General features: G+C 63.5%; 58 protein-coding genes (1 of these 58 only partly in view). 25 read left to right on the forward strand and 33 right to left on the reverse strand.

Annotated elements, in window-relative coordinates; genetic code table 11:
• From AC1D05_RS22810 to AC1D05_RS22825, 4 genes are all read right to left on the reverse strand, one after another.
• Positions 1-194 (reverse strand): transposase (locus AC1D05_RS22810; RefSeq protein ID WP_477438159.1); only part of this gene is annotated, 194 nt, incomplete at its 3' end.
• 277 nt (positions 195-471) lie between these two features.
• Complete coding sequence (locus tag AC1D05_RS22815; protein WP_477444023.1) at positions 472-1,080, reverse strand: glutathione S-transferase family protein; 609 nt, start codon at positions 1,078-1,080, stop codon at positions 472-474.
• Between the two features lie 83 nt (positions 1,081-1,163).
• Positions 1,164-2,033: an EAL domain-containing protein gene (locus tag AC1D05_RS22820; protein ID WP_477444024.1), complete on the reverse strand. Its 870-nt coding sequence runs from the start codon at positions 2,031-2,033 to the stop codon at positions 1,164-1,166.
• Entirely contained in the window at positions 2,030-2,920 is an 891-nt protein-coding gene (locus AC1D05_RS22825) for an EAL domain-containing protein (protein ID WP_477444025.1), read from the reverse strand. Before AC1D05_RS22825 ends, AC1D05_RS22820 begins: the two co-directional genes overlap by 4 nt.
• Positions 2,921-3,128: 208 nt before the next feature.
• Here AC1D05_RS22825 and AC1D05_RS22830 point away from each other — a divergent pair, with 208 nt between their 5' ends.
• Positions 3,129-4,331: a pyridoxal phosphate-dependent aminotransferase gene (locus AC1D05_RS22830; RefSeq protein ID WP_477444026.1), complete on the forward strand. Its 1,203-nt coding sequence runs from the start codon at positions 3,129-3,131 to the stop codon at positions 4,329-4,331.
• 69 nt (positions 4,332-4,400) lie between these two features.
• Here the strand turns inward: AC1D05_RS22830 and AC1D05_RS22835 are convergent, their stop codons facing one another.
• A complete protein-coding gene (locus AC1D05_RS22835) occupies positions 4,401-5,918 on the reverse strand; it encodes an MFS transporter (RefSeq protein WP_477444027.1) in 1,518 nt (505 codons plus the stop codon).
• A gap of 108 nt (positions 5,919-6,026) precedes the next feature.
• The gene (locus AC1D05_RS22840) at positions 6,027-6,422 is read right to left on the reverse strand and encodes a (R)-mandelonitrile lyase (RefSeq protein ID WP_477444028.1); all 396 of its coding nucleotides are present in this window, start codon (positions 6,420-6,422) and stop codon (positions 6,027-6,029) included.
• A 340-nt stretch (positions 6,423-6,762) separates the two neighbouring features.
• Here AC1D05_RS22840 and AC1D05_RS22845 point away from each other — a divergent pair, with 340 nt between their 5' ends.
• Together AC1D05_RS22845 and AC1D05_RS22850 are read left to right on the forward strand one after the other, a co-directional pair.
• The gene (locus AC1D05_RS22845; protein WP_477444029.1) at positions 6,763-8,814 is read left to right on the forward strand and encodes an elongation factor G; all 2,052 of its coding nucleotides are present in this window, start codon (positions 6,763-6,765) and stop codon (positions 8,812-8,814) included.
• Positions 8,815-9,538: 724 nt separating this feature from the next.
• Positions 9,539-10,039, forward strand: a complete 501-nt coding sequence (locus AC1D05_RS22850; protein WP_477444030.1) for a methyltransferase family protein — start codon at positions 9,539-9,541, stop codon at positions 10,037-10,039.
• A 35-nt stretch (positions 10,040-10,074) separates the two neighbouring features.
• Here AC1D05_RS22850 and AC1D05_RS22855 read toward each other — a convergent pair whose 3' ends face one another.
• Together AC1D05_RS22855 and trxB are read right to left on the reverse strand one after the other, a co-directional pair.
• Entirely contained in the window at positions 10,075-10,971 is an 897-nt protein-coding gene (locus AC1D05_RS22855; RefSeq protein ID WP_115142254.1) for a LysR family transcriptional regulator, read from the reverse strand.
• A gap of 91 nt (positions 10,972-11,062) precedes the next feature.
• On the reverse strand, positions 11,063-12,037 hold the full coding sequence (gene trxB, locus AC1D05_RS22860) for a thioredoxin-disulfide reductase (protein ID WP_477444031.1): 975 nt from the start codon (positions 12,035-12,037) through the stop codon (positions 11,063-11,065).
• Between the two features lie 252 nt (positions 12,038-12,289).
• On the opposite strand from trxB, the gene AC1D05_RS22865 reads away from it, so the two are divergent.
• Together AC1D05_RS22865 and AC1D05_RS22870 are read left to right on the forward strand one after the other, a co-directional pair.
• A complete protein-coding gene (locus AC1D05_RS22865; protein WP_019860544.1) occupies positions 12,290-12,769 on the forward strand; it encodes an Lrp/AsnC family transcriptional regulator in 480 nt (159 codons plus the stop codon).
• A gap of 215 nt (positions 12,770-12,984) precedes the next feature.
• Complete coding sequence (locus AC1D05_RS22870) at positions 12,985-13,779, forward strand: glycosyltransferase family 2 protein (RefSeq protein WP_477444032.1); 795 nt, start codon at positions 12,985-12,987, stop codon at positions 13,777-13,779.
• A 15-nt stretch (positions 13,780-13,794) separates the two neighbouring features.
• On the opposite strand, the gene gmhB is transcribed toward AC1D05_RS22870, so the two are convergent.
• The 6 genes from gmhB to AC1D05_RS22900 all read right to left on the reverse strand — a co-directional run bounded on the left by gmhB (position 13,795) and on the right by AC1D05_RS22900 (position 17,955).
• Positions 13,795-14,442 carry a D-glycero-beta-D-manno-heptose 1,7-bisphosphate 7-phosphatase gene (gene gmhB / locus AC1D05_RS22875; RefSeq protein WP_477444033.1) on the reverse strand — a complete coding sequence of 216 codons (648 nt, stop codon included), beginning with the start codon at positions 14,440-14,442 and terminating at the stop codon, positions 13,795-13,797.
• The gene (locus tag AC1D05_RS22880) at positions 14,435-15,007 is read right to left on the reverse strand and encodes a D-sedoheptulose-7-phosphate isomerase (RefSeq protein ID WP_477444034.1); all 573 of its coding nucleotides are present in this window, start codon (positions 15,005-15,007) and stop codon (positions 14,435-14,437) included. Before AC1D05_RS22880 ends, gmhB begins: the two co-directional genes overlap by 8 nt.
• A 7-nt stretch (positions 15,008-15,014) precedes the next feature.
• Positions 15,015-16,505: a D-glycero-beta-D-manno-heptose-7-phosphate kinase gene (gene rfaE1, locus AC1D05_RS22885; RefSeq protein ID WP_477444035.1), complete on the reverse strand. Its 1,491-nt coding sequence runs from the start codon at positions 16,503-16,505 to the stop codon at positions 15,015-15,017.
• A 140-nt stretch (positions 16,506-16,645) separates the two neighbouring features.
• On the reverse strand, positions 16,646-17,278 hold the full coding sequence (locus tag AC1D05_RS22890; protein WP_477444036.1) for a LysE family translocator: 633 nt from the start codon (positions 17,276-17,278) through the stop codon (positions 16,646-16,648).
• Positions 17,279-17,312: 34 nt separating this feature from the next.
• Positions 17,313-17,726 carry a hypothetical protein gene (locus AC1D05_RS22895; protein WP_477444037.1) on the reverse strand — a complete coding sequence of 138 codons (414 nt, stop codon included), beginning with the start codon at positions 17,724-17,726 and terminating at the stop codon, positions 17,313-17,315.
• Complete coding sequence (locus AC1D05_RS22900; protein ID WP_477444038.1) at positions 17,719-17,955, reverse strand: type II toxin-antitoxin system Phd/YefM family antitoxin; 237 nt, start codon at positions 17,953-17,955, stop codon at positions 17,719-17,721. Before AC1D05_RS22900 ends, AC1D05_RS22895 begins: the two co-directional genes overlap by 8 nt.
• A gap of 144 nt (positions 17,956-18,099) precedes the next feature.
• On the opposite strand from AC1D05_RS22900, the gene rfaD reads away from it, so the two are divergent.
• Genes rfaD through waaC form a run of 3 tightly spaced genes read left to right on the forward strand, consistent with a single transcriptional unit; the run spans position 18,100 to position 21,016 of the window.
• Positions 18,100-19,050 (forward strand): ADP-glyceromanno-heptose 6-epimerase, encoded by a 951-nt coding sequence (gene rfaD, locus AC1D05_RS22905; protein ID WP_477444039.1) that lies wholly within the window; start codon positions 18,100-18,102, stop codon positions 19,048-19,050.
• Positions 19,023-20,030, forward strand: a complete 1,008-nt coding sequence (gene waaF / locus AC1D05_RS22910; RefSeq protein WP_477444040.1) for a lipopolysaccharide heptosyltransferase II — start codon at positions 19,023-19,025, stop codon at positions 20,028-20,030. The genes rfaD and waaF overlap by 28 nt, the downstream gene beginning before the upstream one ends.
• Positions 20,027-21,016 carry a lipopolysaccharide heptosyltransferase I gene (gene waaC, locus AC1D05_RS22915; RefSeq protein WP_477444041.1) on the forward strand — a complete coding sequence of 330 codons (990 nt, stop codon included), beginning with the start codon at positions 20,027-20,029 and terminating at the stop codon, positions 21,014-21,016. Before waaF ends, waaC begins: the two co-directional genes overlap by 4 nt.
• A gap of 255 nt (positions 21,017-21,271) precedes the next feature.
• Here waaC and greA read toward each other — a convergent pair whose 3' ends face one another.
• Both greA and AC1D05_RS22925 read right to left on the reverse strand, forming a co-directional pair.
• A complete protein-coding gene (gene greA / locus AC1D05_RS22920; protein WP_023767588.1) occupies positions 21,272-21,745 on the reverse strand; it encodes a transcription elongation factor GreA in 474 nt (157 codons plus the stop codon).
• 253 nt (positions 21,746-21,998) lie between these two features.
• Positions 21,999-22,535, reverse strand: a complete 537-nt coding sequence (locus AC1D05_RS22925) for a tetratricopeptide repeat protein (protein ID WP_095201798.1) — start codon at positions 22,533-22,535, stop codon at positions 21,999-22,001.
• Between the two features lie 173 nt (positions 22,536-22,708).
• Between AC1D05_RS22925 and AC1D05_RS22930 the strand changes: the two genes are divergently transcribed.
• From AC1D05_RS22930 to AC1D05_RS22940, 3 genes are all read left to right on the forward strand, one after another.
• Entirely contained in the window at positions 22,709-23,134 is a 426-nt protein-coding gene (locus AC1D05_RS22930; protein WP_477444042.1) for a DUF3775 domain-containing protein, read from the forward strand.
• A 378-nt stretch (positions 23,135-23,512) separates the two neighbouring features.
• Entirely contained in the window at positions 23,513-24,421 is a 909-nt protein-coding gene (locus AC1D05_RS22935) for an extensin-like domain-containing protein (RefSeq protein ID WP_477444043.1), read from the forward strand.
• Between the two features lie 197 nt (positions 24,422-24,618).
• Positions 24,619-25,425, forward strand: a complete 807-nt coding sequence (locus AC1D05_RS22940) for an extensin-like domain-containing protein (protein ID WP_477444044.1) — start codon at positions 24,619-24,621, stop codon at positions 25,423-25,425.
• 7 nt (positions 25,426-25,432) lie between these two features.
• On the opposite strand, the gene AC1D05_RS22945 is transcribed toward AC1D05_RS22940, so the two are convergent.
• Positions 25,433-26,152, reverse strand: a complete 720-nt coding sequence (locus AC1D05_RS22945) for a gamma-glutamylcyclotransferase (protein ID WP_477444045.1) — start codon at positions 26,150-26,152, stop codon at positions 25,433-25,435.
• Between the two features lie 110 nt (positions 26,153-26,262).
• On the opposite strand from AC1D05_RS22945, the gene AC1D05_RS22950 reads away from it, so the two are divergent.
• Positions 26,263-26,970: an LssY C-terminal domain-containing protein gene (locus tag AC1D05_RS22950; RefSeq protein WP_477444046.1), complete on the forward strand. Its 708-nt coding sequence runs from the start codon at positions 26,263-26,265 to the stop codon at positions 26,968-26,970.
• Between the two features lie 12 nt (positions 26,971-26,982).
• Here the strand turns inward: AC1D05_RS22950 and AC1D05_RS22955 are convergent, their stop codons facing one another.
• Positions 26,983-27,114, reverse strand: a complete 132-nt coding sequence (locus AC1D05_RS22955; RefSeq protein WP_477444047.1) for a zinc-binding dehydrogenase — start codon at positions 27,112-27,114, stop codon at positions 26,983-26,985.
• 44 nt (positions 27,115-27,158) lie between these two features.
• On the opposite strand from AC1D05_RS22955, the gene AC1D05_RS22960 reads away from it, so the two are divergent.
• Entirely contained in the window at positions 27,159-27,299 is a 141-nt protein-coding gene (locus AC1D05_RS22960; RefSeq protein ID WP_477444048.1) for a hypothetical protein, read from the forward strand.
• 175 nt (positions 27,300-27,474) lie between these two features.
• Positions 27,475-28,785 carry a hemolysin family protein gene (locus tag AC1D05_RS22965; protein WP_477444049.1) on the forward strand — a complete coding sequence of 437 codons (1,311 nt, stop codon included), beginning with the start codon at positions 27,475-27,477 and terminating at the stop codon, positions 28,783-28,785.
• A gap of 18 nt (positions 28,786-28,803) precedes the next feature.
• Here the strand turns inward: AC1D05_RS22965 and AC1D05_RS22970 are convergent, their stop codons facing one another.
• From AC1D05_RS22970 to AC1D05_RS22985, 4 genes are all read right to left on the reverse strand, one after another.
• Entirely contained in the window at positions 28,804-30,123 is a 1,320-nt protein-coding gene (locus tag AC1D05_RS22970) for an HlyD family type I secretion periplasmic adaptor subunit (protein WP_477444050.1), read from the reverse strand.
• A gap of 3 nt (positions 30,124-30,126) precedes the next feature.
• Entirely contained in the window at positions 30,127-31,881 is a 1,755-nt protein-coding gene (locus AC1D05_RS22975) for a type I secretion system permease/ATPase (RefSeq protein ID WP_477444051.1), read from the reverse strand.
• 35 nt (positions 31,882-31,916) lie between these two features.
• A complete protein-coding gene (gene eglC / locus AC1D05_RS22980) occupies positions 31,917-33,398 on the reverse strand; it encodes an endo-1,3-1,4-beta-glycanase EglC (RefSeq protein ID WP_477444052.1) in 1,482 nt (493 codons plus the stop codon).
• Between the two features lie 365 nt (positions 33,399-33,763).
• Entirely contained in the window at positions 33,764-34,678 is a 915-nt protein-coding gene (locus tag AC1D05_RS22985; RefSeq protein WP_477444053.1) for a DMT family transporter, read from the reverse strand.
• A gap of 198 nt (positions 34,679-34,876) precedes the next feature.
• Between AC1D05_RS22985 and AC1D05_RS22990 the strand changes: the two genes are divergently transcribed.
• The 3 genes from AC1D05_RS22990 (at position 34,877) to AC1D05_RS23000 (ending at position 37,375) form a co-directional block, all read left to right on the forward strand.
• The gene (locus AC1D05_RS22990) at positions 34,877-35,281 is read left to right on the forward strand and encodes a YciI family protein (protein ID WP_477444054.1); all 405 of its coding nucleotides are present in this window, start codon (positions 34,877-34,879) and stop codon (positions 35,279-35,281) included.
• Positions 35,278-36,636 (forward strand): RNA polymerase sigma factor, encoded by a 1,359-nt coding sequence (locus AC1D05_RS22995; RefSeq protein ID WP_477444055.1) that lies wholly within the window; start codon positions 35,278-35,280, stop codon positions 36,634-36,636. Before AC1D05_RS22990 ends, AC1D05_RS22995 begins: the two co-directional genes overlap by 4 nt.
• A 214-nt stretch (positions 36,637-36,850) precedes the next feature.
• The gene (locus tag AC1D05_RS23000) at positions 36,851-37,375 is read left to right on the forward strand and encodes a hypothetical protein (RefSeq protein WP_477444056.1); all 525 of its coding nucleotides are present in this window, start codon (positions 36,851-36,853) and stop codon (positions 37,373-37,375) included.
• A gap of 33 nt (positions 37,376-37,408) precedes the next feature.
• Here AC1D05_RS23000 and AC1D05_RS23005 read toward each other — a convergent pair whose 3' ends face one another.
• From AC1D05_RS23005 to AC1D05_RS23015, 3 genes are read right to left on the reverse strand one after another with little or no spacing between them, the layout of a single operon-like run.
• Positions 37,409-38,971 (reverse strand): DHA2 family efflux MFS transporter permease subunit, encoded by a 1,563-nt coding sequence (locus AC1D05_RS23005; protein WP_477444057.1) that lies wholly within the window; start codon positions 38,969-38,971, stop codon positions 37,409-37,411.
• A 7-nt stretch (positions 38,972-38,978) separates the two neighbouring features.
• Positions 38,979-40,082 (reverse strand): HlyD family secretion protein, encoded by a 1,104-nt coding sequence (locus AC1D05_RS23010; protein ID WP_477444058.1) that lies wholly within the window; start codon positions 40,080-40,082, stop codon positions 38,979-38,981.
• The gene (locus tag AC1D05_RS23015) at positions 40,079-40,633 is read right to left on the reverse strand and encodes a winged helix-turn-helix transcriptional regulator (protein WP_477444059.1); all 555 of its coding nucleotides are present in this window, start codon (positions 40,631-40,633) and stop codon (positions 40,079-40,081) included. Before AC1D05_RS23015 ends, AC1D05_RS23010 begins: the two co-directional genes overlap by 4 nt.
• Before the next feature lie 407 nt (positions 40,634-41,040).
• Here AC1D05_RS23015 and AC1D05_RS23020 point away from each other — a divergent pair, with 407 nt between their 5' ends.
• On the forward strand, positions 41,041-41,763 hold the full coding sequence (locus AC1D05_RS23020) for an MBL fold metallo-hydrolase (protein WP_477444213.1): 723 nt from the start codon (positions 41,041-41,043) through the stop codon (positions 41,761-41,763).
• A gap of 62 nt (positions 41,764-41,825) precedes the next feature.
• On the opposite strand, the gene AC1D05_RS23025 is transcribed toward AC1D05_RS23020, so the two are convergent.
• Positions 41,826-42,431, reverse strand: a complete 606-nt coding sequence (locus AC1D05_RS23025) for an NADPH-dependent FMN reductase (protein ID WP_475458949.1) — start codon at positions 42,429-42,431, stop codon at positions 41,826-41,828.
• Between the two features lie 92 nt (positions 42,432-42,523).
• Here AC1D05_RS23025 and AC1D05_RS23030 point away from each other — a divergent pair, with 92 nt between their 5' ends.
• Positions 42,524-42,892 carry a winged helix-turn-helix transcriptional regulator gene (locus AC1D05_RS23030; RefSeq protein WP_477444060.1) on the forward strand — a complete coding sequence of 123 codons (369 nt, stop codon included), beginning with the start codon at positions 42,524-42,526 and terminating at the stop codon, positions 42,890-42,892.
• 165 nt (positions 42,893-43,057) lie between these two features.
• Here the strand turns inward: AC1D05_RS23030 and AC1D05_RS23035 are convergent, their stop codons facing one another.
• From AC1D05_RS23035 to AC1D05_RS23045, 3 genes are all read right to left on the reverse strand, one after another.
• Complete coding sequence (locus tag AC1D05_RS23035) at positions 43,058-43,261, reverse strand: hypothetical protein (protein WP_477444061.1); 204 nt, start codon at positions 43,259-43,261, stop codon at positions 43,058-43,060.
• 124 nt (positions 43,262-43,385) lie between these two features.
• On the reverse strand, positions 43,386-43,781 hold the full coding sequence (locus tag AC1D05_RS23040; RefSeq protein WP_027044112.1) for an acyl-CoA thioesterase: 396 nt from the start codon (positions 43,779-43,781) through the stop codon (positions 43,386-43,388).
• Between the two features lie 99 nt (positions 43,782-43,880).
• The gene (locus tag AC1D05_RS23045; protein ID WP_477444062.1) at positions 43,881-44,822 is read right to left on the reverse strand and encodes a phosphoribosylaminoimidazolesuccinocarboxamide synthase; all 942 of its coding nucleotides are present in this window, start codon (positions 44,820-44,822) and stop codon (positions 43,881-43,883) included.
• Positions 44,823-45,026: 204 nt separating this feature from the next.
• Here AC1D05_RS23045 and AC1D05_RS23050 point away from each other — a divergent pair, with 204 nt between their 5' ends.
• From AC1D05_RS23050 to AC1D05_RS23060, 3 genes are read left to right on the forward strand one after another with little or no spacing between them, the layout of a single operon-like run.
• The gene (locus tag AC1D05_RS23050; protein WP_477444063.1) at positions 45,027-46,643 is read left to right on the forward strand and encodes a GMC family oxidoreductase; all 1,617 of its coding nucleotides are present in this window, start codon (positions 45,027-45,029) and stop codon (positions 46,641-46,643) included.
• Positions 46,640-47,854, forward strand: coding sequence for a mandelate racemase/muconate lactonizing enzyme family protein (locus AC1D05_RS23055; RefSeq protein ID WP_477444064.1), 1,215 nt, complete (start codon positions 46,640-46,642; stop codon positions 47,852-47,854). Before AC1D05_RS23050 ends, AC1D05_RS23055 begins: the two co-directional genes overlap by 4 nt.
• Positions 47,851-48,768 (forward strand): NAD(P)-dependent oxidoreductase, encoded by a 918-nt coding sequence (locus AC1D05_RS23060; RefSeq protein WP_477444065.1) that lies wholly within the window; start codon positions 47,851-47,853, stop codon positions 48,766-48,768. The genes AC1D05_RS23055 and AC1D05_RS23060 overlap by 4 nt, the downstream gene beginning before the upstream one ends.
• 93 nt (positions 48,769-48,861) lie before the next feature.
• Here the strand turns inward: AC1D05_RS23060 and AC1D05_RS23065 are convergent, their stop codons facing one another.
• Positions 48,862-49,800: a diacylglycerol/lipid kinase family protein gene (locus AC1D05_RS23065; protein WP_477444214.1), complete on the reverse strand. Its 939-nt coding sequence runs from the start codon at positions 49,798-49,800 to the stop codon at positions 48,862-48,864.
• Between the two features lie 858 nt (positions 49,801-50,658).
• On the opposite strand from AC1D05_RS23065, the gene AC1D05_RS23070 reads away from it, so the two are divergent.
• The 3 genes from AC1D05_RS23070 to AC1D05_RS23080 all read left to right on the forward strand — a co-directional run bounded on the left by AC1D05_RS23070 (position 50,659) and on the right by AC1D05_RS23080 (position 52,893).
• Positions 50,659-51,093 carry a hypothetical protein gene (locus AC1D05_RS23070; protein ID WP_477444066.1) on the forward strand — a complete coding sequence of 145 codons (435 nt, stop codon included), beginning with the start codon at positions 50,659-50,661 and terminating at the stop codon, positions 51,091-51,093.
• A 6-nt stretch (positions 51,094-51,099) separates the two neighbouring features.
• Positions 51,100-52,230, forward strand: coding sequence for a hypothetical protein (locus tag AC1D05_RS23075; protein WP_477444067.1), 1,131 nt, complete (start codon positions 51,100-51,102; stop codon positions 52,228-52,230).
• A gap of 141 nt (positions 52,231-52,371) precedes the next feature.
• Complete coding sequence (locus AC1D05_RS23080; protein WP_477444068.1) at positions 52,372-52,893, forward strand: hypothetical protein; 522 nt, start codon at positions 52,372-52,374, stop codon at positions 52,891-52,893.
• Positions 52,894-52,896: 3 nt separating this feature from the next.
• Here AC1D05_RS23080 and AC1D05_RS23085 read toward each other — a convergent pair whose 3' ends face one another.
• From AC1D05_RS23085 to AC1D05_RS23095, 3 genes are all read right to left on the reverse strand, one after another.
• Complete coding sequence (locus tag AC1D05_RS23085; RefSeq protein ID WP_477444069.1) at positions 52,897-53,520, reverse strand: hypothetical protein; 624 nt, start codon at positions 53,518-53,520, stop codon at positions 52,897-52,899.
• Between the two features lie 20 nt (positions 53,521-53,540).
• On the reverse strand, positions 53,541-55,163 hold the full coding sequence (locus AC1D05_RS23090; protein WP_477444070.1) for an FAD-binding oxidoreductase: 1,623 nt from the start codon (positions 55,161-55,163) through the stop codon (positions 53,541-53,543).
• Between the two features lie 203 nt (positions 55,164-55,366).
• A protein-coding gene (locus tag AC1D05_RS23095; RefSeq protein ID WP_172348989.1) for a DUF1344 domain-containing protein crosses the window boundary here: on the reverse strand, positions 55,367-55,446 show its final stretch. Its footprint extends 163 nt past the window's final position; only the last 80 of its 243 coding nucleotides appear in the window; the start codon falls outside the window, past its right edge — the gene reads right to left on this strand; the stop codon is at positions 55,367-55,369.

Here is a 55,446-nt window from a genome sequence, read left to right on the forward strand (position 1 = left end):
AGAGCCTTGAACATCAAGGTCGGGTCGAGCGGCGGGCGGCCATTGTCGGGGCAATACAGCGGCGCGGTCAGATCGTGGATGAAGGAGAAATCGATCAAACGGTCGATCTTGCGCAACAGGTGATCAGCCGGAACCAACTGATCCAGCGTTACCATCTCGAGCGCGGTCTGTTCAGGGGCGGGTCGCTTCAACATGGCCCAGTGAATCAAAAACCCCCGGCAAATGCCAGGGGTTTGTCAGCAGTCTGAGGCGGGATTTATCCCGCCTTTTTGTTGTCTGGACCACAGCGTCCTTCTCCCCGTTTACGGGGAGAAGTGCCCGGCAGGGCGATGAGGGGCAGCGCTGACGGTTGAAGAAGCGCAGAGTCAATCGCGACGAAGGCTGGTGCCGCCCCTCATCTGGCTGCCATCTTCTCCCCGTAAACGGGGCGAAGGATGCTTTGGCGCCGCTTTCGCCAATCGCCGAAGTTACTTATCCCACCCACTCGATCGGCACATGCCCCGGATCCGCCTCCACGCGGCCGAGCCAGGCCGCGACGGCCGGATAGGCGTCGAGCTGGAAGCCGCCCTGCTCTGCCGTGTGCGTGTAGGCATAGAGCGCGATGTCGGCGACGCTGAACACATCGCCGGCGAAGAAGGCATTGTTCTCCAGATATGCGTTCATCACCCCGAGCGCCTTGTTGCCGCGCTCCAGCGTCACCGCCAGCCGCTCCGGCGTTGCATCCCCAGCGCGTTCGGGAAACGTCAGCAGCGCCTTGCGTACGGCAATGTAGGGTTCGTGGCTGTATTGCTCGAAGAACAGCCATTGATAGGCGAGCCCGCGCTCATATCTGTCGGCCGGCAGGAAGCGCGTGCCTTCGGCGAGATAGAGCAGGATGGCGTTGGATTCGGCCAGCCGGCGGCCGTCGTCGAGCTCGAGCAGCGGCACCATGGCGTTCGGGTTCTTGGCGACGAAATCGGCCTTTCGCGTGTCGCCGGTATGCGAACTCACCTCGATCGTGGTGAAGGAGAGGCCAAGCTTGGCCATCAGCAGGCGCGGCTTGTAGCAATTGCCGCTATCGATCATGCTGTAGAGTATCATGGACGGTCCCCGGAGCGCTGCCTTCTGCAGGCGATTATCGCAGCGGCGGCGTCCTCAACCAATGATTTGTTTTGGCGCGACCATCAGCGCCGCTGATGCAAAGTCCTGGCAAAAAGAGGCACGACGTTGTTGTCGAAGCCCAGCAGCGCGTCGATCACCAGCGGCTCCTCGTTGAAGATGGTGCCGGCCAGCGCCGGCCGCGCCAGAAGAAAGCCCTGCAGCAGGTCGACGCCGGCTTCGAGCGCGACGCGCAGATGCACGGGTTGCTCGATGCCTTCGACCAGCACCCTGGCGCCGCGGTCGTGCAGGCTGGACACCAGCGGGCGGAAGAACCGTTCGGCGGCGGCGTGGCGGCAGAACTCCGCGAACCAGCCGCCATCGATCTTGACGATATCAGGCTTGAGCAGGCTCACCCGCTCCTCGGTCGAATGGCCGGTGCCGAAATCGTCGATGGCGATGCGGATGCCGTCGCGCCGCATTTCGCGCACCAGCCGGGCGAGAAGCGCGTCGTCCGCCGCCTGTTCGGTGATCTCGCAGACCAGCATGCCGGGGGCGAGGCCGAGCTCGCTGAGATGCCGGCTCATCAGCCGGATCTCGGCCAGCGCCCGCCCGGAATGGTCGTTGATCATCGGATTGTAGTTGAAGAACAGGTCAAGCCCGTCGACGCCGATGTTGTGGAAATTCCTGAGATGCAGCACCCGGCACATGGTCTCGACAAACAGCCGGTCCGCCGTGGCGACGCTTTCAAAGAACGCCCGCGGCGAGCCTGCGCGGCCGGCACGGTGCGGCTCGATCAGGCCCTCGACCGCCACCGCGTGCAGCGAACGCCCAAGCGGCGCGAAGATCGGCTGGTAGGCGCTGCGCAAGCGGTATTCGCCATGGACGCCATATTCGATGCCAATCTCGTCGGCGAAGATCGCATCGCCGACATTGCGCCGCCGCTCGAGCCTCATGGCGCGACCCGGCGCCCGAAGGCTTTTGCCGGCCGCCCCGCATGTGGTGAGGCCGGAGCCGCCGGTGCGCCAGTCACGGGGCCGGCTTCCGGCGCGGTTTTGCCGAAAACGCGAAAGCTGGTCGGCGCCAGTTCCGGCCGCGCCAGCACGAAGCCCTGGATCATTGAAGCGCCGGACTTCTCGGCGAGCTCCAATTGCCATCCCTCCTCGATGCCCTCGAACACCGTGCGGATGCCTTGGTCCTCGAAGCTTTTGACCATGGTGGTCAACAGCGCGAAGCCGGCGCCGGATTCCATCAGCTGCGTGATCCAGGTGGCGTCGAACTTGACGATGTCGGGCTTCAGCTCCTTGATGCGGTTGATGTCGGAATCGTCCGAGCCATAATCATCGACCGCGATGCGGAAGCCGTTGCCTCTGAGCGCGGCGACAAAGCCATGCAGGGCCTCCTGCGATGCCGACTTCTGCTCGGTGACCTCGCACACGACGCGGCCGGGATCGATGCCGGCCTCGTGCAGCACCAGCCGCATTTCGCGCAAGGCATTGTCGGCGACCGACCGTTCGGTGAACACCGACGGGTCGAAATTGACGAAGATCGACGCCTCCTGCGGCAGGCAGGCGCCGGCATTGAGCAGATGCAGCGTCCTGGTCAGCGCCTCGACATGCAGGCGGTCGGCGGCCGGACAGGTCGAGAAGAAGGCCATCGGCGATTGCGGCTCGCCGTCGCGGAACGGCCGGATCAGCCCTTCGAAGGCGGCAACCGACAGCTTGCCCTCCTTGAAGGCGAAGATCGGCTGGAAGGCACTTTGCAGCGTGTAGATACCCCAGACACCGGTAGAGGTGCCGTCATCATGACGGATGATATGGGCAAGCCCGATGCTGCGCGACACGGTTCCTCGCTCCGCAATTGGATTGCGATCCTGTCATGCAAGCCTCTACCGCCCGTTAATGAATTTAGTGTTGCCGACACAGGTCCCAATCACAGCCACTTGACGGCTGGATCAGCCGACAATGCTTGCACTGAGCGAAATCATGCGACATGAGAAGCGCCGCGGCCGCTCCTGGCCGCGCCGATCTTCTCAAGGAGAGACAGAGGTCATGGCCTTTCTTGCCGACACCCTTTCCCGCGTAAAGCCTTCCGCCACCATCGCGGTGACGCAGAAAGCCCGCGAGCTGAAAAATGCCGGCCGTGACATTATCGGCCTCGGCGCCGGCGAGCCGGATTTCGACACGCCCGACAACATCAAGAATGCGGCGATCGAAGCGATTCGCCGTGGCGAGACCAAGTACCCGCCGGTCTCGGGCATCGTGCCGCTGCGCGAGGCGATCGCCAAGAAATTCAAGCGCGAGAACAACCTCGACTACAAGCCCGAGCAGACCATTGTCGGCACCGGCGGCAAGCAGATCCTGTTCAACGCCTTCATGGCGACGCTGAACCCCGGCGACGAGGTCATCATCCCGCGCCCCTACTGGGTCAGCTACCCCGAAATGGTGGCGATCTGCGACGGCACGTCGGTGTTTGCCGACACCTCGATCGAGAACGGTTTCAAGCTCACGGCCGCAGTGCTGGAAAAGGCGATCACGCCGGAGACCAAATGGCTGCTGATGAACTCGCCGTCGAACCCATCGGGCGCCGCCTACACGGAAGCGGAGCTGCGCGCGCTGGCTGATGTGTTGCTCAAGCATCCGCATGTCTGGACGCTGACCGACGACATGTACGAGCACCTGACCTATGGCGACTTCGTCTTCAAGACCATCGCCGAGGTCGAGCCGAAGCTCTACGAGCGCACGCTGACCATGAACGGCGTCTCGAAAGCCTATGCCATGACCGGCTGGCGCATCGGCTATGCCGCCGGTCCCGTCCAGCTGATCAAGGCGATGGACATGATCCAGGGTCAGCAGACCTCGGGCGCCTGCACCATCGCGCAATGGGCTTCCGTCGAGGCGCTCAACGGCCCGCAGGACTTCATCGCCAAGAACAAGGCGATCTTCCAAGGCCGGCGTGATCTGGTCGTCTCGATGCTCAACCAGGCGCGCGGCATCTCTTGCCCGTCGCCGGAAGGCGCCTTTTATGTCTATCCGTCCTGCGCCCAGTTGATCGGCAAGAAGACCAAGGCCGGCAAGGTGATCGACACCGACGAGGCCTTCTGCTCGGAACTGCTCGAGGCCGAAGGCGTGGCGGTGGTGTTCGGCTCGGCCTTCGGCCTCGGCCCCAACTTCCGCATCTCCTACGCGACCTCGGAGACGTTGCTGGAAGAGGCCTGCACGCGCATCCAGCGTTTTACAGCATCGCTGACCTGATCGGATCGATCTGAAGCGAGAAGAAACCCGGCGCCATCATCGCCGGGTTTTTGTTTGAGGCGATGCACCTCACGCCTGCTGTTTTGCTTCCCTGGCCGAACGTGCCTCGGCCGGCGCGAGCACAGCGATCAACAGGGCAGCGGTAAGGAACGCGCCGATCGCGGCCGTCAGCATCGCCGCGTGGAAGCCACCGGCATAGGCGACGGCGAACAGTTGATGCACACCACCCTCGCCCATGGCGGCATCGGTTGAGAAATCGTGCCGGGATATGGCGGCTCGGGCCACCGCTTGGGCATTGGCAACGCCGGCATCGCTGAGATATCCGGTCAGCAGGCTGGTCGCGCGCATGCTCATCAAGGCGCCAAGCAGCGCGATGCCGATGGCAAGCCCGCTCTGGCGGGTGGCATTGATGACCGCCGACACCATGCCTGAACGCTCACGTGGCGCATAGGACATGGCGGCGGCACTTCCGGTCGGGATCGCCAGCGCATTGCCGAGGCCGCCAATCGCGAACAGAACGCACAGCACCCAATAGGGTGTCGACGGTCCGGCCCAGCACATGCCGAGCATCGAAAGGCCGATCAGGACATAGCCCGCTGTCATCAGCGCCGAATGGCCGTACCGAGCACTGAGCCTGCCAACAAAAGGCGACACCACCATCTGAACGATGAAGGCCGGCGCCATGCGCAAGCCGGTCTGCGTCGGCGACCAGCCTTGCACCTGCTGCAGGAACATCGAGAAGAAAAAGACGCTGGTGTAGGAGGTGAAGCCGAGCGCGAACGAGGCGACGTTGGCAACGGCAAAGCGCACGTCGCGGAACAGGGAGAGCGGCAGCATGGGCCGTGGCGTGCGCGACTCGAAGCCCAGGAACACCGCCAGGCCAACGACGCCGGCGATGATGGCCGTAATGGTCGTGGGATCACTCCAGCCGGTCTCGCCGGCCGAGATCAGGCCGAAGGTCAGCGCACCGAGCCACAGGATCGAAAGCGCCAGGCCGATAAGGTCGAGATGGGCATGTTCGGGATGCGCCGTCTCATCGATCGAAACAGCGCCGAGCACGATCGTAACCAGGCCGAGCGGCAGGTTGATCAGGAAGATGCTCTGCCAGCCGACCGTCTGCACCAATATGCCGCCCAGCACGGGACCGACCAGCAGCGAAATGGCCGCGAACGAGGCCCAGCCGCCGATGACGCCGGCGCGTTCGCGCGGATCCGGGAAGGCCTGCGTCAGGATAGATAGCGCTCCGGGAATGAGCAGCGAGCCGGCAATGCCTTGCACCACCCGACCGGCCAGCAGCGCCGGCAGATTGGGCGCCGTGGCGCAGATCAGCGAACCGGCGACGAAGATGCCGACGCCGGCGAGCCACGAGCGCTTGCGGCCATAGCGGTCGCCGATCAGCCCCGACGACAGCATGAAGGCCGACAGGCACAGCGTGTAGGCATCGACCACCCATTGCAGGCCGCCGAAATCGGTGTGCAGCGCCTGCTGGATGGTCGGCAGCGCGACATTGACGATGCTGACGTCGAGCAAGGCGACGAACGAGCCGAGATAGACAGCGGCAACGAGCGGCAGGCGGTTCTTCGGCATGGTCTGTCCAGACATGAAACTTGCAGCCATCTACGACGGCAGCGAACTCGCCGAAAACCTCTCGGCGCTGTTCCTCAGGTTGTTGCGGCCCGAATAAGCCCGCAGCACTCAGCCGCCATATTGCTCAGCGGTCACGGCTTCCAGCCAGTCGGCATGGACGCCGTCGAGCGCTTCCTGCATGGCGATATGCGTCATCGCCGTCTTCGGTCCGGCACCATGCCAGTGCTTCTCGCCGGGCGCGAACCAGATGACGTCGCCTGCCCTGATCTGCTGGACCGGGCCACCCAATGTCTGGGCAAGCCCGGCGCCGGAGGTGACATAGAGCGTTTGGCCGAACGGATGCGTGTGCCAGTGGGTGCGCGCCCCGGGCTCGAAACTGACCAGCGTCGCTCTCAGCCGCGCCGGCGCCTCCGCCTCTATGATCGGCGTCTGCAGAACCCGGCCGGTGAAGTATTTTTCCGGTGCTATGATGGTCGGCACGCTGCCGCAAGCAATGATCTTCATCGTCTGATCCTCGATTGTGTGGAAGTCGGTGCCAGGGGCCGTTGCGCTCCTGTTCCTTGACTGTGAGCATCACCTTCCTCCGATATCGGGAACCGCGCAACCGCGCATCGGCCATGGTTCGCCTCGGCCAGCTGGCGCTGAGCGCCTGAGGACGCCGCAAGGGACCGGATTTCTATTTCCCTTGCCCTGCCGGCAAACAAGTGGGACGATGCTTTTGGGCAGGTGGCGACGTGAAAAGAACCCCGCCCGCGACGGTCGAACAGGCCGGCCGCCGCTCAGGACCGATTGACCACGCCTGAACCAGTCGGTCCCTAGGGAAACGCCTGAGTGGAGGTCAGCCATGGGTACTCGCGCCGGAGGACGACGCACGGGACCGAAATGCATTGCCATAGTCGGTCCCTTTGCAAGCGGTAAGACGACACTTCTCGAAGCCATATTGGCCCGTACGGGCGCCATTCCCCGACAAAATCCCGTTTCATCGGGCAGCACTGTCTCAGACTATTCGCCGGAGGCGCGCGCCCACGCCATGAGCGTCGAGGCGACCATCGCCACCACCGAATTCATGGGCGAGCAGATCACCTTTGTCGATTGTCCCGGCTCGATCGAATTCTCCTTCGAGGCCGAGCCGGTGCTGGCCGCCTGCGACCTCGCGGTGGTCGTGGCCGAGGCCGACGAAAAGAAGATCCCTGCTTTGCAGCTCATCATGCGCAAGCTCGACGATCTCGGCGTGCCGCGCATCCTGTTCCTCAACAAGGTCGACAAGGCGATCGCCGGCGTGCGCGACACGCTGAAGATGCTGCAGCCGGCAAGCTCCGTGCCGCTCCTGCTGCGCCAGATCCCACTGCGGAAGGATGGCGTCGTCATCGGCTCGATCGATCTGGCGCTGGAGCGCGCCTACATCTACCGCGAATATGCCGAAAGCGAGGTGGCTCAGATACCGGGTGACGACAAGGCGCGCGAACTGGAAGCACGCTTCTCCATGCTGGAGACCCTGGCCGACCATGACGACCAGTTGATGGAACAGCTGCTCGATGAGATCGAGCCGCCGAAGGATGCGATCTTCGACGACCTCGCCGCCGATCTGCGCGACGGCGCGGTGACGCCGGTGCTGATCGGCACCGCCGAGAAGGGCAATGGCGTGCTGCGCCTCCTGAAGGCGATCCGCCATGACGCGCCTGACATCGAGGCGACCCGGAAACGGCTCGGCGCAGCCGACGGCGCGGCTACCGTGGTCCAGGTGATGAAGACCATCCACACACCGCATGGCGGCAAGCTGTCGGTGTCGCGCATCCTGTCCGGCCAGGTCGCCGACGGCTCGGAACTATGGCTGCCTGGCGGCGACACGGCGAAGGTTTCCGGCATCTACAAGATGCTCGGCAAGGACCAGTTCAAGCTCGCCATCGCCAAGGCCGGTGACACCGTGGCGCTGGGCAAGCTGGACGAGGTCAAGACCGGCCAGACGCTGACCTCGGCCAAGAGCGGCATCAAACAGCTGTTCGCCTTCGAGCCGCCGCAGCCGGTCTTCGCCTTCGCGCTCAGGCCAAAGGAGCGCAAGGACGAGGTCAAGATGTCGGCCGCCATCCAACGGCTGGCCGAGGAGGATCCCTCGCTCAGCTTGCGCCACAATCAGGACTCTGCCGAGACGGTGCTGTCAGGCCATGGTGAGATGCATCTGCGCGTCGTGCGCGAGCGGCTGGAGGGCAAGAACCAGATTCCGGTCGAAGGCCACGCTCCGGCCGTGCCCTACCGCGAGACGATCCGCAAACCGGTGCAGCAGCGCGGCCGCCACAAGAAACAGTCGGGCGGCCATGGCCAGTTCGGCGATGTGGTGATCGAGATCAAGCCGCTGCCGCGCGGCTCCGGCTTCCAGTTCACCGACACCATCACCGGCGGTGTCGTGCCGAAGACCTACATCCAGTCGGTCGAGACCGGCGTGCGCGATTACCTGAAGACGGGCCCGCTCGGCTTCCCGGTCGTCGACGTCGCCGTCAACCTGTCGGATGGCTCCTACCATGCGGTCGATTCCTCCGACATGGCCTTCCAGATGGCGGCGAAGCTGGCGATGAAGGAAGGCATGGCCGCCTGCTCGCCGGTGCTGCTGGAGCCGGTGATGAAGGTCGAGATCGTCACGCCATCCGACGCGACCTCGAAGATCATCGCGCTGATCCCGCAACGGCGCGGCCAGATCCTCGGCTATGATGCGCGGCCCGACTGGCCGGGCTGGGATGTCGTCGAGGCGACCATGCCACAGGCCGAGATCGGCGACCTCATCATCGAACTGCGCTCGGCGACCGCGGGTGTCGCCAGCTATCGCGCCGCTTTCGACCATATGGCCGAACTTACCGGCCGTCTCGCCGACGAAGCCATGAACGCCAACGGCAAGGCCGCGTAATCTTGATCCCGATATAACGCCCCCTCGAAGTTCGAGGGGGCAAAACGAAAAACGACGCCCGGGGAGCCGGACGTCGTTTTGTTTGCGGACCGTTTTCTTGGGAGGGGAAACGGCAGGTCCGCCGCATATGCAGAAGCCGCGCTTCGGTGGAAAAAAGGTTCGGACGCGGTAGCCGCCTGAGCCCGGGCCGTACGAGTGATGCCCCCATCTCCCGTCCGCACCACACCGCGTCCTATGCTCTACATAGCAGCGGAAGGCATCGTTGTCATGTTACCAGAGGTTACATGACACTGTTACGCGGCAATTCTGGTGAAATTCTCAGCCGCCCAGGCAGGGTCCGGGCAACAAAAAAGCCGGATCAACGAAGATCCGGCTGAGTTTGATTGGAAGTGCCTGTTAAGGCTAACCTCCAGAGGGGAACACTCGAGGGCGCTAATGGGAGGAGAACGCGCCCAGGAGATGATCTATATATCTGCTCTTCATGCCCAAGAAACAAGCATCTATTTTGCAACACACGCATGCAAAAAGATGCAGGCTGTGGTCTAACCCATTCCGGAAGCCAATAGGACCAGCAAAAATCGCCGAAATCGGGCACGCGGCTGGGTTATTGTCACTACAGAATCGCGATTTCGATCGGTTTTTCGCTTCGAAATGCCAAACCGGGCAATGATGCGGAAGCAGGCAGCAGGCGTTCATTTCTGAGGCAATGAAGGGGAAGCAGCCAATGCGGACGTTTTCGGCGATTGCCGGCAGCGCTATTTTCCTGATTGCAGCACCGGGCGTGGTTGCCGGGATGATCCCCTGGCTGCTCAGCGATCACTGGGGCTTGCCGTGGTCCACCGTGCCGGGCTTCGTCCTTGCCGGCGGCGCCCTCATCGTCGCTGCGGCCGCCGTGCTGCTGCATGCTTTCGCCCGCTTCGCGCTCGAGGGGTTGGGCACGCCGGCCCCCGTCGCGCCGACCGAGAAGCTGGTGATCGGCGGCATCTACCGCCACGTCCGCAATCCCATGTATGTCGCCGTGCTGTCGATCATCATCGGCCAGGCGCTGCTGTTCTCGAGCTGGACGCTTGTCGCCTATGCCGTTATCGGCGCTGTTGTCATGGGCTCTTTCGTCAGGCTCTACGAAGAGCCGACGCTCGCCCGCCGCTACGGCGCCGACTATGAAACCTATCGCCGCAACGTCCCCGGCTGGCTGCCGCGCCTGTCGCCTTGGCGGGGCGAATAGATCCCCTACCAGCGCTGCCGATCATTCGCTTGGGCTTAAAATGACCAGCTTCTGGCCTTGGCGATGATGAAGTCGCGGAACACGTGCAGCTTGGCCTGGTTCTTCATCGCGTCGGGATAGGCGAAATAGGTATCGAAGGACGGCACCTCGGTTTCCGGCAAAAGCTGCACCAGGCCAGAATCCTTCGAGATCACATAGTCGGGCAGCATGGCGATGCCGGCGCCGCCCTGCACGGCGCGCTTGATCGACAATATGTCGTTGATCTGCAGCGACGGCACGCGCTGGCCGCCTTCGAAATCGCCGACCGTCTCCAGCCAGTTCAACTCCGACAGATGCGACGGCACCGGCAGGCCGAAGGTGACGATGCGATGGTTCCTCAGCTCCGAGACTGAGGCCGGCTTGCCGTGCTTGGCGACATAGGCGGGTGCCGCGTAGAGGTGGAAATGCACGGTGAACAGGCGGCGCTGGATCAGGTCCGGCTGCTGCGGCTGGCGCAGCCGAATAGCGCAATCAGCCTGGCGCATGGTGAGGTCGAGTTCCTCATTGGCGAGGATCAGTTGCAGGCTGATTTCGGGATAGAGCTCGATGAACTCCTGCACCCGCTCGGTCAGCCAGCCGGCGCCGAGGCCGACGGTCGTCGTCACGCGAAGCACGCCGGAAGGCCGGTCCTTGGTCTCGGTCAGGCGCGACTTGATGGTCTCGAGCTTCATCAGCACGTCATGCGCCGTGCGGAACAGCATCTCGCCCTGTTCGGTCAGCACCAGGCCGCGCGCATGGCGGTTGAACAGCGGCACGCCGACATCGTGCTCGAGCGCGCTGACCTGCCGCGATATCGCCGATTGCGACAGATGCAATGTCTCGGCCGCATGCGTAAACGATCCCGCTTCCGCCGCAGCGTGAAACACGCGTAGCTTGTCCCAGTCCAACGCCATGGTTCCCCTCGTTCTGTTTGGCGTCTGAATGAAAAATCAGGCTTTTACACGGCGTTTCTAAGCCGTTTTTTTAACAGTTTTACAGCGACCCCTATTCCGCTGCTTCGCGATGCACTTCGATGCCGGCCAGATACTTTTCCGCTTCCAGGGCGGCCATGCAGCCGAGCCCCGCCGCCGTCACCGCCTGGCGATAGATATCGTCGGTCACGTCGCCGGCCGCGAACACGCCGGGCACGTCGGTGCGGGTCGAATCCGGCGCCGTCCAGAGGTAGCCATTCGGCTTCTGCTTCAGCTTGCCGGCGAATAGCTCGACCGCCGGCGCGTGGCCGATCGCCACGAACACGCCGTCGACCTTGAGGTGCGTTTCGGCGCCGGTCACCGCGTGCCTGAGCTTCAGCCCTTCGACCGACGGCGGCAGCGGCGCCTTGCCGGGGCGGCCGGTGATCTCGTCGACGATCGTGTCCCAGATGACGCGCACATTGTCCTTCTTCAAGAGCCGCTCGCGCAGGATGCGCTCGGCGCGGAAATCGCTGCGCCGGTGGATGACCGTCACGCTCTTGGCAAGGTTCGAAAGGTAGAGCGCTTCCTCCACCGCCGAATTGCCGCCGCCAACCACGGCGACATCCTTGCCACGATAGAAGAAACCGTCGCAGGTGGCGCAGGCAGAGACACCGAAGCCCATGAAATCCTGCTCGGTCGGAATGCCCAGCCACTTGGCCTGCGCGCCGGTGGCGATGATCAGCGCGTCGGCGGTGTAGGTGGTGCCGGAATCGCCCTTGGCGCGGAACGGCCGCACGTTGAGGTCGACCTCGGTGATGATGTCGTTGATGATGTCGGTGCCGACATGCTCGGCCTGCTTGAGCATCTGCTCCATCAGCCACGGTCCCTGGATCGGGTCGGCGAAGCCGGGATAGTTTTCGACATCGGTGGTGATCATCAGCTGGCCGCCCTGCTGCAGGCCGGCAACCAGCATCGGCTTCAGCATGGCGCGTGCGGCATAGACCGCCGCCGTATAGCCGGCCGGGCCGGAACCGATGATAAGAACAGGCGCGTGCTTGGTGATCATTTAGAGCCTCTGCGGGGCAGACAACGGGGTGCCTTGGAGAAAGACGTGGAATTCGCGCTTAATGTAAGGGTTGGCAACCACGCCAGCAAGACGAACGGGCCGTCGTCCCCGGAAAGCTTCGGCCCAAGCGGTTATTCGCACGATCGCCGCTTTCGTTACCGTTCAAAAATCGCGTTGAAGAGGGCTGGCGCCAACACAAAAGTCGTTTAATTACAAAATCGCGAAAGATTCTTGCGCCGAGCTGAGACCGCCATGCCCCTGAAAGCCGACCTCGACGCCATCGACTGGAAGATCCTGCGCGAGTTGCAGGCGGACGGGCGCATGACCAATGTCGAGCTGTCGAACCGCGTCGGCATTTCGGCGCCGCCCTGCCTGCGCCGGGTCAAGCGGCTGGAGGAAGCCGGCATCATCCGCGGCTACCGCGCCCTGCTCAACGCGCCGGCGCTCGGCCTCGACGTCGTCGCCTTCTGCCTGGTCGGGCTGCATCATCAGGCCGATGCCGAGCTGCGCACCTTCGCCGAGCGCACGCGCGGCTGGCCGATCGTGCGCGATGCCTGGATGGTTTCGGGCGAATCCGATTTCCTGCTGCACTGCGTGGCAAGCGACCTCGGCGCCTTCCAGACCTTCGTCATCGAGGAACTGACCTCGACGCCGAATGTCGACACGGTGCGCACCGCGCTCACCATCCGCCGGGTCAAGGATGAGGGCCTGGTTTCCTTCGAGCGACCCTGAAGGCCGACGAATTCCTGACCTTCGCCACACCGGCGCCGCGTTGGTATTCGACAGACGCTGATGTACAAGGCTGGACGGCTCTGCCGGACTTCGTCGCCTGCTTGGTTTCTTAAGCAATTCCTGAAAAAGTGTGTAACGGTTTTCCATCGGGAATTGCTTGAAAACTGGCGCAAGCAGCGTTTGTTCCGGGGGCGGCCCGCCATGGGAAGGGGACCATGACTCGATTTGCAAGCCCGGTCTCGGCGCTTATCATCTGCGTGAACGAGACCGATATGATCGGCCCGTGCCTGGAAAGCATCGACTTTTGCGCCGAGATCATCGTCGTCGATTCCGGCTCGACGGACGGCACCATCGAATGCGTGCAAGCCTATATCGCCAAGGGCTACCCGATAACCCTCATGCACAATGACTGGCAGGGGTTTCCGCGTCAGCGGCAATTCTCGCTCGACCATGCCACCCAGCCCTGGTGCCTTTCGATCGACCCGGACGAGCGCGTCGACGACCAGCTGCGCCAGTCGATCATCGCCATCACACAGGCCGCCGACGACAAGATCAGCGGATGGTACATCCGCCGCCGTGATTGGCTGAAGGGCTATGGCTATGCGCACCGCTGGGTGCTGCACAACAGGCTGATGCGGCTTTTCCGCAGGCAGGGCGCCACCATGGATCTCACCGCGCGGGTGCACGAAGCCTTCCACGTGCCGGGCGAGACCGGCACGATCGAAAAGGGTGTCCTGCTGCATCGCCGTGAAATATCGGTCGAGGAGGATCTTGCCCGCGCCAACGCCTATTCCGGCCTCAAGGCCGTCACGCTGGTCGAGAAGGGCAAGAAACCGGGCCTGGTGCGGCTGGTGCTGTCGCCATTCGGCAACTTCCTGAAATTCTACCTGGCCAAGCGCTACTTCCTGTGCGGCCGGCATGGCTTCGTCTACTCGATGTCGGTGATGATCTATTCCTTCGCCACCGAGGCCAAGCTCTACGAAGCCTCGGAACGCAACGATCCCATGTGAGCCGTCAGGCCTGGATCAGGACCTGTTGTCCCGGCCGAGCGTTTCAACGGCTGCAAGCAGATAACCGAGGTCGCTGCTGTCCCGAAGGGATCTGATGGCGAAGCCGGGTTGAATCGCCGCCTCGCCGTCGACCAGCCAGCCCTCTGCCAGGCCGGCGCGCCGTCCCGCCTGCATGTCGGCCAGCTTGTCGCCGACGATCAGGGAGTGCTGGAGATCGAGAGCGAGGCGTTTGCCCGCCTCTACCAGCATGCCTGGATTGGGCTTGCGCATCGGATGGTCCGCTATGGCGAGCGGCCCGACACCCGCTTCGTGGTAGGCGCAGGCAAGCACCATGTCGACGAACACGCCCTGATCGTCCAACAGCTCCAACACGCGGCCATTCACCGCCGCAAACACGCTCCAGTCGAAATAGCCGCGCGCGATGCCGGACTGGTTGGTGACCACGACGACCGGAATCCCAGCCCTGTTTGCCGCCGCGATCGCCGGTACGATATTGTCGCGCAGCACGATCTCGGCCGGGTCGCTGGGATAGTCGGTATCGACGTTGATGGTGCCGTCGCGGTCGAGGAAAAGCGCCGCCAGGTGCTGCGGGAAAACCCGGTCGCCGATCCGCTCGATCCACACACCTGGCTCGGTCAGCGGCGTCACCACCTTGTCAGCCATTGCTGAGGCGCGCTTCGACCACTTCGCAGAGATGATGATAGAGGCAAAGATGCCCCTGCTGGATGATCGGCGTCGAGGTCGAGGGCACGTTGAGCAGGATATCGCACAGCGGCTTCAGCTTGCCGCCGGTGTCGCCGGTCAGCCCGATCACCGTCATGTCCATCATCCGCGCCTGTTCGGCGGCGGCGAGAATGCTCGGCGAATTGCCGCTGGTCGAGATCGCCAGCAGCACGCCGCCGGCCGATCCATGCGCCTCGACCTGGCGCGAGAACACCGTGTCGAAGCCGTAATCATTGCCCCAGGCGGTCAGCACAGCGGCATTGGCCGGCAGCGCGATGACATTGTAGGCCTTGCGCTCCTTGAGGAAGCGGCCGACCAGTTCGCCGGCGATGTGGATGGCATCGCTGGCCGAGCCGCCATTGCCGGCGATCAGGAAGGCTTTCCCGGATGAAAGCGCCGTCACCACGGCGCTCGTCGCCCGCTCCATCTCGCCGGTCAGGTCACGCTCGACCATCGCCGTGATCGCGGCCGCCGAGCGGACCAGATAGTCGTTCAGTTCAGACATCAAACCCTCAGTTTGTGGAGCCGGCGCGCAATTTGCCGATGGTGCCGGTGGTGCTCTTGCCGGCAACGAGATCGACCAGCACGACGCGCCCGCCGGCCTTCTGCACGACATCGGCGCCGACCACCGTGTCGATCGTATAATCGGCGCCCTTGACCAGGATGTCAGGCAGAAGCGCCTCTATCAGCGCCAGCGGCGTATCTTCCTCGAAGACAACGACGGCATCGACCGAAGCCAGGGCCGCGAGCACGCAGGCGCGGTCATGCTGGTCATTGACCGGGCGGCCCGGCCCTTTCAGCCGCCGCACCGAGGCATCGCTGTTGAGGCCGAGCACCAGCCGGTCGCACTGGCTGCGCGCCGCGTGCAACAGGCTGACATGGCCGGCATGCAATATGTCGAAACAGCCATTGGTGAAGCCGACGCTGAGGCCCTCGTCCTTCCAGGCCGCCACCATGCGCGCGGCCGATGCGGCATCGAGGATGGCGTCCTTGTGGGCGGTCGGTCCGTGCGAGCGGAACAACGCGCCGGTAAGCTCTTCCACAGTCAGCCGCGCTGTGCCACGCTTGCCGACCACGACGCCGCCGGCGGCATTGGCGATCGAGGCCGCAGCGACCGGATCAGCACCTGACGCCAGCGACAGCGCAAACGTCGCGATCACCGTGTCGCCTGCGCCCGAGACATCGAACACTTCGCGCGCCTGGGTGGCGATGTGGCGCGCTTCATCTGGGCCGACGACGCTCATGCCCTTTTCGCTGCGGGTGGCGACGACGAAATCGAAGCCATGCGCCGCAATCAGTTCGCGTGCGGCCGCGACGATCTCGTCATCGGCGAACACCGCATGGCCGACGGCCTCGCCGAGTTCCTTGCGGTTGGGGGTGATCGCGGTCGCGCCGGCATAGCGCGCATAGTCGCGGCCCTTGGGATCGACCAGCACCGGCTTTCCCGCCTCGCGGCAGATGGCGATCAGTTCGGCCGCGACGCCGTCGAGCAGGATGCCCTTGCCGTAGTCGGACAGGATGACGATGTCGGCTCCGGCGAGTGCCGCGCGGAAATGGCGGATCAAACCCGCCCGCTCCGCCTCGTCGAGCGGCTTGATCTCTTCCTCGTCGAAACGCAGCACCTGCTGGTTGAGCGCGCTGAAGCGGCTCTTCGACGAGGTCATGCGGCCACGCTGCTGCGCAAGCCCTGCCGTATCAGCGCCAAGCTCGCCGAGCATCCGCACCAGGCTGTCGCCGGCCGTGTCGGTGCCGATCACCGACACCGGAATGGCACGCGCGCCAAGCGAGACGATGTTGGCCACGACATTGCCGGCGCCGCCCATCGCCGAGCTTTCGCCGCGCCCATGCAGCACCGGGATCGGCGCCTCCGGCGAAATCCGCTCGATGACACCATTGACGAAGCGGTCGAGGATGAGGTCGCCGACCACCAGCACGGCGACGCCGCCAAAGCGCGCAATGGCACGGTGCAGGGGTTCGGGAGAAGGCGGATTGTGCTTGATCATGTCACTGGCAACGCGAGGGTAAGGCAAATCTCAATCGTGCTGAAAATTGTCAATTTACGGGCCGGATCGCTCATGCCTGCCGATATACCGCAAATCCACGCAGCGCAACGTCAGGACATGACCCGCGACTGTCCGAAGCGTCAGCTCTTCTGCAGGGCAACGTGGACCCCAAGCCCGACCAGCACCGCACCGCCGGCCCGTTGCATCAGCCGCTGTGCCCGGCTCGAACGCCGCAGCCGGCCGATCACCAGACCGGCGAGGAAGACGCAGACGATGTCGGCCGAGGAGAACATCAAATTGACGATGGTTCCCAGCACCACGAATTGCAGCCAGACCGGAAGCGCCGCCGAAGCGTCGATGAACTGCGGCAGGAACGCCATGAAGAAGATCGCCGTCTTCGGATTGAGCACCTCGACGGTGATGCTCTCGAAAAACGCACGACGCGCCGATTTCCGCTCGATCGCGGGCAGTGCCACGTCGCCCTCCCCGCGCTTGCGGAACAGCGCGACGCCGAGCCAGATCAGATAGAGCGCGCCGACCAGCTTGACCGCCATGTAGAGCGGCGGCACGGCATGGAACAGCACCGACAGGCCGGCGGCGGCGGCAAAGACATGCACATAACCGCCGAGATGGATACCAAGTGCCGCCGTCAGCCCCGACCAGCGCCCACGCGCCATCGTCTGCGCCGCGGCATAGAGCATGGCCGGACCGGGGATATAGGCAAAGATCGCCGTGGTGGCGAAAAACGCGATGAGCAGTTCGGTCGACGGCATTTTTTGTCCCTTGTGATCCTGCCCTGCAGGCCGTTCAGTCAGCCCGTGGGATAGCTTTAGATTGGGCTGCGCGGACAACCGCGATGAAGGCGGATATGACTTTTTTTGTGGAATGACGGACTGAATGCGCCGATGCGCGCACCGGTTCGAAGTAGGCTGAAGATTCCAGGATATCGTGGTTGTATTCGTCGACTATGACCCAAAGGGGGATAGGGTCAAGGCCGGCACGGCGGCGTTCAATTTCCGGAACGCTAATAGCGATGCGATCGCGGCCGGGCTGCGTTGAAGTGATTGCAAGGATAAGGAGATTAGTGCCGCCGGCTTTCCCGGGAAGGACAGCCACGAAGGCGACAGGTCGTGTCTTGCGACCTTCGGTCTCGCCGTCTCCATGTTGGCGGTGCCACAGATATGGATATCGCCAGACGTCCGCGGCGACCGGTTTAATCACGGTCCAATTCCGCTGAGTATTCCTCGAGCATCTCGACATGTTCGGACGGGGCGTCCTTGGCCGCGTAGGCGCGGCGACTGTCGTTGGCAAATCGAGCCTCGTAAGCCTCGATGCTCATCAGGACGTATCTCGGCTTGTTGTGACGGGTGATGGAGACTGGCTGCTGGCTGGCGGCCGCAAGGACGTCTCCGAGATTCTGTTTCAGATCGGTCGATGGATAATGTTTCATGGGACACTCTGTTTTGTCCATAATAGACAAAATGGACAAAACAGACAAGCAGGAACATAGCGAGATAGCGGGACCACCTGCTTTGTCGACAGCCCGGCTGGCCTCCCTTATAAGGACCGGAATCGCAAGCAACCAGAGGCCTTCATGATCATCGTCACGGGCGGCGCCGGCATGATCGGCTCCAACATCGTCGCCGCGCTCAATGCCGAAGGGCATGACGACATCCTCGTCGTCGACGACCTGACCGACGGCCACAAGATCGCCAATCTCGCCGATCTCAGCATTGCCGACTATCTCGACAAGGACGATTTCCTGCCGCGAATCGAAGCCGGGTCGCTTGGCCGCATCGAAGCCGTTTTCCACCAGGGCGCCTGCTCTACCACCACCGAGTGGAACGGCAAGTTCATGATGGAGGTGAATTTTGCTTATTCGAAGCGGCTGCTGCATGCCTGCCAGGCGCTCCGCCTGCCCTTCCTCTACGCCTCCTCGGCCTCCGTCTATGGTGGTGGGTCGGAGTTCCGCGAAGAGCCGGCGCTCGAGCGACCGCTCAACGTCTACGCCTATTCGAAAAAGCTGTTCGACGACTACATCAGGCGCACGGTGTTCGACACCGACCATTCGCAGGTCGCGGGCCTGCGTTATTTCAACGTCTACGGCCCGCGCGAGGCGCATAAGGGCGCCATGGCCTCGGTCGCCTTTCATTTGTTCAACCAGGTCGAACGCGGCGAAAACCCGAAACTGTTCGGCGCCTATGATGGTTTCGGCCCCGGCGAGCAGAGCCGCGACTTCATCCATGTCGGCGATGTCGCCGACGTCAATCTGTGGCTGTGGAAGCGCGGCTCGAGCGGCATCTTCAACTGCGGCACCGGCCGCGCCCAGCCGTTCCGCGCCATCGCCGAAACGGTCATCGATACGCTGGGCAAGGGCGAGATCGAGTTCATCCCCTTCCCCGATCACCTCAAGGGCAGCTACCAGAGCTTTACACAAGCTGATATGTCGCGTTTGCGCGCGGCCGGTTACAATGGCCAATTCCGGAGCGTCGAAACCGGTGTCAGAGACTATGTCGAATGGCTGAAAGCCCAACGATCCTCGTGATCGGCCCACGCTGGGTGGGCGACATGGTGATGGCGCAGTGCCTGTTCTCGGCGCTGAAGGAGCTGCATCCCAACGCCGCGATCGACGTGCTGGCGCCGGCCTGGGCCGCACCGCTGGTCAAGCGCATGCCCGAGATCCGCCAGCAGATCGACTTTCCGCTAAAACCCGGCGCGCTCGAATTCACCCATCGCCGCCGCTTCGGCCGCCTGCTGCGCGGCCGCTACGACATGGCCTATGTCCTGCCGGGCAGCTGGAAATCGGCGCTGATCCCCTTCTTTGCCCGCATCCCGCGCCGTTTCGGCCATTTGCGCGAAATGCGCTATGGCCTTTTGACCGACATCGTACCGCTGCCCGACGCCGTGAAACGGCGCACCGCGCAGGCCTATTTCAGCCTCGCCAAGGGCGGCAGTTTTCGCGCGCCCCATCTGACCGTGGATGCCGGCAACCAGGCCGCTTTGCTCGACCGTTTCGGGCTGGCACCGCAGAAATTCGTGGCTCTCATGCCTGGTGCCGAATTCGGCCCGGCCAAGCGCTGGCCGAGCGAAAGCTATGCCGGCCTTGCCCGCGACTTCATGGATAAAGGCCTGAAGGTCGCCCTGTTCGGTTCGAAGAACGACCGCGACGTGACGGCGGAGATCGCAGCCCTTGCCCCCGGCGTCATCGACCTTGCCGGCCAGACGCGACTGGAGGACGCCATCGACCTGATCGCGGCGGCGCGGCTGGCGGTCTCCAACGACAGCGGGCTGATGCATGTCGCGGCAGGCGTCGGGACGCCGATCGTCGCCGTCTATGGCTCGACCTCGCCTGAGAACACGCCGCCGCTGGCGGAACAGCGCGAACTGGTCTGGCTCGGCCTGTCCTGCTCGCCTTGCCACCAGAAGGTCTGCCCGCTCGGCCATCTCAACTGCCTGAGGACATTGCAAGTCGGGCAGGTCGCCGCGGCGGCTGACCGGCTGCTGGAACTTCCGGCCGCGGCATGAAGGTCCTCATCGTCAAGACATCGTCGATGGGCGATGTCATCCACACCTTTCCGGCCGTCGAGGATGCCAGCCTTGTCAGGCCGGACGTGACCTTCGACTGGTGCGTCGAAGAGGCATTTTCCGGCATTGTCGCACTGCACCCGGCGATCGCTAGGATTCATACGGTCGCCATCCGGCGCTGGCGCAAGGCGCTGTTCAAGGGCGGCACCTGGCGCGAGGCGGCCGCGCTGCGCCGCACCTTGCGCGAATGCCGTTACGACCTTGTCATCGATGCCCAGGGCCTGTTGAAATCGGCGCTGGTGGCGCGGCAGGCGGGCGCGCCGATTGCCGGCTTCGACCGGTCGAGCGCGCGCGAGCCCTCGGCGACGCTGTTTTATGACGTCACCTACGGCGTGCCGCGCGACCTGCACGCCATCGAGCGGACACGGCGGCTGTTCGGACTGGCGCTTGGCTACCAGCCCGATCTGTCAACGCTCGTCTCAGGCATTGTGCCACCACCCGGCGGTCTCGCCGGCATTACCGGAAAAACCGTCTTCCTGTTGCACGGCACCAGCCGCGAGGACAAGAAATGGCCTGTTGAAGACTGGATCGGAACCGCCCGCCTGCTGGTCGAGCGCGGCATGGCGCCGGTCACCACCTGGTCGAATGAGCGCGAGAAAGCTGTGGCGGAGGCAATCGCCAACGCCGTGCCATCCACCGTCGTGGTGCCAAAGTCGCCGCTGGCCGACATCGCCGCCATCCTCGGCCGCTCGACCCTGGTCATCGGCGCCGACACCGGCCTGACCCACCTGGCCAGCGCCTTCGGCCTGCCGACGGTCGCGGTGTTTTTGGCGACGGAACCGGGTTTGACCGGCCCCCGCGGGCCCTATGCATCGACACTGCTGGCCGCCCCTGGGGGGCCTTTGGCGCCGGTGGAGGTGGTGGCTGAGGCAAATAGGCTGCTGGAGCGCCAGACACTTGGTCGGGCCAACGCTGCCAAGAATTGATTTTCTCAATCAATTCAATTGGAAAGGTCAGCGCCGCCCCTCATTGCCCTGCCGGGCATTTCGCCCCGTAAACGGGGCGAAAGAAGCTGGCCCGCACCGCTGGCGCCCTTCTTGCAACGTTGAAAATTGGCGAAACCATCGATGAGGGCGTCCTTCTCCCCGTTCACGGGGAGAAGATGGCGGCAGCCAGATGAGGGGCGGCGCAAGCGCCGGTTTGAAAACGCGCAAACCCGCGCGAAGGCGCGCCCCTATTCCCTAGATGAACTGCACCTGGACGATCTCATAACCCCTGGCACCGCCGGGCGCATTGACTTCGATGGCGTCGCCGACTTCCTTGCCGATCAGCGCCCGCGCGATCGGCGAGGAGATCGAGATGCGGCCGGACTTCACGTCCGCTTCCTGGTCGCCGACGATCTGGTAGGTCTTCTTTTCCTCGGTATCCTCGTCGACCAGCACCACGGTGGCGCCGAACTTGACCTTTTCGCCGCTGAGCTTGGTGACATCGATCACTTCAGCGCGCGCGATATAGTCTTCGAGCTCGTTGACGCGGCCCTCATTGAGGCTCTGCGCCTCCTTGGCGGCATGATATTCGGCATTTTCGGACAGGTCGCCATGCGAGCGCGCCTCGGAGATCGCCTCGATGATGCGCGGCCGCTCTTCTTGCTGGCGCCAACGCAGCTCTTCCTTCAATGACGCGAACCCCTCGCCTGTCATCGGGACCTTGTTCATGATGCCTGACCTTTCCTGCCGCCACCCCCGCGTTTCGAGGAAAGCCTTGTCGATGGGTACAAAAAGAAAACGGTCCGGCAGCCTCGGGCTAACGGAACCGTGTCACCGCAATTTCCCAAGATATAGCAATCTTTCCGGGTTTTTCACGTCCAAAAATCGGTTTTGCAAAAATCATCCCCGCTTTCAACGAGACAGGGGCAGCAAAAAGCGGCCGCGATCGCTCGCGGCCGCTTTGGAAAGCCCTTGGGCCTGATCAGCTCCGCATGAAATGGTCGATCTGCTCGGACAGCATGCCGTATTCGCGCGATCCCTTGCCGGTGCGCTTCTCGATCTCCATCAGCTGCTGCTGGGCGCCGGCCAGATCGCCGATCTGCAGGTGCGCCTCGCCGAGATATTCGCGCACCAGCGTGTAGTTCGGGTCGATGCGCAACGCTTCCTCGTAATAGCCGAGGCCGACGGTGACACGTCCTGAATGGCGGTGCGAATAGCCAAGATAGTTGAGGATGCGCGGATCCTGCTTGTTGGCGGCAAGGGTGAGCACCGAGATCGCCTCATCATAGCGCCCGGCCATCGCCAGCGCATGGCCTGCATCATAGATGCTGTCGTCATCCAGCATGCCTTCCTGAGGGGCGACGCACTTTTTCTTCTTCTTGTCCCAGACCTCGCCCTTCTTGCACTGGGTGACGGTCGCGTCGCTGCCACCGCTACTGCCCGCCGCGAACACCGGGACGGCGAAGAACTGCAGCGCGACAAGGGCAGTCGCCGCCTGGATCAGCATTCTTTTATGCATCGAAGCCTCCTTGAGGGGTGAGAATGCAACACTAACGCCAAGCGGCCCGCGTTTCATCCCGGAAAAAAGCAGGGCCGGAAAAAAGCAGGGCCGGAAAAAGCAGGGTGGAGAACATCAGGTGACGAATGCCGCAAATCCGCTATCATCCGGCAAACGACTGACGGAGACGGCCCGTGCAGCGGCGGCTTGAAAAGGACTGGGACCTTACGATCGGCCCGGACACCGTGCGCCTGTTCATTCTCAAGGCCAAGGCGCTGAGTGCCGCCGTCAACGAGGACTATGCCGGCGGCGCCGAACACGAGATCGAATTCGACGGTGACACGCATGACAATCATCATCATGACGGCCTTGCCGAGGAAAGCTCGGAAAATCTGACCGAAGAGGAACTGCGCGAGCTGATCAACGATCTCAATGTCGATGAGGCGGCCGAGCTGATCGCACTCGCCTGGGTCGGGCGTGGCGACTACGACGCCTCGGAATGGTCCGATGCCGTGGCGGCGGCGCGCGAACGCGCCAACAAGCGCACGGCGAAATATCTGCTTGGTCTGCCGCTGCTTGCCGATTGGCTGGAGGAAGGCCTCGAAGCGATCGGCGCGTAACGACGTGGTTACCGTTCGTGATGGGCTGAAGGCAACCTCCGGGCGCGCACCCCGTTGACGGCGATGGGGTCGTCTGTCTTTTCCCGAATATACAGGATTGCACTGGCCACGGCCGTCACCGCTTTGCTGGTGACGCCGGCCGACGCCAAACATCGTCATAGGCATCACAGGCCACTGACACCGAGGGTGGAGCAGCCGTTGACACCGCGGGTCGACCAGCCGTTGAAGCCGCGTGGCCGTCATAAGGCGAAATCGCGAGTGGAGCAGCAGTCCACGCCGAAACCGGCTCCGCAGAAAACGCAAAATCCCCCGCCATCGTCGCCAACGCCACCGCCTCCAACATCATCCCCACCGCTGCCATCGCCTGCCGATGCTCCGGTGCCTGAACCACGTCCCGCAGCCGCTGCAAAGACGGAAGAGCAGAAGACCGACGTTCCCAAGACCGACGATCCCAAAACCGACGGACCCAAGACAGACACGACGTCCGACCAGTTCAATGAAGAAAAGTCACGTCAGAAAAAGCAGGCGCGGCCCGAACCGTCGGCCCCGGAGCCGCCAGCCGATACGGAAAGCGAGCCGGAGCCGTCAGCCGAGGTGCCGATCCCGACGCAAAGGCCTGACACTGCGGAACCTGAGGCCCAGCCGCCGGCCGTTGCCCCGCAGCCGCCGGAAAAACCAGCCGATGCCGGCGACAAGAAGATGCTTCCCGACCCGCGCTCAGCCGACCGGCCTGCGGACAAGATGCCTGCGGCGGAAGTCGCTTGCCGCGAGCGGCTGAAGGCGCTCGGCGTCGAATTCGAGGAGCACAAGGCGGAAAGCAATCCCGAAATCGGCTGCTCGATCCCCTATCCGATCATCATTAAGACGCTCAACAAGTCGGTCGCCATCGGTCCCGCCACCGAGCTCAATTGCTCGATGGCCGAGGCGGCCGCCCGCTTCACCGCCGATGTCATCCAGCCAGCCGCCAAGGCGGAGTTCGGCACGGAGTTGAAGTCTATCAGCCAGGCCTCGGCTTTCGTCTGCCGGCCGCGCCACGGCACCAGGAAACTGTCGGAGCACGCCTTCGGCGACGCGCTCGACATCGGCAGCTTCACACTCTCCGACGGAAAGAAGATCGAGATCGGTCCGACACCTCCGGAGAAGGACGCCAAATTCCTCAACGCCGTGCGCAAGGCCGCCTGCGGTCCGTTCAAGACCGTGCTTGGACCGGGTGCCGACGCCGACCACGCCTTGCATTTCCATCTCGATCTCGAGCCGCGCAAACATGGCGGCACGTTTTGCCAGTGAGCACACTGTAAATCCGCATGCCGCATTTCCGCCGCAGGCATGAACGCGGACGCTGAGCTTTCCTTTACCCTTGATCGTTAAAATGCCGGATATCCGAACCATGATCCCGAAAAGTGGGAACCGGTTTTCGGAAAAGATCATGGTCAGGCAAAAGTTCGAACCTGATCACGGATCAGGTTCGAACTAGGATTCCGCCAATGGCCGGCAAATTTCGCGCCGTGTTTTTCGCCACCGCGCGCCAATCGAAACCCGTGATGCTGTTGGCCGCCGGCCTCACCCTCGCGGCGGTTTCGGCCTGCAACACCGGCAGCGTGCTGTCGTTGCAGCCGGCCGTCGACGTCGGCGCGCAAACGGCGGCGGTGCCGCAATATACCGGCATGCAGAGGCTTGTCCCGTCCAATCCCTACATGACGCAAGCCGCCTATCCGCGCATGGATGAGCCGATGTCGCCGGTCGAGCAGATACCGGCCAGCGAAACCGATTGCCGCCAGCAATTGAAGCGCCTCGATGTCGCCTATACCGACCTGGCGCCGATCCATGAAGGCCAGTGCGGCATCGACTATCCCGTAAAAGTCACGGCCATCGGCAGCATCCAGATGAAGCCCGCCGCGACGCTGACCTGCGACATGGCCGCCACGTTCGCCGCCTGGACGAAGAACGAACTCGTTCCCTCCGCCCGCTGGCGCTACTTCTCCGGCGTCAAGACCATCCACCAGGGCTCAAGCTATTCCTGCCGCAACATTGCGGGCGAAGGCGTGCTTTCCGAGCACGGCAAGGGCAACGCGCTGGACGTCATGAGCATCGAGCTCAACAATGGCGATGACATCGACGTGCGCAAGCCCGGCCTGTTCGCCTTCCGCACGCGCGGCTTCCTCAACAATGTGCGCGCCGACGGCTGCCAGTATTTCACCACCGTGCTCGGCCCCGGTTACAATTACGACCACCGCAACCATTTCCACTTCGACATCAAGAACCGCAAGAACGGTTATCGCGCCTGCCGCTAGCAAATGATCAGGCGGGCCTAGCGCCAGCGGTGGAAGCGATAATATGTCGCGCCACCAGATCCTGGATGCGCCAGAGGTTCCTGTCGCGGATACCGCTTTCCTCCAGCTTGCTGACGGTCCGGAACAGATACTGCGCCGACGAGCCCCAGTGTCCGGCGGCCCGCGCCAGCGTGTCCGCAACCTGCTCCGGCGGCAACCGTCCGGCATAGGCCCTGCCGTCTGGCGCGGCGACGAAAGCCAGGGCACGCAGCGGGCCGTCCCTGGTCTGAACCGTGATCCAGCGCGGCACGTTGGTTGGCGGGTTGGCATCGATCTCGCGGCGCATCAGCTGGCCGAGTTGCCCGAAATGGTCTTCCGCGGGCAGACGGTAAACAATGCCGTTGCAGCTGCCGCCGCGGTCGAGGGCCAGCATCAGGGCCGGCAATTCGCGGGTCCCGCGCCAGCGGGTCAGCTTCAGGCAGAATGAACGATGCCACCCTGGCGCCGTGGCCGGGCGCTGCTCGACAGGAACGAATTCGGGATTCCAGATCAGCGAGCCGTAGGCAAAGACCCACAGCGCTTCAGGCCGGTATTCCGACAAAAGTTGCTCGACGAGGCCGTCGAACTCCGCGTCGGTATGCTCGGCTGCTCCAGGCTCGGGGCCGGGATCCGGTTCGATGCGCTCGACCCTGGCGACAAGGTCGGCGGTCAACGCCATTGCTCTGCGGCCTGCCGGTTTCCCCTTCATTCCCGCCCCCGCGCAAAAACGATGGCTGACGATAGACCGGCTGCGCAGCGCTGGCCATTGATTTCCAGGGGCCGTCAGGCAACAGATACCGCACGATTCGAGCCTCCGTCATGAGTCAGCGAAGTCTTCGGCGACGCATAGCGATCTGGGTAGCGGCCCTGCTGGGCGCCTGGCTGGCGCTAGCCTATCTCGCCGCGCCGGAATTCTGGACATTTTGGGAACGCGGCTTTCGCGACCAGCGCTTCGAAATGGTGACGCACACGCCGCAAGGCATTCCCGGCGACCCGATCAATGTCGGCCTTGTCGGTACCGAGAGGGAGGTGGTCCATGCCTTCGCTATTGCCGGTTGGGACACGGCTGACGCCGTCACCTTGAGAACCGCCATCGACATCGGCGAAAGTGTCCTGTTTTCCCGCCCCTATCCGGATGCGCCGATGAGCCGTCTGCTGTTCGAAGGCCGCGCCCAGGATCTCGCTTTCGAAATGCCGGTCGGCGACAGTGCCGACCGGCGCCACCACGCCCGTTTCTGGCAGACGGATACGGTCGGCGACGATGGCCGCCCACTCTGGCTCGGCGCCGCCAGCTTCGATCGCGGCGTTGGCCTCAGCCACGACACCGGTGCGATCACCCATCACATCGGTCCCGATATCGACGCCGAACGCGACTTCCTGATCGGCGACCTGAACGCAGCCGGACTGCTGGCATCGACCACCGACATGGGAGGCATCGGCGCCACCAAAACCGGCCGCAATGGCGGCGGCGACCCCTATTTCACCGACGGCAAGGCAATCATCGGCGTGCTGAAGGACCTGCGGTGACCGATTGGAAGGTCAGGTCGTGGTGACCACGATCTTGCCGAACGGCCCCTTCTCCAGATGCTGCAAGGCCTGCGGCACCTCATCAAAGCCAAAGACCCTGTCAATGACCGGCTTGATCCCGAGCGCCTCGATCGCCTCGTTCATCCGCTCGAAGGACCTGCGATGGCCACAGGCAGGGCGACCTCGAAATGGTCCTGTCCGACTGTCTGGTGGAAAACATTGTCGTGCACGCCGTCTGGCCGGTGACGCGCGCGCTCACGCCAAAGGTGCGGGTTGTCGTCGACGCACTCGTCCAACATTTTTCGGCGCCAGCATGGGACAACGCCTGACAGACACGCGTCATATTCTAAAAATGGCCAATGCATGTCACACAAAAGTGGTCCCGGTTTTGGGACAATGACATGCATCAACACTAAAGACTGAAAGCGCGGCGCGCTTAATCCGTTTACGCGCGACGCGCTTTCACTATTTTCGAAGGCGCCGCCGCAATGCTATTGAGCCCTCATGCTATACGTTGAAATTGCTATCGTGGTCGTCCTCATCTGTGTGAACGGCCTTCTGGCGATGTCCGAACTCGCTATCGTTTCATCGCGCCCGGCACGCCTCAAGGCGATGATCGACCGTGGCGTCAATGGCGCCGGCCGTGCGCTCGACCTTGGCTCGAATCCCGGCAAGTTCCTGTCCTCGGTGCAGATCGGCATCACGCTGGTCGGCGTGCTTTCCGGTGCCTTCTCCGGCGCCACGCTGGGTGACCGGCTGTCGGTGTACCTGGCCTCGATGGGCATGCGCGAAAGCGTCGCCGACCCGCTCGGCGTCGGCATTGTCGTTGCCATCATCACCTATTTCTCGCTGATCGTCGGCGAACTGGTGCCCAAGCAGATCGCGCTGCGCGACCCGGAGCGCGTCGCCGCGCGCGCGGCTCCTGCCATGACCATCCTGGCGACCATCTCGGCGCCGCTGGTGTTCCTGCTCGACATTTCCGGCCGCGCCATATTGTGGCTGCTTGGCCAGCGCGGCGAAAGCGAGGAGAAGGTCACCGACGAGGAGATCAAGATGCTGGTCGCCGAGGCCGAGCATCACGGCACCATCGAATCCGACGAGCGGCGCATGATCGCCGGCGTCATGCGGCTTGGCGACCGCGCCGTGCGCGCGGTGATGACGCCGCGTACCGAGGTCGACTGGATCAATCTGCAGTCCGACGACACGACGATCCGCAAGCTTTTGATGGAAACCCAGCATTCGCGCCTGCCGGCCGGCGACGGCGGCGTCGACGTCATGGTCGGCGTCGTCCAGACGCGCGACGTGCTGGCCGCGATCCTTGCCGGCCGCACACTCGACCCGCGCAAGCATGTCCGCGCAGCCCCCATCGTCTACGACCAGGCTGATGCTCTCGACGTGCTGCACAAGCTCAAGGAATCCGACGTGCCGATGGCGCTGGTGCATGACGAATACGGCCATTTCGAAGGCATCGTCACGCCGGCCGACATTCTCGAAGCCATCACCGGCGTGTTCCGGGCCGACCTCGATGCCGGCGACGAGGAAAACGCCGTCAAGCGCGAGGACGGCTCATGGCTGCTCGCCGGCTATATGCAGGCCGACGAGATGGCCGAGATTTTGGGCATCGACCTGCCCGAAAACCGCGACTACGAGACCGTCGCCGGCTATGTGCTGTCGCACATGCACCATCTGCCGGCGACCGGCGAATGCGTCGACGCGCAAGGGTGGCGCTTCGAGGTGGTCGACCTCGACGGCCGCCGCATCGACAAGCTGATCGCCACCCGCCTGCCCGGTAGCCAACGCGAAGCGGTGCGCTGATCGTTCGATCCCCAATGTCTACCGCTCCGTGAAGGCGCGAGCGAAGGAATCGAGCATCGGTCGTGCCAGATACTCGAAGAATGTCCGGTCGCCAGTGTTGATGAACGCCTCGACAGGTGTTCCGGGATAAAGCTGCTCGGGCTTCACGCCGGACGGCAACTCGGCGGCAATCCTGAGCCTGGCGCGGAAATAGGGCTCATGCGTAGCCTGGTCGATGAGCCGGTCGGCGGAAATTTGTGTCACGGTGGCTGCAACCTCTGGAGTAAGCCGCATGTTCAAGGCGGACAATCGCAGTTTCGCCGGCTGGCCGACACGGACCTGATCGATGTCTTTTGGCCGCAGCCTTGCATCGACGATCAGGCCCGGTGCCGTGGGCAGGATCTCCATTATCTTTTCGCCGGGGGCAATCACGCTGCCCTTGGAATTGTAGGTCGACGAGATGACGATGCCCGCCGCCGGCGCCTTGATCGTCATTCGCCGCAGCACCGCCTCCGCCGCCCCGATCTGTTCCTCGAAGTCGGCCAGGTTGGAACGAACCTCTTCCAGCTTCGTCAGCGCTTCCTCCACGCGTTGCGTGGTCAGGCGCTCGGTCTGCTCCTGGGCTTCGACGATCTGGGTGTTGGCCGCTGCGATATTGGCTTCCAGCATCCCAGCCTGCCCGACGAGATCGGCCTCGCTGCGCAAAAGCTGGGAGTATTCGGTACGGTTGGTGAGGCCCTTGTCCAGCAGGCTGGTCTTGATGCCGAGTTCCTTCTTCACGATTTCGACTTGTTGCTGAATGGCCTGTTTCTGGGACTGCAATCCCACGACAGACTGGCGATGCATGGCCAGTCGTTGGGCGAGGATCGATTGTTCCGATCGAAACCGGGCGAGCCTGGCGTCGAATTCCTTCTGCTGTTCTCGAACCAGCGTCTCGAAATCGTGCTGGAACGGTGCCGGCGCCGCCTCGGGGATTGGCGCCAGCCGGTCCAATCCGTCGCGTTCCGCCTCCAGCCGCGCCGCGCTCGCCCTGAGCGCGATCGACTGTCTCGTCAATCGGTTGAGCTGTGCCCGCGCGGCCGTTGGATCCAGCACGATCAGATCCTGGGCCTGTTGCACGCGATCGCCTTCATGGACCAGCAATTCCTGGATGATGCCGCCCTCGGGATGCTGGATCAGGATGTTTCCGCCGGTCGCCGAGATCGTCCCTTGCGTGATCACCGCTCCCGACAAGGGCGCGCTGACAGACCAATAGCCAAAGCAACCCACCAACAGCGCTATCGCCGCGTATCCGGCGGATGCCACGCGCCTTATGTCGGTGCGCGGACTGCCTTCCCGGTCGAGGCTCTGGACTGCCATGGTCTATGATCCGAAGCGGGTGTTGTGCGTGCGAAGCGTCGCGGCGAATGACCCTGTCACCACCGGATACTGCCGGGGAATGCCCTTGCCGGCGCCCGTGCTGGCCCCAGACTGCCGCAACACCTCGCCGCTGGGGCCGAAGGCTTCGATCACGCCGCCGCGCAAAAGCATCACGCGGTCACAGGAGGCAGCAATCGAAGGGCGGTGCGTGATGACGACTGTCGTCACGCCGGCCGCTTTCACGGCGGCAAGCACCGCTTCGAGCGCTGCTTCGCCCGCGCCGTCGAGATGGGCGTTGGGCTCATCCAACACGAGAATCCTGGGAGCGCCGTAGAAGGCGCGCGCCAGCCCGATCCTCTGGCGCTCGCCGCCCGACAAACTTCTGTCCGACGGACCTATCAATGTCTGGTAGCCGTCCCGCTGCGCCAGGATCAGTTCATGCGCCTCGGCCCGCTTGGCTGCCTCGATGATCGAGGCGTCATCTGCATCGGGGTCGAAGCGAGCGACGTTCTGCGCGATCGATCCTGGGAACAGCTCCACCTCCTGCGCGAGGTAGCCGATATGCTTTCCGAGTTGGCTTTCGTCCCAGGTCCTGAGGTCGGCGCCGTCGATCCTCACCGCGCCGCCGGTCGGCCGGGCAGCGCCCACAAGCAAACGCGCCAGCGTCGATTTGCCGGCGCCGCTTGGGCCAACGATGGCCAACGCTTCGCCGGCGCCAATTTGGAAGTTCAGCCGCTTGAGGATGGGTTCGGTGCCGGGCTGGGCATTCGGCGCCATGAAGAAAACATCCTGCAAGGAGATCGCGCCGGTCGGATCGGGCAGGATCAGCTTCCGCGCTTCGGCCGGACGCGCCGCAAGCGCCGTCTCAAGCCGGCTCCACGCTCTCCGGGCGTCGGCGATCTGCCGCCAGGCGCCGATCAACTGGTCGAGCGGCTGCAGCGCGCGTGACGACACCAGCGAGGAGGCGAAGATCATGCCTGCCGTCATCTGCCCTTCGAGCACCAGCCATGCGCCGGCGCCGAGGATCGCCAGTTGCAGCACCATGCGCAGTGCCCGCGAGGCACCGCTGAAAATCGCATTGGCGCTCGAGGAACGGTCATGCAAGGTGAGCGCTGCCGCTACGTGCCGTCCCCAGACCCGCGCGGCGTTCTCCACCATGCCCATGGCGCGCAGCGTCTCCGCATTGCGCGTGAAGGCCTGTTCGGCCTGGCTGGCTAAAGCCGAACGCTCCGCCGACAAGGCGTCGTTCCTGCCGATGGCAAGCTGATTGGCCACGACCAGGAGAAGCAGCAGCACCGCCCCGGCGACCGTCACCCAAAACAGCACCGGATGGATCAGATACAGCAGGGCGAGAAAGACAGGCGCGAAGGGCAGATCGAACAACACCGCCACGCCGCGCGACCTGACGAAGGCGCAGACCGAGGCGAGGTCGCGCAGCGGCGACAGGCCGCCGGCATATTTTGCGCCAAGCGAAACGGCGAATGTGCCGGCACCCAGCTCGCGGTCGAGGGTCGCTGCGACGCGCTGCGTGTAAACGGCGCGGATCGCGTCCAGCAGCCCGAGGAAGGCGAGCGCGAGAACCGCAATGGCCGAAAGATAGACAAGCGTCTCGACGCTGGAGGACGGTAGCACGCGGTCATAGACCTGCAGCAGATAGAGCGGGATCACCAACAGCAGGATATTGATCAACAGCGAGAAGACGCCGACATCGGCGATGGCGCGCATGAAGACCGGGCGCAGGCCGGACGGTCCAGTCATTTCCGCATTCCCCGACGCTGCATGATCCCGGGACCTTACGCGTGGCCCCCGAATTCGGAACCGCCGTGCAGCGTGCTGCTGGCGATACTGTGCGTGGTGCTGCTGCTGGCGATGTTCAGCGCGTTTGCCGGAGCACTGTCCAGCGTATAGGCGCGGACGTAGTCGATCTTCATCTCGGCCGGCGTGGCCAAATGATCCGGAGGGGTGCCGGCCAGGCCGCCGACCGCGAGATCGACCAGCATGTACATGGGCTTGTTCATGTCGGACGGCGTCGCCGCTTCCGCGACCTGCACACCGTCATAGGTCCAGACAAGCTTGTCCGGCGTCCAGAGCAGGCCATAGGTGTGGAAACCGGCGGGGTCCGAGACACTCACTGTCGACGTGACCTTGGTGTGCGTTCCGGTCTCATTGGAGTGCGCCGTCATGACCAACGAGTTCGGGGCTTGGCCGATCGTCTCCACGACATCGAGCTCCGGCGGCCACGAACCGTCTTCCGGAAGCAGCCAGAAGGCCGGCCAGGCGCCGGCGTGCTCTGGCAGGTCGGCCCGCATTTCGAAATAGCCATAGGTTTGCGAGAAGGTGTCGTGGGTCGTCAGAATGCCTGAGGTGTATTCATAATTGTTGATCAGCGGCTTGATATCAGCCGGCGCCTGCGCCGCGGTGATGGTGAGCACGCCGTTGTTCACGCTGAACGGGTGGACGGAACTCGTCGGTGCATAATTGGCGTCGATATACCATTGCAGTTCGTTGTTGCTGGTCAAGGTGCTGCCGTTCGGCGCTCCCCACGAGAAGTTGGTATCCCAAGTGCCGCCCTGGCTGTTGTGAAGATTCAGCGTGTTGAAATCGTCGCTGAAGGACAGACTCATTGCGGACTTATCGATCGGCAATTCGAACTGGCTGGGCTGCAGCTTGTCGATGGTCGTGTCCTTGAACTCGAGTATCTCGCCGAATCCGAGGTTCAACAGCACGTTCGATCCCGCCTGGATCATGCTTGAGTGGATGGCGTCGAACGACGTGAACCCATAGCCATTCAGGCGGACGGTGTCAGTGGCGGCAAAATTCGCTATCAGATCGCTTCCATTGCCTTTCGAGATGATGAAGGTGTCGTAACCGCCGCCGCCGTCGATCAGCACATCGTTTCCCGCGCCGCCGTCCAGCGTCTGGTGCCCGGCCTTGGCGGTGATGATGTTGTCCAACCCATTTCCGAAGGCATAGTTGTTGGCGTTTGTGACGACGAGGTTCTCGACATTGTCGGGCAGCTTATAGCTCATCCATGTGCTGATCGTGTCGATGCCTGCCCCGGCGGCCTCGGCCACCTTGTTGCCCGCCGCGTAGAGGTAGTAGATGTCATCGCCTGCGCCGCCGTGCATGGTGACGTTGACACCGGATGCTCCGTAGAACGAGTCGTTGCCGGAGCTGCCGTACAAGTCCGGCCCGGACCCTGCCGCCGAGTACCAATGGTTGGAAGCGCCGCTATAGGGAAGAGGAACGCCTAGGGCATTGACGAAGAAGCTCATCGGATAAATCCTCCTCGTGATGCCTGGCCAGCCTGGGACGTTCGATACGGGTTCCAGGCGGCCGCATCCGAATCAAATTTGCCATGCACTTTGCTGCTCCAGGAGCTTGCCACATAGTTCACCATTACATCGACCATTCAGTGGTATTTTCCGAGCTGGAAGCATAACAACCCGACGAATGGTCTATAGACAGTAATTCGACCAGCGGGATATTTAATAAAAATTGATATGTCGACGCGCTGGCTAGGCTTCCATGTGGCCGACCTCTATGGCGGCGGATCGACCAGCTGATCGCCACCCGCGGGACCGGCGATCATCGCGAGGCGGCGCGCTGGTCTAACAATCGAGCGTTTGTTTCGGTCTGATCAAACCGTAGCTTCGATCGGCTCGGCAAGTCTCGGATTCGAGCGTGCGGCGATCAGGCAGCTGGCCACGATGAGGCCGGCTCCCGCCAGCGTGGTCCAGGTCACCGCCTCGTCGAAGAAGAACCAGCCGAGCGCGATCGCCCAGATGAAGGCCGAGTATTCGGTCGGGATCAGATATTGCGCTTCGGCGCGGGCATAGGCCCAGCTCATCAGGAACTGGCCGGCGAGCGACAGTGCCGTCACCCCGGCGAGCGGAAGCCAGAGATTGCCGGGCAAGGCAACGGCGAGCCAGGGTGCGGCAAGGCCGAGGGTGACCGCAACGCCAAGGTTCTGGAACAGCATGATCTCGACAGGCTTGGCCAACAGCGCCTGTTGCCGGGCGAGGATCAGATTGTAGGCATAGAAAACCGTCGACGCGAGCACCGCCGCCGTGCCGAGCAGGGCATCCCTGGCGTAGCTTGTGTGGCCGAACTGTCCAGCCACGATGATGACAACGCCCGCAATGCCGGCCAGCGAGGCCCAGATCGCCTTGCGTTGTATCCTTTCGCCGAGCAAGAGAACGGCCAGCAGAAGTGCAAACAGCGGCGCCACGAAACTGAGCCCGATAGCCTCCGCCAGCGGTAGCCTCGCAAGCCCCCAGAAGAAGCACAGCAATACAAAGCTGACGACCACCGCGCGCAGAACATGCAGCCTCAGCACCGAGGCAGTTGGAAGCGAGCGCGGCCCCGCCAGCCAGCCCGCGCCGGCGACCACAGTCGCCAGCATGCTGCGCCAAAGCACTGTGTTGTAGACGCCGACCGCGATGACCAGCACCTTCATCGCCGCATCCATGCCGGACAGCAGGAAGATGCCGAACACGCAGACGAGCACCGGGATCGTGGGGGAGATTGCGCCGGCCAGGCTGGATGATTTCACGGATTTGCTCGAGTGAGGAATTGCAGCCTGACATATCAGGGCAAACTGGCAGGGCCAGATGGCAGCCCCGCCCATATGGCGGTCCAACACCTCTAGTCCTTGGCGCGACCGGGGATTTGAACTTTTTTGCCACTCGTGTCGATTTCGCCATCCCCCGTTCGTCGTATCATCGAACCAACCCAAAGAAGGAGAAAGACCATGCGGTTCATGATGCTGATGATCCCGGGCGGCTACGCGGAGGCGGCGCCCGATGTCAGGCCCGGCGCCGAGGCGGTGGAAGGGATGATGCGATACAATGAGGAGCTCAAGAAGGCCGGCGTGCTGCTGGCGCTCGACGGGCTGCATCCGCCATCCGAGGGCGCGCGGGTCAGCTTCAAGGGCGGCAAGCCTGTTGTCACCGATGGGCCGTTCGCCGAGGTCAAGGAAGTGCTCGGCGGCTATTGGGTGATCGACGTGCGCTCGCGTGAAGAGGCCATCGAATGGGCCCGCCGCTGCCCCGCCGGCGAGAATGATCTGATCGAAGTTCGCCGCGTCTTTGAGATGAGCGATTTCCCCGAGGACGTCCAGAAGGCGGCGGAAGGCTTTGGCGAGCTGAAGGGTTGACGGCCAACGCGACCATCGAAGCAGTTTGGCGGATCGAGCAGCCGAAGCTCACCGCCAGGCTCGCCCGTTATCTCAGGGATATCGGGCTGGCCGAGGAGATCGCGCAGGACGCCTTCCTGCTGGCGCTGGAGCGCTGGCCCCGGGACGGCATCCCGCGCAACCCGGCCGCCTGGTTGACCGAGGTCGCCAGGAACCGGGCGCTCGACCGGCTGCGCCGCACCACCATGATCGACGGCAAGCATCGCGAACTTGCCATCGACCTCGCCGAGCTGGAGCGCGAGATGCCCGACATCGAGGCAGCACTCGACGAGGATATCGACGATGACCTTTTGCGGCTGATCTTCACCGCATGCCATCCTCTATTGCCGGCCGAGCAGCGCGCGGCACTGGCGCTACGGCTGCTGGGCGGGCTGTCGACGCCGGAGATCGCTCGCGCCTTCCTGGTGTCCGAAGCCACAATCGCCCAGCGCATCGTGCGCGCCAAGCGAACCCTTCGCGACGCCGCCATCCCGTTCGACACGCCGCGCGGGCAAGAGCGGCGCGAGCGCCTCGCCGCCGTGCTGGAGGTGGTCTATCTCACCTTCAACGAGGGCTATGTGGCAACCACCGGGCCGGATTGGCTGCGCGCCGATCTCTGCGGTGAAGCACTGCGCCTTGGCCGCTCGCTGGTGGCGCTGATGCCCGATGAGCCCGAGGTGCAGGGACTGGTGGCCCTGATGGAACTCAACGCCTCGCGCTTCCCCGCCCGCACCGGCCGGGCGGGCGAACCGATCCTGCTGCTCGACCAGGACCGCGGCCGATGGAACTGGTCGCTCATCCAGCGCGGCCTCGACGGCCTGAACCGCGCCATGACCCTGACGCCGACGCCCGGCCCCTATCTCTTGCAGGCGATGATCGCCGCCTGCCATAGCCGCGCGGCAACAGCCGCCGACACCGACTGGATTGCAATCGCCGCATACTATCAGGCCCTGGCCTTGGCGGCCCCCTCGCCCATCGTCGAAATCAACCGCGCGGTGGCAGTCGGCATGGCCTTCGGACCAGCGCAGGGTCTGGCCATCGTCGAGGCGCTGAAGGACGAACCGCGCCTGAAGGACTCGCATCTCTTGCCCACGGTGCGCGGCGATCTGCTGGAGAAGCTGGGACGTCCAGCGGAAGCCCGCGCCGCGTTCCGCCAGGCTGCCCAGTTAACCGGCAATGACCGGGAGCGGGCTTTGCTACTCGCCCGCGCGGGCGAGACTAGGCAACCGCCTGCCCCGGCCCCACCGCGAGCCGGTGCGGTGCGCGGACGCAAGCATCGACGCTCTGCTGTGCGCTCTGGGCTTGTTGGGCCAATGGTCAGCCTGTATCGTGCTTGACTGTCTTGGCGGCGGCTCTCGCCTGCAAAGTCGTGCCGGCCATGGGAGGCGAACGTTGAGTTCAGTCCAGGCACAAGACGTCAAACAGATCATTGCCTATGGCAGCGGCAAGACCGCATTGAAGTACATTTCCTTCTCGGCACTTGTTCTCGTTGTCGGGCTCGTTGTCGCCTTCGGGACCAAGAACTGGCTATTGGGTCTTCCGGTGGCGGCTTTGGCCGCCGTTGTGCTTGTCTGGCAAACGAACGGATGGCTGACCGCCGAGCCATTTTTGCTGCTGTCGCCGGCCGGATTGCGCCTCAATCTCGACGGCTATGTCTTTCTCGACGTCCCCTGGCGGGAGGTGGAGGGCATTTCCTCGCTCGACATTACCTTCGAGGTTGTGAAGAGGCGATGGGGCACGTCTTGGTATCGCTGGGGCAAAGACCAGTACCGGGATGTCACCGCGCTGCAGGTTTCCGAGGCGTTCATGGATGAAACGATCATGCCTCTGTGGAGGGCTGTCTACCGAAACAGGGGGGCAAAGCGGTTCGGCATCGGTCTGGCGACCTTCACATTCGCCCCGAACCTCACGGCCTCGCGCCTGGGCAACATTTTTCCGGCCCAGGATGGCAAACGGTTCGTCGCGCTGCCCCACAAAGTGCTCTCCACCGACGGCGAGCAGCTTCGCGCCGAAGTCGAGGCTCGCTGGCAGGCTTTCGGCAAAAGGACCGACACCGGCGCCGGCGCATCGAGATGAATGGCTGAAGAGCCTATGATAGACCCGGTTCGCTCAGTGTGCGCCCGGAGGCAGAGGCTTCGGCGTGACATTGCGCAGGAAGGGAACCAGCGCAGTCGCGACGACGAACGCTGCCATGATCACCAGGAACGCATCGGCGTAAGCCATGGTCGACGCCTCGCGGTAGGCGAGCGCCCACAACTGCTTCAGCGCGGCGGTATGACCGTCCGCAATGGCGCCGGGCAACTGTCCATAGCGCTGGCCGACAGTGTCGACGAGCCGCATCGCGGCCTCGTTCTGTGGTGTCAGATGCGAGGCGATGGTCAGGAAATGGAAGTTGGTGCGGTCGTTCAGGATCGCGCCGCAAATGGCGATGCCGACGGCGCCGCCGAGATTGCGCATCGTGTTGAACAGGCCGCTGGCATATTTCAGCCGTTCGGGCGGCAGGCTGCCGAGGCCGAGATTGACGCTCGGCGCGACGGCGAAGACCTGCGGGAAGCCGCGGAACAGTTGCGGGATCAGAAGCTCGGCAGCACCCCACTGGCTGGTGATAGCGCTAAAACTCCACATCGAGGCGCCGAAGGAGGCCAGGCCGAACATCATCAGCCAGCGCGTGTCGAAGCGCTTGGCGAGAAAGATGTAGACGGGCACGCCGACCATCGAAGCGACGCCGGTCGAAAACACCGCCACCCCGGTCTGGAAGGCGTCGTAGCCGCGGACATAACCGAGGAACAGCGGCGTCAGATAAATCGTGGCGAAGATGCCGATGCCGGTGACGAAGGACAGGAAGCAGCCAATGGCGAAATTGCGGTTGCCGAAGGCGCGGAAGTCGACCACCGGCTGCGCATAGGTCAGGCTGCGGATGATGAACAGAACCATGGTAACGCTGGCAACGATGGCGCCGTTGCGGATGGTCGCGTCGTCGAACCAGTTCCAGCGCGTACCCTCCTCCAGAACGTACTCGGCCGTGCCGAGACTGACGGCCATCAGAACCATGCCGATATAGTCGGCGCCCTTCAGCAGCGACGGATCGGCTTTGTCGATCTTGACCAGAGCCGCGACCAGGATGGTGATAATGGTGCCCGGAATGACGTTGACATAAAACAGCCAGTGCCAGCTCAGCGTGTCGGTGATCCAGCCGCCGATGACGGGGCCGAGCGTCGGCGCGATCGAAGCGATGCTGCCGACCACCGCCGCCGCGTAGACCCGCCTCGGCCCCTGGAAATAGTGGAATGACGAGGTGAACACCGTCGGGATCATCGATGCACCGAGCAGCCCTTGCAGCGCGCGGAAGACGATCATGCTTTCGATGCTCCAGGCGAAACCACACAGCATGCTGGCCAGCGTGAAGCCGGCCGCCGAGATGGTGAACAGCCAGCGTGTCGAAAACACCCGGGTCAGCCAGCCCGACAGCGGGATGACGATGATTTCGGCCACCAGATAGGAGGTTTGCACCCAGCCGATCTGATCCTGTGCCGCCGACAGGCCGCCACCGATATCCTGCAGCGAGGAGGCGACGATCTGGATGTCGAGCAGCGCGATGAACATCCCCACGCACATCACCATGAACGGCAGGATGCTGACGAAGAAGGATTGCGGGGCGGCGCGCTCTTGCATGGCGTCCTCAGCGCGACGCGGTATCGACGGTCACGACGGTGGAGAGGCCCGGCCGCAGCGCGACCTTCCGCGCCTGGTCCGGGTCGATGGTTATGCGGACGGGAACGCGCTGGACGATCTTGGTGAAATTGCCGGTGGCGTTCTGCGCCGGGATGACGCTGAAGATCGCCCCGGTCGCAGGCCCCAGGCTTGTGACTTGGCCCTTGAGCGGCTGGTCGGGCGCGATGTCGGTATAGACCGTCGCCGCCTGACCGTCGGTCATCTGCCGCAACTGATCTTCCTTGAAATTGGCATCGACCCACAGCCCGCTCTCCGGGACGATCGTCAGCAGATAGCTGCCCGGCGAGACATAGGTGCCGACCTGCGCCAGCCGGTTGCCGACGAGGCCGTCGATGGGCGAGCGGATCTGCGTGAAACCGAGATCGAGCTCAGCTGTATCGAGATCGGCCTTGGCGGCCAAGACCGCTGCGGAGGCTTCCGATATCTGCGTGTTGAGGACATCGAGTTGCTGCCTGGCGGCGGCAAGCCCGGCGCGGGAGGCGGCGACCGATGCCTTCGCCTGGCTGTCGGCGGCAAGACTTCTCTGCGCGTCCTGCTGCGTGCCGGCCCTGGTGCTGGCCAGCACCGCGTAGCGTTGTGCATCCTCCGCGGTGAAAGTGGCAGCGGCACTCTTGGCGTCGAGATCGGCCTCAGCCTGTTCGATCAGCGAATTCTGCAGCGAGACCTGGGCGCGAAGATTGTCGAGGGCCGATTGCTGCTGCTGGACCGAAGCCTGCGCACGCTCCACCGCCGCCTTGAACGGCCGGTCGTCGATGCGGATGATGAGCTGACCGGCGGCGACATGCTGGTTGTCCTCAACGAGGATCTGGTCGATATGCCCGGCGACCCGTGGCGCCAGCGGCGTGACGTTGCCGCCGACATAGGCGTCGTCGGTGGAGACGAGGAAGCGGCCGGCCTGCCACCACTGAAAGCCATACCAGCCGGCAATGCCGATCGCGACCGCGACGCCCAGCATGACAAACGGCTTGCGGCGCTTTTTAACAGGCGCGGGAATCTGAGCGACGGAAGGCTGCGCGGGCTGCAACTCGGCGGCGGAGAGAACCTTGTTCATGGGCGGCGTGCCTCATTCGACCTGTGTTCAATCACCGTGTTGTCGACGAGCGGCAGGCCGGAGCCCTCTGTGCTGAAGCGATAGCGCTGCCGCATGCGGTCGGTGGCCTTGGGTGCGGTGGCCATGATGAACTCATCGCTGTCGAATTCCTTGCCGCTCTCGCGATCGACCAGCACCGGCTCAGCCCAGCGCCCGTCAGCCTTGTTCACCACCACCAGGCTCGGACCCTCGGGCGCCAGATGCTTGTTGCCCCAGGCGAGCAGGGAAAGCAGCACCGGGCGGAAATCGCGCGCCTTGGCGGTCAGCACATATTCATGGCGCAGCGGCCGCTCGCAGTAGGCGCGCTTTTCGAACAGGCCGCGCTCGACCAGGCTGTTCAGCCGCCGGGTCAGAATGTTGGGCGCGATCTCCAGGCTCTTCTGAAACTGGTCGAAGCGCGTCAGGCCCTGGAATGCGTCCCGCAGCAGCAGGATGCTCCACCACTCGCCGACATCGTCGAGGCTGCGCGCGATGGGGCACGGGCGTGTTTCGAAGCTTTTTTTTGCAACCATGACCGGAGTCTCTTTCAAGATGAAAGTGACTCATAGCCGAGTAAGTTGCATTATGCAAGTCACTCGGGCGTGATCGGAAAGAGGTGCCTTTCGTCGTTGGGAGATCGTGAATGGAGCCCCATCCGGCCACAGGGTGAAACAGGTCCTAACGGTACGCCGCTGGTCGCCCGCGGATGGGCTGGACGAGAAGCACCGCCTCGCGGACTGCATCATCAGGCCACGGCAGGCGCAGCACGCACAATTGGCTTAGATCGAATTGACCGGGCGGGTTGCGGACGACGGCTGTCCGTCTCAGACTGTCTAAAAAAACGGATCGGCAAATGCACCGCATAGCTTCGGGTGACCTTTATCAGACCTACACTCTTGGTGACCTGCGCATCACCTCTCTGCGCGATGGCTATGTCGACATGCCGATCAGGCGGCTTCGGCAAAGCGGCGACAAGCCATTTGGCGATGACTTGCCGGACCAAGTCACGCTGGTTGACGGTCAACTCAGACTCTCCGTCAACGCCTTCGCGATTGACGATGGGAATGAGATAACGCTGATCGATACCGGCGCCTCGAATGCCTGGCACCCGACCATGGGCCGGCTTCCCCAAGCGCTGGACGAGGCCAGCATCGATGTCGAAAAAGTCCGCGCCGTCTGCTTCACCCATACGCATCTCGACCACATCCATGGTCTTGTACTTGCCGATGGCCAGGACGCTTTCCCGCGCCTGGCGCGCCTGCTCGTTCCCAGGGAGGAACTCGGCCTGTTTCGCGCCGAAGCGCGGCTCGAGCGATTTCACGACATGGCGGAGCCATTCGAAGCCGGAGACCATTTCGGGGCACATGTCGACATTATCGACGCTCATGGTCATGAAGTGGGTCACAGCTGCTTTCGCGTTTCGAGCGGCGGCGAACACATTTTGATCTGGGGCGATACCATTCACGTCCCATCGCTTCAGTTCGATCGGCCCGAGATGACGTGGGAATTCGACACCGATCAAGACCAGGCGCACGAGAGCCGGTTGCGGCTGCTGGCGCTTGCGGCGGACGACAATCATTTCGTTGCCGGCGCGCATCTGGATTCGCCCGGCATTGGCCGTGTCGTCCGGTCTGGGAGCAGCTTTCGATTTGAGCCGCTATAACGAGAAAGGGCGGCGCAAGCGCCGCCCCAAACCCCTTGGGAGGATGATATCGTTCCGGCAGATCAGGCTGCCTGGACTTCCTCGGCCAACACATCGGCCTGACGCGCCTTCTTCAGTGCCTTGGCCCACCAGGCAACGTCGTTGACCAGCGCCGTGGCGGCCTGGTTCAGGTGCTCGAGGTCTTCCAGCTTCTTCTCGCCCTGGCGAACGGCAAGGAAGTCGCCCCAAGCGATGTGGACGGCCGACTTGACCGGCGCCATCTGCAGTTCGACCGCATGGAGGCGGAGCTGCTCGACGGCGCGGGCGCCGCCAACGCTGCCATAGCCGACGAAACCGGCCGGCTTCTTGTTCCACTCGTTGGCGGCGTAGTCGATAGCGTTCTTCAGCACGGCCGTCGGGCCGTGATTGTATTCGGCGGCGGTGAAGATGAAGCCGTCATATTCGGCGACCTTCTTCTGCCAGCGCTGCGCGACTTCGTTGGTCGACGGCACCCAGGCGGAAGAGGCGACTTCGTCGAAGAAAGGCAACGGGAAGTCTCTGAGGTCGACGACTTCGACCTCGATGTCGGCATGCGACTTGGCGATCTTGGCGATCCATTGCGTGGGGACGTCGGCGAAGCGCGCGGCGCGCGTCGAACCGACGATGATGGCGATTTTCGGCTTTGACATGGGGGGCTCTCCATTCCAGTAAAAGACTGGTATCATTTAGATACCGGCGCTATATGAGATACTGTCAACTGCCGACGCAAGGAGGCACCGTTTTGTTACTGAGGCACCCGCATAACACCGAAGACTGCCGCGCGATCTCGGAAATCCTGCAGCGCGTCGGCGACAAATGGACCGTGCTCGTGGTCGGCAAGCTTGGCGGCGGACCGCTGCGTTTCAACGAGCTGCGCGCGGCTGTCGGCGGCATTTCGCAGAAGATGCTGACCACCACCTTGCGCGGGCTGGAACGTGACGGCTTCGTCACCCGCACCGTGTTTCCGACCATTCCGCCGCGCGTCGATTATGAGCTGACCGAACTCGGGCATGAACTGTTGATCCCGGTCAGTGCGCTTGGCGAATGGGCGCGCAGAAACACGCAACGTGTGCGGGAGGCACGCGAAAAATTCGACGGCGCGCGTGGCTGAAACCCTTGCACGGCAAGGGTTTCGACGTTCCGCTGTGAGCGAAATTGTCTAACGGCAAGCGACCTCATGGTCTCTGAATGCAGCCTGGCAACTTTGTCTCATGGCGCTCGAGGACATCCGCGCCCGCGCTGCTGACCACGACACTCACAGACCAAAGGCAGTCCTTCAGCTTCTCGGCGCCAGGCTCTCGCAAGGCGCCGGGCTGCAGGGCGTGCATGTCGTGGCCGGCTTTCGGGCACCCTTGTCGCCATGCAGGCAGGTGGTGTTCGGAAGGTCGTTTTTGACTTCGGCATAGGCGGTCACGCCGAGCAGACAGACCACGGCGACAAGGGCAGCCACCAGCCAGCCGTTCAGTATGTGTTGACGCATTGTATATCCCCCGACGCCGGCACATCGGGCGTGAAGGCAACCGCTGGATGTCGCGAAACGCATCGCTCGCATCAGCGGTGTAACAATTGCCCCACATTGGGGGATCGGCAGAAACGGGCTTTAGTCAACCCTCGGCCGGAACGGCCTTCGGCTTGCCCTCACCGTCCAGCGCCACCATGACGAAATCGGCATGCGTCACCTTTTCCATCAGGTCGGAGAGGTAGCGCTGCGCCCACGCCTCGACCTTGAGCGTCATCGAGGTGCGGCCGACGCGTTCGACATGGGTGTAGATGCACAGCGTGTCGCCGATCTTCATCGGCTTGGCGAAGGACATCTCCTTGACCGCCGCCGTCACCACGCGGCCCCTGGCGCGCTCGGCGGCGCGGATGCCGCAGGCAAGGTCCATCTGCGCCATCACCCAGCCGCCGAAAATGTCGCCGGCGGCATTGGCGTCCGAAGGCATGGCCAGCGTGCGCAGCGTCAGGTCTCCGATCGGCCGTCCTTCCGCGTACTGCACCATGCGAGAAAATCCCTGAGGTCGATGGCTTGAGATCGATTGCCCTCGATCCCGTAGCGTCACGGCACGGACGCGTCAACGCGGCAAAGCTTCGCCTTGCCGCTAGAAGTAGCGCGCGAGGTTCGAGCGGATGCGATCGAGAACGGTATCGCCGGAAACGTCTGGGACGAATTTCTTGCCCGTGATCGCCTCGTAAGCCTGCGCATAGACACCGGAGGCCTGCTCGACGATCTCGTCCGGAATCCTGGGGATCGGGTCCTTGTAGGGATCGCAGCGTGCTGCCACCCACGAGCGGATGAAATCCTTGTCGAAACTGCCCGGCCGCGTGCCGCTTGCCAGCGCCTGTTCGTAGCTGCTGGCGATCCAGTACCGGCTGCTGTCCGGCGTATGGATTTCGTCTGCGAGGATGATCGTCCCGTTCTTGTCGGTGCCGAATTCGTATTTCGTGTCAGCAAGGATCAGACCACGCTCGGCGGCGCGCGCCTGGCCGCGGGCGAACAGCCGCAAGGCATAATCCGAGACGGTGTCCCACTGCGCCTGCGTGAGCAGTCCCTGCTCGAGGATCTCCGCCCTCGACAGCGGCTCGTCATGGGCGCCATCCGCTGCCTTGCTCGTCGGCGTGATGACGGCCTCGGCCAGCTTTTCATTGTCGCGCAGCCCGTCCGGCAGGCGCATGCCATACATGTCGCGTTCGCCGCGCTTATAGCGGGTCAGGATCGAGGTGCTGGTGGTGCCGGCGAGATAACCGCGCACGACGATCTCGACCGGTAGGATGTCCAGCCTTGTGCCGACGACGACATTGGGATCGGGATATTCGAGCGCATGGTTCGGACAGATATCGGCGGTTTCCTCGAACCAGTAGCGCGCCGTCTGGGTCAGGATCTCGCCCTTGAACGGGATCGAGGTCAGGATGATATCGAAGGCGCTGAGACGGTCGGTGGCGATGATGATGCGCCGCCCGTCCGCCAGGTCGTAGTTTTCGCGGACCTTGCCCTTGTAGTGGCCCGGCAGTTCGGGAATGAAGGCATCCGACAGGGTACGCATATGATTTCCCGACTTCCTCGGATTGCTGATGCCATCGCATAAGCTGTCGACCCCATACATATCAAGCGCGATTGTCGGTATTCCCCGCAACTCGACCTCGCACCCCGGTCGCATTTTTCACAACGCATGCCGGAAGGCGCGGCGACTTAGCAAGCCTGCGGCGTCTAGGCTGCGGCCAGATTTCCGGAGCCGCCCAGACTTATCATGCAGACTTATGACTTCATCATCGTCGGCTCCGGCTCGGCCGGCTCGGTGCTCGCCGACAAACTGTCGGCCTCGGGCCGCTTTTCGGTGCTGGTGCTGGAGGCCGGCGGCAGCGACCGCCGCTTCTACGTGCAGATGCCGCTCGGCTACGGCAAGACCTTCTTCGATCCCGCGGTCAACTGGAACTACAAGACCGAAGCCGATCCCGGTCTCGGCGGCAATGTCGACCACTGGCCCCGCGGCAAGCTGCTCGGCGGGTCGAGTTCGATCAACGCCATGGTCTGGATCCGCGGCGCGCGCGAGGATTTCGACGACTGGCGCGCCGCCGGCAATCCCGGCTGGGGCTATGATGATTTGCTGCCGGCCTTCAAGGCGCTCGAGGATAATGAGGCCGGCGCCGACACATGGCGCGGCACCGGTGGCCCGCTGCACATCAGCGGCACGGCCAACGCCGTTCACCCGCTGACAAAGCGCTATCTCGCCGCCGGCCAGCAGGCCGGCCTGCCACTCAACCCCGATTTCAACGGCGCCACCCAGGAAGGCGTCGGCACCTACCAGATCTCGACCAAAAACGGTCGCCGCATGTCCGCCGCCCGCGCCTTCCTGCGCCCGGCGATGAAGCGCGCCAATGTCCGCGTCGAGACCGACGCGCTGGCGACCCGCATCCTGTTCGAAGGCAAGCGCGCCGTCGGCATCGAGTATCTGCAGGACGGCGAGACCAGGACGGCGCGCGCCGGCCGCGAGGTCATCCTGTCCAGCGGTTCGATCAACTCGCCGCAATTGCTGCAGTTGTCCGGTATCGGTCCGTCGGCGCTGCTTGGCGGACTCGGCATACCGGTCGTCCACGCCAGCGAGAATGTCGGCGCCAATCTGCAGGACCATGTTGGTATCAACTACACTTTCAAGGGCAAGGTGCCGACGCTCAACCAGATCCTCCGCCCGTGGTGGGGCAAGCTGCTGGTCGGCATGCAGTACATATTGACCCGGTCCGGTCCGCTTTCGCTGTCGATGAACCATGGCGGCGGCTTCTTCCGCACCGACCCGGCGTTCTCGCGCCCCAATATGCAGCTCTATTTTCAGGCCTTTTCGACCGTCATCCCGAAGAGCGGCGAACGGCCGATCCTGACCCCCGATCCCTGGCCCGGCTTCTCCATCGGCCTGTCCAATTGCCGCCCGTCGAGCCGCGGCGAGATCATGATCCGCTCCAGCAATCCGCTGGAGTATCCGAAAATCACCGCTAACGCCTATTCGACCAATGCCGACGTCGAGGAGATGCTGGCGGCGGTGAAGTTCGTGCGCAAGATCGCCTCGATGCCGGCGATGGCGGAAATCATCAGGGAAGAAGTCCTGCCCGGCCCATCGATCCAGTCCGATGCCGACCTCATCACCGATTTCAGGAAACGCTCGGGCACCGTTTATCACCCGGTCTCGACCTGCCGCATGGGGCCTGATCCCCAGCGCTCCGTAGTCGACCCTCGCCTGAAAGTGCATGGCCTTGACGGCTTGCGCGTCATCGACGCCTCGATCTTTCCCGACAACATCACCGGCAACACCAACGCCGCCTCGATCATGACCGGGTGGAAGGGTGCCGAACTGGTTCTGGAGGACCAAAAATGAAGATCACCGACGTCAAGACCTGGGTTGTCGGCAACCCGCCGCCCGGCATCGGCGGCAAATATTTCATCTTCGTCAAGCTCACCACCGACGGCGGCGTGGTCGGCTATGGCGAAGCCTACAACGCCACCTTCTCCGCCCCCATCACGGCAAAGCTTGTCGAGGACATGGCCGAGCGTTATCTGATCGGCCACGATCCGCACGACATCGAGAACTTCTTCCGCCGCGCCTATTCGTCTGGCTTCACCCAGCGCCCCGACGTGACCGGCATGGGCTGCTTCTCGGCGCTCGAAATGGCCTGCTGGGATATTGTCGGCAAGGAGGCCAACAAGCCGGTCTACAAACTGCTCGGCGGCCAGGTGCACGAGACGCTGCGCTCCTACACCTATCTCTATCCGCACACCGGCAGTGTCCATTCCGAGGACGCGCCGGACGGCAGGAACGTCTACAACGACCCCGAAATGGCGGCGGCCTGCGCACTCGAATATGTCGAGCAGGGGTTCAATGCCGTGAAGCTCGACCCGGCCGGCCCCTACACCGCCTTTGACGGCCACCAGCCGCGCCTCATCGACATCGATGTCGCCACCCGCATGGTCAAGGCAATCCGCGAGGCGGTCGGCACCCGCGCCGACATATTGTTCGGCACGCACGGCCAGTTCACCGCGTCGGGTGCGCTGCGCATGGCGCGAGCCATCGAGCCCTATGATCCCTTGTGGTTCGAGGAGCCGGTGCCGCCCGATATGCCGGAGGTCATGGCGCAAGTAGCCCGCGCGACCTCGATCCCGATCGCCACCGGCGAGCGGCTGACGACCAAGTTCGAATTCGCGCGCGTCATCGAGAACCGTGCGGCGACCATCCTGCAGCCCGACCTCGGCCGCTCCGGCGGCATTCTCGAAACCAAGAAGATCGCCGCCATGGCCGAGGCCTACCACATCCAGATCGCGCCGCACTGCTATTGCGGGCCGATTGTCGGCGCCGCCAACATCCAGCTGGCGGTAACGCTGCCCAACTTCCTGATCCTGGAATCGCTGAAGCAGTGGGACGGTTTCCACGCCACGCTGCTGAAGAAGAAGATCGAGTGGCAGGACGGCAATGTCATCCCGTCGAAGGAGCCCGGCCTCGGCGTCGAGCTCAACGAGGCGGTCTGCGACGCACACCCCTATACCGGCAAGGATTTGCACCTGCAGATGATGCAGACACCGTTGATGCCGTGAGCGAACGCTACGCCTTCATCGGCCTCGGCCATCTCGGCGGCAACCTTGCCGCCAGCCTTGTCCGCAATGGTTTTGCCGTCACGGTCTTCGACCGCGATCCCACTGCCGTCGAGCGCCTCGTTGCGCTTGGCGCCGCAGCTGCCAACAGCCCCGCCGAGGCTGCTTCTCGCGCCGGCAATGCCATCACATGCCTGCCCTCGCCAAAGGTCAGTGAAGCGGTGCTGTCTGGTCCCGGCGGGTTGTTGGAAGGTCTACCCGAGGGCGGCACCTGGATCGAGATGTCGACCAACGGCCGCGACGAGATTGTTCGGCTTGCCGCCCTCGCCTCGGCCAAGGATGTCGAGACATTGGAATGCCCGGTCACCGGCGGCGTGCATCTGGCGGCAGCGGGAAAAATCACCGCGCTGGTCGGCGGCGATGCGGCGCTTTACGAACGCCATCGACCTGCCATCGAAGCGATGTGCGCACGCTCCTTCCTGATGGGGCCAGTCGGCTCGGCGGCGGTGATCAAGGTGATCACCAACATGCTGGCCTTCATCCATCTCGTCGCCGCCGGCGAAGCGCTGATGCTGGCCAAGCAAGGTGGGCTCGATCTTGCCCAATCGTACCACGCCATCGTTGCATCCTCCGGCAACAGCTTCGTCCACGAGACCGAAAGCCAGCTCGTCCTCAACGGCTCCTACGACATCGGCTTCACCATGGACCTGGCGCTGAAGGACCTCGGCTTCGCCTTGGGCATGGGCAAGGATTTCGGCGTGCCGCTCGATCTCGCCACGCGCGTCAACGCGATTTTCGAGCAAGGCAAGGAAGCCTATGGCGGAGGCGCCTGGTCGACGCAGATCGTCAAATTGCTCGAGGATGCGGTCGGCACCGACCTGCGTGCCCCCGGTTTCCCGGCCAAGCTGGAACTTTGACCAGGGACCGGAAAACCAAGCAATTTCATTAACTTGAATCGATAGCCGGATTCAGTTTCGAAACGACTTGAATCAAAGCCGCAACGCCTTGACTCAATATCTCAGCATCAGCGCTCCAGGCAGGATCTCGAAGGTCGCCGGTATGCGTCCTGGCGACTCACCGTCTATGTCGACCAACGCGCCGTTCTTTTCCACATCGCCGAGCGGTTCGACCACCACCTTCTTGCCGCGCAGGATAGTGATGGCCGGATGGTTGCGGTGCCGGCCGCCATAGAGCAGGCGGATGTCCCAGATCAGTTTCAGCTTGCCCGCCGCGCGCAGGATGACGATGTCGAACTGGCCGTCGGTCAGCTCGGCGTCGGGCGCGATCATCATGCCGCCGCCGAAGAATTTGCCGTTGGCCACCGCCACCAGCGCCATGCGCGCCTCGACCGGCGTGCCGTCATCGACGGTGATCCGCACATCCTGAAAGCGGTAGCGGATGAACTCGACCACGGTGCGCCACAGGAACAGCGCCTTGGCCGACATCTTGCCCTTGCGCTTGTCGGCATTGACCGCGCGGTCCGTCGCCCCTGAGAGGCCGAGGCTGGCGATGTTGATGAAGTGGCGGCTGGCCAGCGCGCCATGGTCGTCGATATAGCAGATGCGCCCGGCATCGACCTTGCGCCCCTTCGCCTCGGCGATCCGCTTCAGCGTCGCATCCACGTCTTTCGGCAGGCCGAGCCCGCGAGCGAAATCGATGCCGGTGCCGCATGGCAGAAGGCCAAGCTCGGTCGTCTTGCCGCTCTCTTCGGCCGCCTGCAGCAGCCCGTCGGCCACCTCGCTCGCCGTGCCGTCGCCGCCGCCGGCGATCACCAGGTCGAAACCGCTGGCGGCAAGGTCGATGGCCAGCCGTTCGGCATCGCCCTCGGCTTGCGTCTCGCGCAGCTCGAAATCGCCGAAGTGCTTTTTCAGCGAGGCGGCGACTTCAGGCCAATGCCGTTTCAGCCGGCCGCCACCGGCAATCGGATTGAGAACCACCCCGACTTTCAAATACTCGCCCTCCCCGGCGCCGGGCATACACGCCCGATCGTTTGCCGGCATTGAAACCCTTGCCCGCCGGCGGAGCAAGGGGCGCTGTCGGTCGGAGCACCAAAAAGCGGGGCACGCTGTCTAAGGCAACCGGCGCCGAAATTTCGGGACACTTGGCAAACAGTCCCCGATAATCCCGCTATCCACAGGCCCAGGGCCATTCCCCAAGACCCTTACCCGGCGTAAGTTCAACCCATCTCAGGCGGCTACCAATCATCAAGCCGAAAGGCGAAGTGAAAGGCGGATTTCCTGAGGCCCGTACGGCCCGAAGCGAGAGCAGGCTTGCCTGTTCGAGGGACGGAAGCCGAGACCTACGGGGCCGCGGAAAGCGTGCCAACGCCGACGGCGGACCGATGCTGCCATGAAGGACGGCAAAAACCTTCGATGGCCGCAGGGCAAAGCCCGCAAGGGTGGAGACCGGCGAGGTCCTGAACGGACGCTGCTCTCGGGTGGCGGACTGGCGGGGCCGTCAAAATCAAGGCCGGCATGGCGCGACGACTTTACGGAAGTTGCTGCCGCGACCGTGTCCTGATCTGACAGGGAGGCGCTGGGAGAAATCCCGGCGCCGACTGTCGTTTCCGCCCGTTGATGTCCCTTGCTGGCGATCTTGCGGGCGCCGCTTCACCGCGCGTTAAAATCGTTTAGTATCGCTGCGTCAGAGCCCGTTTGAAAACGCGCTCTGCCGAGTCGGATGGCGTGGCTTTCGAGAACCGAAGCGCAGCGGACTTTTGGGTCCGTGAGCATCGGAAGCGCAGAAAACCGCGTCAGGCGGCCGGCAGAGTAGCGTTTGCAAATGGGCTCTTTGAAGGGGGATGCTTCATGACGCTGATCCAGAAGCTTGCCGTTGCCTACGCTTTCCTGTTCTTCGCCGTCGTCGCCATCGGCTACATACCGGCGTTCAACGATGCCAACGGCAATCTGTTCGGCCTGTTCTCATTGCAATGGTACGACGACTTGCTGCACGCCTTCTCCGGCGTCTGGGCGCTGGCCGCCGCCTTGATCTCGCACCGCCTGGCGGTTTTCTATTTCAAGCTGTTCGGCTCGGTCTATCTGTTCGACGGCATACTCGGGCTGATCACCGGTTCCGGCTGCCTCGATGCCGGCATCTTCATCAACGGCTTCCGCTCCCTCAACGACATCGAGTTCCCCGCCCGCTTCTTCGCCAACCTGCCGCACATCGTCATTGGCGGCTTCGCCGTCTATGTCGGCTTCTGGCTGTCGAAGCGCATCTACGACCACTTCGCCACGGCCTGACCGGCCATGTTCCTGTTCCGCTGGCTGAAGCGCCTCGTCAAGACGATCGTCTGGCTGATCGTCATCGTCATCCTCATCCCGGTCATCGGGCTGAGCTACGGCTTCCTGACCACGCCCTCGCTCGACAAGACGCCGCTACCCGGCATGGCCGACGGCGCGCCGCCCAAAGTGTTGGTTGACAAGGTCCGCGCCGAGATCCCCGGCTACCAGCGGCCGGAGGAATCCACCTTCCTCACCTATCCCGAATGGGCGATCGTCTACGCCGCGCGCGAATATGCCGGCTTCGTCGCCAAGGACCAGCCGAGCGGCTTTCCCTATTGGTCCTATGTCGGCCGCTTCTGGCAGGACTACGCCACGGTGATCCGCGCCAGTTCGCCCTACAAGTTCAACTATGCCAACCACCAGATGCTGGTCATCATCGGCACCAGCCATTCGATCGAGCACATCCTGCAATGGGCCTACGAGAATACCGTCGGCCGCGTCACCGAAGCGACATCGGCCAAGCGCACCGCCGCCGACATCTACCAGGCCAAGGTGGCGGCGGACTACGCAGGCTTTCTCGACCAGGTGCCGTGGTACCAGTTCCCCTATGCCGAAAAGCGCGCCGGCCTGTTTGCCGTGCAGCCGGCGCCGGGCGACAGCTCCATCCGCAGCAGCGAGCGCAAACTCGCCTTCGGTCTCGCCGACACCATCAAGCAGGGTTATGCCGACCTGATCAAGAAGGCGCTTGCCGCCACCTCCGACCCGGCGTTGCTCGACATCCATGTCTGGGCCAAGGGCCCGGTCGGCGAAGCCACCCGCAACGAGCCGGACACCTTGCTGGAACGCAATTACGGTGCCGACGGCACCATCTTCGTCACCAAGCGCTATCAGGTCTTCACCGACATGATCCCGCGGCTGATCGACAAGGGCGTCTCCTTCGTCGAGATCGGCGGCAATGACGAGATCATGGTCACCATGCTCTCGACCGACTCGATCGCCGTTCCCGAAGGCATGCGCATCCTGTTCAGCTATCCGCTGCCGGCCGACTCCTCGACGCGCCGCACCGGCATGGTCGTTGCCGTGCGCAAGCTGCATCTGGTGCTGCCGTCGCTGATGAAGGCAGGCGCAAAACTCGAACACGTCTACGATTATTGAGGCCTTTCGGTAACACCGCGCAAAGATTGGCCACCCAGAGCGCTCCGCCACGCTCATTCCACAATCGCGGCCAAATCCCGCCTTGTTCGCGCGCGATGGAAATGACTGAGCTGCCGGGGGGCATCTCGAAGGGACAAGACCGTGATCAAGACCGCCCTTGTCGCCATGACCATCGTCGGCTGCGACTGCGACGCCAAGCTTTGCGAATATATCGGCGAGACGCCGGCGAAATGGTCGACAATCGCCGAATGCGAAGCCGCGATGAAGAGCCAGATCCTGCACCAGCGCAATTTCAACTATCCGCTGGTGTCCGGCATCTGCCGCACCAAAGGTTCGTCGTCCTCCTCGCAGCTCGCCGCCACCGCGTCCCTGCCCGAACTGAAGCCCGCCAGCAGGGTCGTGCGGACGGAAAGCCCGCTGCCGCCGGAACTGAGCCGTCGGCCAAGCGTCCCCGTCGGCACGCCGACGACGGCCGTCGACGCGGACGCTGCCCGGCCTGTCGCCTATGAACAGGTGGTCGATGGCGGAACCGGCGTGCTCTACCGCACCAAGAACGGCTACGCCGTGGTCAAGACCGATCTTGGCCGCGCCGCTTCGGCGACCGCTGACGCGGCCAAGCGCTCCGTGAACTGGCTGGCCGGCCTGGTGCCGACGGGGCTGTAGCTCTTACATCTTCAGCTTCAGCCTCTCCCAGAACTTGTCGATCAGCGGCTGTTCGGTGCCCAGGTCCTCGCTGCCGACGCGCGTGATGAACAGCAGGCCCTGATCGGCAAGCCCGTAGCCGACGATCTCGAAATACGCGGTGTCGGTGCGCGTCTTCACCTCGGCGCGGATGCCTGTCAATTCCTTGCCGTCGGCAAGCTTGCGGGTCGTCGGCTGCTGCGTCAGTTCGGCACCGGCCTGCACTGATTCCCGGGTCATCTCCTGCAGCATCAGCTGGTTGAGCGACACCGGGTTCATCTTGCCGTATTCCTGCACCACGACGATCGTGCCGAGCGCCGAAGCCATCAGATATTGCGTGATGTTTTCGCCGAGATCGGTCTTGGTCACCGAAATGCCGCTCGGATGGACGAAGGAGAAACTGCCGCCGGAAAAGGTGGCGAAGTCGTTGCGCTCGAGCGTCACCTTGCTCTGCTTGCCGCCGGGCAGCGTGATATCAGTGCTCTCACCGGGATCGATATCGACCGTCACCCCATCGATGGTCAGCTTGAAAGCCTTGAGGTCCTCGGCTGCGACCGGTCCAGCGCACAGCGCGATGAGAGTGAGGGCTGCCGCTGATAGCATGCGCATCGATTGAATCTCCTAGGCGTCTACGCCACCCCGCTCAGTGCCTTGATGGCACGGTAGAAGGTCGAGGAAAACAGTTCCGTCGGGTCATATTGCCGCTTCGATGCCAGGAAAGCCGGCAGTTCGGGATAGGACGCCAGCAACTCCTTGGCCGTGTAGTGCAACTGGTAAGGCAGGAAGAAACGCCCGCCATGCTTGATCGTCACATCGATCAGCACCCGCGTCAGTGCCCGCATCCTGGCATTGCCGTCGGCATCGGTCGGCTGGTTGATGTAGAGCACCAGCGAATAGGCCGGCTCCGGCGCATAAGTCAGCGCCACATCCTCCTTGTGGACGATGCGCACCGAGGCATTGAGCACCGGCAGCGACTGTTTGCGCAGGATCTCGCGAGCCTCCGTGATGAATGGATTATACGCAGCACGTGGAATAAAATATTCGTGCAGAATGTCGGTCTCGTCCATCAGATCGTTGAACAGATACGGCACCGAATCGTGCATCGGATTGTTGCGGGTGACGAGACAGGCCTCGCCTTGCGCCATTGCTGAAGTGCGTGCCACCGTGCAGTTCTCGAATTTCGGCTCCAGCGTCTTTTCGGTGAACCACTTCAGCTCCTGGAACACGCTGCCCCATTTCGCCAGGTTGATGATCACCCGCCTCAGCCCGACCGAGCCCGGTTCGCCGATCGGCGGCTGGTCGGCCGGCGGTTGCTCGGCCACCTTGTCGTAGCGGTAGACGATCATGTCCTCGAGGAAATTGCCCGGCGCCGTCGACAGATGGCCGTAGAACAGGCCGATATCCCTGTTCGGCTCCAGCACCTCGGCAAAGAACTTCGGGAAATCGTCGGATTTGATGATTTCGCGCGACGTCCGGTAGACGGCGTTGTCGACGATGTCGAGCGTCGCCTCCAGCACCACGCTGAACAGGCCGTAGCCGCCGACGACGTGGCGGAACAGGTCGGTGTTCTCGCTCGGTGAGCAGGTCGTCACCGCCCCATCGGCCAGCATCACCCGCATCGAACGGATCGAGCCGGCAACCGAACCCGCCTGATGGTCCATGCCATGCGCATTGACAGACAGCGAGCCACCGACCGAGAAAATGTCGGTCGACTGCATCGCCTTCACCGCGAAACGCGGATGCAGCAGGTTCTGGATGTCGTGCCAGCGCGCGCCGGGCTGCAGCGTCATGGTCTTGGCCGTCGTGTCGACGCTGACCTTGTTGAACTTCTTGAGGTCGAGCACCAGCGCATGGTCGTCGAAGGCATGCCCGCCCATCGAATGGCGGATGGCGGCCAGCGACACTTTCAGCCCGTTGGCGCGGGCGAAGGCCAGCGCCCTGGCGATATGGTCTTCCTCGCTGACCTCGACCACACCATAGACCGGCGTCCGCGACAGGCCGCTGGCATCGTTGATGTCGCCGCCCTTGGCCAACCAGGGCAGCGAGGGATCAAAGGCCGGCGGACTGGCGAGCGGTTTCGACGGCAGGGCGATGCCATCGATGTCGGCGATGCGCCCGGCATTCTTCGGCCCCGAAGGTCCCCTGGCCAGCCGTGCCATGGTGGTGCCGCCCCACAGCACCGCGCCACCGACCACGGTCGCACCGAGCACCAGCCGGCGCGACAGGCGGAACCCCTTCTGTTCGTCAGCCATGCAGATCCCCCGTTGGCCAAGGGATAGCGCGGCTCTTTGGCAAAAACCATAGGAGTGCTGTCGGGGCAGCATTCCGTCACCCTGGCCGCCTGGCGGTGAGTGCCCAGGAGCATGAAAATGGCCGATCCCCGAAGGAACCGGCCAAGATGGAGCAGGGTCTGAAAAGTCCGGTCAGCAGGTCCGCCGACGCATGACGCTCTCGGCTACGAAGCCTTCTTGATCGACGTCACCATGCCGGTCTTGTCATCGACGGTTACCGCCACCTTGGCGCCGACCTTCAGTT

The organism is Mesorhizobium sp. P2_E9 (assembly GCF_056403815.1).

Coding starts and splice junctions, on each gene's coding strand:
- AC1D05_RS22815 (WP_477444023.1), bottom strand. CDS start 1,080: ATGATACTCTACAGCATGATCGATAGCGGCAATTGCTACAAGCCGCGC.
- AC1D05_RS22960 (WP_477444048.1), top strand. CDS start 27,159: ATGGTCCTGTCCGACTGTCTGGTGGAAAACATTGTCGTGCACGCCGTC.
- AC1D05_RS22970 (WP_477444050.1), bottom strand. CDS start 30,123: ATGGCAGTCCAGAGCCTCGACCGGGAAGGCAGTCCGCGCACCGACATA.
- AC1D05_RS23075 (WP_477444067.1), top strand. CDS start 51,100: ATGTTCCTGTTCCGCTGGCTGAAGCGCCTCGTCAAGACGATCGTCTGG.
- AC1D05_RS22865 (WP_019860544.1), top strand. CDS start 12,290: ATGCCCCTGAAAGCCGACCTCGACGCCATCGACTGGAAGATCCTGCGC.
- AC1D05_RS23005 (WP_477444057.1), bottom strand. CDS start 38,971: ATGCAAGAGCGCGCCGCCCCGCAATCCTTCTTCGTCAGCATCCTGCCG.
- AC1D05_RS23025 (WP_475458949.1), bottom strand. CDS start 42,431: ATGTCAAAGCCGAAAATCGCCATCATCGTCGGTTCGACGCGCGCCGCG.
- AC1D05_RS23085 (WP_477444069.1), bottom strand. CDS start 53,520: ATGCGCATGCTATCAGCGGCAGCCCTCACTCTCATCGCGCTGTGCGCT.
- gmhB (WP_477444033.1), bottom strand. CDS start 14,442: ATGGCTGACAAGGTGGTGACGCCGCTGACCGAGCCAGGTGTGTGGATC.
- AC1D05_RS23055 (WP_477444064.1), top strand. CDS start 46,640: ATGAAGATCACCGACGTCAAGACCTGGGTTGTCGGCAACCCGCCGCCC.
- AC1D05_RS22830 (WP_477444026.1), top strand. CDS start 3,129: ATGGCCTTTCTTGCCGACACCCTTTCCCGCGTAAAGCCTTCCGCCACC.
- AC1D05_RS22965 (WP_477444049.1), top strand. CDS start 27,475: ATGCTATACGTTGAAATTGCTATCGTGGTCGTCCTCATCTGTGTGAAC.
- AC1D05_RS22880 (WP_477444034.1), bottom strand. CDS start 15,007: ATGTCTGAACTGAACGACTATCTGGTCCGCTCGGCGGCCGCGATCACG.
- AC1D05_RS22845 (WP_477444029.1), top strand. CDS start 6,763: ATGGGTACTCGCGCCGGAGGACGACGCACGGGACCGAAATGCATTGCC.
- AC1D05_RS23035 (WP_477444061.1), bottom strand. CDS start 43,261: ATGCGTCAACACATACTGAACGGCTGGCTGGTGGCTGCCCTTGTCGCC.
- rfaE1 (WP_477444035.1), bottom strand. CDS start 16,505: ATGATCAAGCACAATCCGCCTTCTCCCGAACCCCTGCACCGTGCCATT.
- greA (WP_023767588.1), bottom strand. CDS start 21,745: ATGAACAAGGTCCCGATGACAGGCGAGGGGTTCGCGTCATTGAAGGAA.
- AC1D05_RS23090 (WP_477444070.1), bottom strand. CDS start 55,163: ATGGCTGACGAACAGAAGGGGTTCCGCCTGTCGCGCCGGCTGGTGCTC.
- AC1D05_RS23020 (WP_477444213.1), top strand. CDS start 41,041: ATGCCGATCAGGCGGCTTCGGCAAAGCGGCGACAAGCCATTTGGCGAT.
- AC1D05_RS23040 (WP_027044112.1), bottom strand. CDS start 43,781: ATGGTGCAGTACGCGGAAGGACGGCCGATCGGAGACCTGACGCTGCGC.
- AC1D05_RS23015 (WP_477444059.1), bottom strand. CDS start 40,633: ATGGTTGCAAAAAAAAGCTTCGAAACACGCCCGTGCCCCATCGCGCGC.
- rfaD (WP_477444039.1), top strand. CDS start 18,100: ATGATCATCGTCACGGGCGGCGCCGGCATGATCGGCTCCAACATCGTC.
- AC1D05_RS22945 (WP_477444045.1), bottom strand. CDS start 26,152: ATGAAGGGGAAACCGGCAGGCCGCAGAGCAATGGCGTTGACCGCCGAC.
- AC1D05_RS23010 (WP_477444058.1), bottom strand. CDS start 40,082: ATGAACAAGGTTCTCTCCGCCGCCGAGTTGCAGCCCGCGCAGCCTTCC.
- waaC (WP_477444041.1), top strand. CDS start 20,027: ATGAAGGTCCTCATCGTCAAGACATCGTCGATGGGCGATGTCATCCAC.
- waaF (WP_477444040.1), top strand. CDS start 19,023: ATGGCTGAAAGCCCAACGATCCTCGTGATCGGCCCACGCTGGGTGGGC.
- AC1D05_RS23050 (WP_477444063.1), top strand. CDS start 45,027: ATGCAGACTTATGACTTCATCATCGTCGGCTCCGGCTCGGCCGGCTCG.
- AC1D05_RS22870 (WP_477444032.1), top strand. CDS start 12,985: ATGACTCGATTTGCAAGCCCGGTCTCGGCGCTTATCATCTGCGTGAAC.
- AC1D05_RS23070 (WP_477444066.1), top strand. CDS start 50,659: ATGACGCTGATCCAGAAGCTTGCCGTTGCCTACGCTTTCCTGTTCTTC.
- AC1D05_RS22950 (WP_477444046.1), top strand. CDS start 26,263: ATGAGTCAGCGAAGTCTTCGGCGACGCATAGCGATCTGGGTAGCGGCC.
- AC1D05_RS22900 (WP_477444038.1), bottom strand. CDS start 17,955: ATGAAACATTATCCATCGACCGATCTGAAACAGAATCTCGGAGACGTC.
- AC1D05_RS22955 (WP_477444047.1), bottom strand. CDS start 27,114: ATGAACGAGGCGATCGAGGCGCTCGGGATCAAGCCGGTCATTGACAGG.
- AC1D05_RS22890 (WP_477444036.1), bottom strand. CDS start 17,278: ATGCCGTCGACCGAACTGCTCATCGCGTTTTTCGCCACCACGGCGATC.
- eglC (WP_477444052.1), bottom strand. CDS start 33,398: ATGAGCTTCTTCGTCAATGCCCTAGGCGTTCCTCTTCCCTATAGCGGC.
- trxB (WP_477444031.1), bottom strand. CDS start 12,037: ATGATCACCAAGCACGCGCCTGTTCTTATCATCGGTTCCGGCCCGGCC.
- AC1D05_RS22990 (WP_477444054.1), top strand. CDS start 34,877: ATGCGGTTCATGATGCTGATGATCCCGGGCGGCTACGCGGAGGCGGCG.
- AC1D05_RS22855 (WP_115142254.1), bottom strand. CDS start 10,971: ATGGCGTTGGACTGGGACAAGCTACGCGTGTTTCACGCTGCGGCGGAA.
- AC1D05_RS22925 (WP_095201798.1), bottom strand. CDS start 22,535: ATGCATAAAAGAATGCTGATCCAGGCGGCGACTGCCCTTGTCGCGCTG.
- AC1D05_RS22835 (WP_477444027.1), bottom strand. CDS start 5,918: ATGCCGAAGAACCGCCTGCCGCTCGTTGCCGCTGTCTATCTCGGCTCG.
- AC1D05_RS22940 (WP_477444044.1), top strand. CDS start 24,619: ATGGCCGGCAAATTTCGCGCCGTGTTTTTCGCCACCGCGCGCCAATCG.
- AC1D05_RS22850 (WP_477444030.1), top strand. CDS start 9,539: ATGCGGACGTTTTCGGCGATTGCCGGCAGCGCTATTTTCCTGATTGCA.
- AC1D05_RS22840 (WP_477444028.1), bottom strand. CDS start 6,422: ATGAAGATCATTGCTTGCGGCAGCGTGCCGACCATCATAGCACCGGAA.
- AC1D05_RS23045 (WP_477444062.1), bottom strand. CDS start 44,822: ATGCGTACCCTGTCGGATGCCTTCATTCCCGAACTGCCGGGCCACTAC.
- AC1D05_RS22820 (WP_477444024.1), bottom strand. CDS start 2,033: ATGAGGCTCGAGCGGCGGCGCAATGTCGGCGATGCGATCTTCGCCGAC.
- AC1D05_RS22975 (WP_477444051.1), bottom strand. CDS start 31,881: ATGACTGGACCGTCCGGCCTGCGCCCGGTCTTCATGCGCGCCATCGCC.